Source organism: Jeotgalibacillus salarius (genome assembly GCF_004405125.1).
GTDB classification, from domain to species: domain Bacteria; phylum Bacillota; class Bacilli; order Bacillales; family Jeotgalibacillaceae; genus Jeotgalibacillus; species Jeotgalibacillus salarius.
This window is the reverse complement of the sequence record NZ_SORX01000005.1, coordinates 1-57,671: the sequence shown is the minus strand read 5'-3', so window position 1 is coordinate 57,671 and position 57,671 is coordinate 1. Positions and strand designations below refer to the sequence as shown.

The window sequence follows — 57,671 nt, the reverse complement described above, 5'->3', positions numbered from 1 at the left end:
GACTGCGGGGTCTCAGCTGACAGGCTAGTCGTCCCGGAGTCCCCGCCCTCCACTGCAATGAACCTAAGCTTTCAAGAAGTCTCAATGTAATGAAAAAGAAGACAATGCTCAAGAAAAAGAGCATTGTCTTCTTTTCTTTGACTTAAAATACTCGACATTTTTCAGTGTCCTCCAGAAAAATGGGGATTTTTTTAATGTTCACTAATTTAATTAATCAGCAAGTCCCTAACATTCGCATACTCAAGATTGTGAGCTTCTGCTACTGCATTATAAGTAACAAAGCCATCGAGCGTGTTAATACCGCTCATCAGTGCATCATTATCGATGCAAGCCTGTCGATATCCTTTGTTGGCAATCTGAATGCCGTATGGAACTGTTACATTTGTCAGCGCAATTGTAGAAGTACGCGGTACTGCGCCTGGCATATTCGCAACTGCATAATGAACAACTCCGTGTTTTGTATACGTTGGGTTATCATGCGTCGTAATTTTATCAGTCGTTTCAAAAATACCGCCCTGATCAATCGCGATATCTACAATAACTGCTCCAGGTTTCATCGCTTTAATCATCTCTTCACTAACCAGTTTAGGTGCTCTTGCACCAGGGATCAGAACCGCTCCAATGACAAGGTCAGATTCTGCAACGCTATGAGCAATATTGAGTGGATTAGACATGAGTGTTGTCACGTCTTTTCCGAATAAGTCATCCAGCTGGCGAAGTCTTTCAGGATTCAAGTCGAGAATGGTCACTTCCGCTCCTAATCCTACAGCCATTTTTGCAGCGTTTGTTCCAGCGACTCCTCCGCCAATTACTGTTACTTTACCACGTGAAACACCTGGTACTCCGGCTAAAAGAATGCCCATACCACCATGGATTTTCTCAAGGAACTGCGCGCCGATCTGTGTAGCCATTCTGCCTGCTACTTCACTCATAGGTGTTAGCAATGGAAGCGAACCATTAGGAAGCTGAACTGTTTCATATGCAATAGATACAACTTTATTGTCAATCAATGCTTTAGTCAGTTCCGGTTCAGGTGCTAAATGTAAATACGTAAACAGAATCAGGCCTTCATGAAAATAACCGTATTCACTTGCAATCGGCTCTTTTACTTTCATGACCATTTCACACGACCAGGCCTCTTCTGCAGTTGCTGCAATTTTCGCTCCCGCAGCAGTGTAATCTTCATTTGTGAATCCTGAGCCTTCACCTGCTGCATCTTCAACTAATACCTCATGCCCCTGGTTCACAAAATGATATACACCGGATGGAGTGATTGCTACACGATTTTCATTATTTTTAACTTCTCTTGGAATACCGACACGCATGTAAATTCCTCCTCAAATACTGATAAAGTTTTTAACCTTCCATTACGCAGTTCCATTTTAACAAATAGCCTAACCCTTGTCCGCACTTATTTTACACTTCTAAATTGATTGACTATTCACACTTTTTGAAACCGTTTTCGTAACTACTCTAATGTGTTAAAATATCCATATTCTAATGACAGGGGTTTAATGATGACGAGTGTAACAAGTAAAAGAAAAATTCAAATTGAAACAATCGGTCTTTCTGAAGTGCCTGAATCCGAGAAAAAAACACGCTGGTATGATTATGCATTTATCCAGATGGCTTTCTCTGTCAATACAGGCAATGTCCTTGTCCCTGCCTTAGCAGTCACTGCAGGTGGCCTATCTGCCGGCTGGGCTATTGCGTCAACTTTGACTGGTGCCATCATGGCATTTATTTTAGTTTCTCTATTATCACTTCCAGGAGCAAGATACGGCCTTCCTGCTCAATATGTCATCAGAACGATGATCGGGTCCAGGCTTTCCATGCACTTTGCCTCACCTGTACGCTCTCTCACTTCATTATATTGGTTTGCAGTGCAGACAATTGGTGGCTCTATTGTTGTCCAATTTCTGCTTTTGGAATTTGCAGGGGTTTATCTTTCTCTTTATTTACTCGCTCCGCTATTTTCAATCATTATGGGCGTACTTGCTTTAATCGGTTTTGAGGCTGTAAAGAAAACAATCAAATGGTTCATTCCAATTTTATTTATCAGCCAATTGCTCATGTTGTACCTGATCATTGAATTGATCTCTCAAGACACCAGTTTAATTGCTAAAGGTGAATTTTCTCTTGGTACATGTTTCTTTTACGGAAGTCTTGCTTTTATGCAATATGTTTCCGGCGTCAGCGCTTCATCGGACATTACACGCTATGCAAAATCACCTCGTGAAGGGTTTCTTGGCGTACTTGCAGGTAATGTTGCTGGCTTTACTGTTGTGGCATTACTTGGTGCATTATTTGCTTCAGCGCTCCAATCAGTTAACCCATTTGTATCGGCCAGTCAGTTAACAGATTCTTCACCTGCTATCCTATTGATCGCTGCTGGTGCGATTATTTCAATGATTTCTATTAATCTCAGCAATGCTTATACAGGTGGTTACAGCTTGTTAAATGCTGTTCCCAGGCTTGGACGTGTTAAGAGTGCACTTATTTTCGGAGTCGCAGCAACAGCGCTAAGTCTGTTTCCTTCAATCGTTGATGAAGCAGAAAAATATATTTCACTGCTTGGTGCAGCCGTTATTCCTTTATCAGCAGTCATCATTGCGGATTATCTCTTTATTAAAAAACTGTCTATTAAAAAGGAACACCTCACCCGTTTGGGAATGGGAGGTCATTATACAAACTTCTCAGCACTGTTAACAGTAACCCTTTTTGTTCCTATATATTTACTGATACCTGACAATCTATCACCTGGTTTGATTGTATTTACTTCAGCCTGTATCTTTTATACCCTTTTACAAAATTTAGTCACAAATCAGTCAGAAATTTCTCATAATTAGCAGGAATATTGACATGATTCGGTGTAATATATAAGTAAAGGAGGCGATCAAAATGACATTAAGCTATGACCACATTCTAGTTGCCGTAGACGGCTCTAAGGAAGCGGAGTGGGCTTTTAAAAAGTCAATTGATATCGCGAAAAGAAATGATGCAACACTGAACCTGCTTCATGTAATTGATACACGCTCTTTTGCGGTTGTTGAAGCGTACGACAGAAGTGTTGCGAAGAGAGCAGAAACTTTTGCTGAAGAAATGCTGAACGATTACAAGAAAGAAGCGGAAAGCAAAGGTGTTGGAAAGGTTAATGTATTTGTAGAATACGGTTCTCCGAAAGTGCTTGTTCCTAAGGAATTTGCACATAAAGTTGAAGCAGACCTCATCATTTGTGGCGCGACTGGTCTTAATGCGATGGAACGTTTCCTGATCGGAAGTATTTCAGAGCACATAGTGCGGGCTGCCAAGTGCGATGTACTCGTTGTCCGTACCGACCAGCCTCCGGAAAAAGAAGCGAAGGATTTGGATATTTAAATAGCAAAAGAGAGAACTCGTCAAAAAGTTCTCTCTTTTTTATACTGTTTTAAGCCTTTACACTATCTTTAATAATTCCTTCAGCTTTCTTCAGCTGAATTTTAACCTGTTCAAAGCCTGTACCGCCTTCTGATTCACGTCGCTTCACTGCCTGTGCAGGTTCCAGCACATGATAGATATCATTCTGGATTAATGAAGAAGCGGCTGTCATTTCGCTTAATGGTAGGTCTTTCAGATAGATCCCCTGATTAATGCATGTCAGCACAAGCTTGCCAACAACTTCATGCGCTTCACGGAACGGCATTCCTTTAGATGCAAGGTAATCCGCAAGTTCTGTGGCATTCGAAAAATCTTCATTGACTGCTTTTGCTAATTGATCGGTCTTTATCTTCATTGTATTAATCATACCTGCGAAGATTTTTAATGATCCCATTAACGTATGAACTGTATCGAACATACCTTCTTTGTCTTCCTGCATATCTTTGTTATACGCTAGAGGAAGACCTTTCAGCACAGTCAGCATTGAGACTAAATGTCCAAACACTCTCCCGGTTTTCCCTCTCACAAGCTCAGCCATATCAGGATTTTTTTTCTGCGGCATAATACTGCTGCCGGTTGAAAAAGCATCTGCCAGCTCAATAAATTGAAATTCCTGGCTTGACCAGATAATCATTTCTTCAGAAAATCTTGAGAGATGCATGATTGTCATTGATGCGTTTGACAGAAATTCCACGATAAAGTCACGGTCGCTCACAGCGTCCATACTATTTTCATAAACTCCAGCGAAACCAAGCAATTCTGCAGAACGCTTTCTATTGATCGGAAAAGTCGTTCCGGCAAGTGCTCCAGCACCAAGCGGTGAGACATCAATTCTTTTCAACGAATCATTTAACCGCTCATAATCTCTTTCAAGCATCCAGAAGTAAGCCATCAGATGATGCGCAAATGATACTGGCTGGGCACGCTGAAGATGAGTATATCCCGGTGCAATTGTTTCCACATGCTGTTCCGCCTGTTTGACGATTGCCTGTTGTACAGAACGGATCAGCTCCTGAATTTCAATGACTCTGTTTTTTAAATATAAGTGCATATCCGTTGCGACCTGGTCATTTCTGCTTCTGCCTGTGTGAAGCTTTCCACCGACCTGACCGATTTCCTGAATCAGAAAATGCTCAAGGTTCAAATGAATATCTTCATTTTGAACGGAATATGGAAGTTCACCTTTCTGCGCTTTTTCTTTCAGCACAGAAAGGCCTTTTAGTATGTCGTTCACTTCTGATTGTTCTAATATGCCACATTCACCAAGCATAGTGACATGAGCTTCAGACCCTTCCAGGTCTTCCATTACTAAATTTTGATCGAACCCGATTGAGGCATTGAATTCATCAACCCACTCTTCGGGTGACTGCGAAAAGCGTCCTCCCCAAAGTTTACTCATGAAGTCGTCACACCTTTTGATTCCTTCTGAACCATTGAATGAACTTTCGTTGGAAGTCCCCAAAGCTTGATAAAACCAACAGCTGCAGCATGATCAAACTCGTCATCAGAAGTATAAGTTGCAAGCTTTTCATTATATAGAGAATTTGGAGAAGTTCTTCCTTCAACAATTGCGTGTCCTTTAAACAGTTTAACTCTCGCAACGCCATTTACATACTGCTGTGTTTCCTGCAAAAATGCTTTCAAAGCATCAGTGAGCGGAGAGAACCATAGTCCTTCATAAATCATTTCAGTCAGTTTCTTTTCAATAACCGGCTTAAAGTGAGCCATTTCTTTTACAAGTGTCAAATCTTCAAGCTCCTTGTGCGCCTTCATTAGCGTAATTGCACCAGGGCACTCATACACTTCTCTCGACTTGATTCCTACAAGACGATTTTCAACATGGTCGATTCTTCCAACACCGTGTTTACCTGCAATATCGTTCAGCTTCAGAATCATTGCTGATAATTCCATGCCTTGTCCATTCAGAGCAATCGGCACACCATTTTCAAATGTAATTTCAATCATTTCAGGTGAGTTTGGTGCAGTCTCAATTGAAGATGTAAGGTCATAAGCACCTTCTGGAGGAGCTGCCCACGGATCTTCAAGAACGCCGCACTCATTACTTCTGCCCCAAAGATTCTGGTCAATTGAGTACGGGCTGTCCAGGTTAATCGGAATCGGAATATTATGCTCTTTTGCATAATTAATTTCTTCTTCTCTCGACCATCCCCACTCACGTACAGGTGCCAATACTTCAAGTTCAGGGTTCAAGCCGTTGATCGCTACTTCAAAACGTACCTGATCGTTGCCTTTTCCAGTACAGCCGTGTGCAACAGCAGATGCACCGGTCTTTTCAGCAACTTCAACTAACTTTTTAGCAATCAATGGTCTTGACAGTGCTGATACAAGTGGATACTTCCCTTCATACATTGTATGAGCCTGCAGTGCGATCAAAGCAAAGTCCTGAGCGAACTCTTCTTTTGCATCAATGACATAACTGTCAACAGCACCAACCGTCAACGCTTTTTCTTTCACAAAATCAAGATCTTTTCCTTCACCTACGTCAAGGCAGCATGCAACTACCGAGTATCCCTGATCTTTTAACCACTGAATTGCAACTGATGTATCAAGTCCGCCTGAATATGCTAAAACTACTTTTTTATTTTTTGTCATTAAAATCAACCTCTTTCGTATTTTTATAAATTAATTTGTATATTTATTCTTTATATGATGAATGTATCATAACAGGCTATTTATAAAGATGCAACACATCTGAATAAAAAAATAAAAGATTAAATATTCTGATTTTATATGATTTATGATTTGTAAATATAAGTGACGGCGTATTCCAAATACTCACTGTGGAAAACCATCGACCAAGATTCCGGAAGGCTCTGCTTTTCTACATTGGTCTGATCGTTCGTCCGCGAAAAGTGAAGGAATTCCCCTGCACAGTTTATAAAAGTAAACAAAATAAAAAAGAACAGCGTTAACTGTTCTTTTCCACCAGATAGCGGTATTGATAAAATCGCTCTGCATATTCAGTTACATTTCTTGTGAGCTGATAGTTGGCAGCTGCACCGATCGCCATAGATATGACAGGGTATCCTCCTGCACGTTTATTTTTAAACATTCTGATCGCAAGCGTTTTAAAAAGCTGCAGACCCGGTCCTTCAAGCCATCGTTCATTCGTTAATTCGTCACTGCCGGTAAAGAAATAATCGCTCTGTACATTGTTTAATGTGTCTAATAGTTCATCCCAGGCTTCTCCCTGAAACTTCCTTGGTAAAGTTGATGCATGGAAAAGCTTTAATGCGATCGTCATTTCATATGGGGTGTGTACATCACGGCCATATGCAGCTGCTGTATATTGAATCGCACGTATATTAATAATCAGCAGCGCAATCAGATCACTTATAAAAGCTGCCGTTCCCCCTGACCCTGCTATACCGCCTTGAAGAAGTGAATACAGCCTGTGTCTCCCGCGCTGTTGAAGTGAGAGATAGTTAAGCTGATCAATTTTCAGTTTCCGTATATCTTCTATCTGAAAAATTGAGTCATCAAAAGCTTTTGCTGTTCTTAAAATGCTTTCTCTTTCATCCTGCTGCAGCTGGAACCCCTGCATTGTACTATGTATATGAAATAACGATGTGTCGATGTGTGAGAAAATTTCTTTTTTTAAGTCATCCGGCATTAGTGAAAATGAGCGCTCTATCCATTTTGAATAGACGTTTGTCAGGTCGTTTCCTGCAACTTTCCCAAGGGTCTGTCTCCATTGTTCTATTTCGTTTAACACTTCCTGATCGCGAGCTGTCCAACTCATCCAACCACCTCACCTTTCTTTTCCTTTATTATACTATTGAATGTTATTTAAAAAACATAAACTCTTTTAAAAACCGCTGCCCCCTTTCCGTCCGGGACTCCGCTTTCCGTGGACGAACGTCTAAGCCTCCTCAGGCAGAAAACCACTGTCCTGCGGGGTCTTAGCCATCCGTTTTTCCACAGGAGTCTACGCCCCGTACTCCAAGTGGCAGCTCAATTGCATAATTACAATGAAACGTAATAATAAACAAAAACTGCACATCTACGTTTAGTAAACAAACATAGATGTGCAGTTAGGATTCCTTATTAAGTTAAACGCGTTACATCGCGTGCGATCATGACTTCTTCATCCGTTGGAATCACTAAAACTTTTACAGGAGAATGAGGATAGTTGATGAATGCTTCTTCTCCGCGCGTTTTGTTCAGTGCCGGATCCCAGTAAACACCCATGAACTCAAGACCTTTGAGTACCTCTGCACGGATTACGTCACTGTTTTCTCCGATACCTGCAGTGAAGATAATGGCATCAACACCATTCATACGTGCAGCATATGATCCAATATATTTGTGAATACGGTTTGAGAATACATCAAGTGCTAATTTAGCACGTTCGTTACCTTCTGCTGATTGAACTTCGATATCACGCAGATCACTTGAGAAACCTGATACACCTAGCATACCTGATTGTTTATTCAGTACGTTCAGCACACCTTCTGCTGACTGATCTGTTTTTTCCATGATAAATGGAATCAGTGCAGGGTCAATATTACCGCTTCTCGTACCCATCGTAACACCTGCAAGAGGCGTAAAGCCCATAGATGTATCGATTGAACGGCCGCCTTCAATTGCAGCAATACTCGCACCATTACCAAGGTGACATGAAATTAGACGGAGCTGTTCAAGCGGACGTCCAAGCATCTCTGAAGCTCGCTGTGACACATATTTATGTGACGTGCCATGGAAACCATACTTACGGATACCGAAATCTTTATAATAGTCGTATGGAAGACTGTATAAGAAAGAGCTATCTGGCATTGTCTGATGGAAGGCTGTATCAAATACTGCAACTGCAGGTACATTTGGCAACACATTCTGGAATGCCTTAATACCTGTAATGTTTGCAGGATTATGAAGCGGTGCAAGCTCTGACAATTCTTCAAATTTCTCAATGTCTTTATCTGTAATCAAAACCGAATCACTGTATACTTCACCACCGTGAACAACGCGGTGTCCTACACCATTGATTTCATCAAGTGATTGAATAATACCTGCTGAAGTCAGCTTATCAAGCAGAAGCTTCACTGCTACTTCATGATCAGGAATATCCGTTACTTCTTTTTGCTTTTCTCCATTTACTGAGATTGTGAATACACTATCATTTAATCCGATTCGTTCGATTAAACCTTTTGTGATTACTTCTTCCTGTGGCATTTCGAAAAGCTGAAATTTCAGTGAAGAGCTTCCTGCGTTAATTGCAATGACTTTAGTCATAAAATTTAATCGCTCCTTTTATGTGAAAAACATAGGTATTAACTTTATACCCTGTTAAACAATTTACTATCCATGTTCATTTAATCACTCTAACTGAATGGCTTCAAGGGAAAGCTTGCAGTGGCAACGTTTACATGTAAAAGTGTTTATTTTCAGAAAAGTGTAAGGCGCTTGTTCAGCTTCGACAGGCATAAGACGCGGAGCTGGAGAAGGGTGCTCTTTTCTTTTTTCGCTACGTGGCTTATGACCCGAGAAGCTAGCGTCTGGAACTGGACAAAGAAAAGTAGAGGGCGCTTGCTTAGCTCTGACAGGTATAAGGCGCGGAGCGGGAAAAAAGTGCTCTTCCCCTTCTTCGCTCCGTAGCTTATGACCCGAAGGACTGGGCGCCGGAATTGGATCCATCGAAAAGTTGAAGCAGGAATATAGGGGGTGTATGTGCTGAACTGAAGCAATTAAAATAAAATCCGCATCTTCATGTTCGAATGAATAATGCGGATTTTTAACTTATTTATTCTCTTTCATCCACTGCTGTATCTTAGTCATCATCTGCTGTACGGCAGGACCATTCGAGAGTTTAGGCATTTCAGCAAGCAAGACCTGTTTTGGCGGTTTTGTATGTTCACCCTGTTTTTGCAGGATCAGAACACTTTTTGCAGACTGCTCATTTTTAAATAGGGATTGCGGCAGTTTAATCAGCCCCTGAATATGCGCTTCCTCTTTTAAGAATTCATGCAATTGTCCTGAAAGCGGAGATTCAAATAATCCGTTAGGCACAAGGAAAAATAAATATCCTCCGTCTTTAACATGTTTAAGTGACTGCTCGATAAATAAATGATGTGCGTAAGAATGGCCTTCTTTCGCCTTCAGCTTATAATCTGCTGCTCTATCATCATTCGGGTAATACCCAACAGGCAGATCGCTAACCACTGAGTCCGCCGGATCGATAAATAATGGTTCAAGTGAATCCTGTGTATATAAATGAATCGGCTGCTGCGAAAGGTTTGCGCCGGTATAGGCTAATCTGATAAGGACCTCATCAATCTCCACACCGTGTGCCACTTCAATTTTACCATTTAACTGATTCATCATTGAAAGTACCAGATTACCTGTTCCAAGTGCAGGATCAAGCAGCGTAATTTTCTCCTGACCTTCTGTGAACTTCTCAAGCAAATAGCCGATAACCATTGCAATGGAATCCGGTGTCATTTGATGATTCGGCTGGGTGTGTTCTTTCATCCCTTTAAGAACAGCGAGCTGAAAAGCTTTTCGTCTGTCATCCTGTGAGAAGGATTCAAGTGAATATTTTGCATACTGTTCTTCAAGCTTCTTCTTCAGTTTGGGGTCTGTTTCCTCCACATTGTTTGTAAACCAGTGTTCTCCTGATTCTGCGAGTGCTTCAAGGTATGAAATTGAATGAACTTCCTGCATTTGCTGAGCAGTTTCATTCAATAATGTAAAAATAGATTCTACAGGTGATATGCTCATAGGTTCGTGCCTCCTGTTTAATTTCTGACGATTCATTTTAACATGTATCAAAAAAAAAGAAAGCCATGACGGCTTTCTTACATTACGCTGCTTTTTTTGCAGCTTCAATCGCTTCATCGTAATTTGGATGATTAGTTGCTTCTTGCACATACTCAACGTGCGTAATCTTGTCATTTGTGTCGATAACGAATACCGCACGCGCAAGCAATCTCATCTCTTCAATGGCTACACCGTAAGCCTGTCCGAATGATAAATCCCGGTGGTCTGAAAGTGTAATGACGTGTTCGAGTCCATTATCACCGCACCAGCGTCTTTGAGCAAATGGAAGGTCAACAGAGATAGTCAGAACCTCAGTGTTGTTAAGCTTTGCTGCTTCTTCATTGAATTTTCGTGTCTGAGCATCGCAAACTCCTGTATCAAGTGAAGGAACAACACTGATAATTTTTACTTTTTCTGCAGAATCTTTCAGATGAAAAGGTGACAAATCATTTGCAAGAACTGTAAACTCAGGTGCCTTGTCACCTACTTTTACCTCATTGCCAAGTAATGTTACCGGATTGTTTTTAAAAGTAATAGAAGCCATGTAAATCCTCCTTCAGTATATGTATTCTTCTTCATCATACTGAAAGGGAGAAGAGGCAATCAACTAATATGTTTCATCCCGGCGAAACACATCCGATATTCTGCTGACAGCATCCGGTGCCATATCCATTAATTTTTCAAGTAAATGTGCACCCTCATTCATGTGGTGAAGATGAATACCGTCTTTGCCAACTATCAGAAATGCGACCGGGGTAATTGACACACCGCCTCCGCTGCCACCACCAAAAGGAAGCTCTGCTGCTTCTTCATAAGTAGTCTGATAATCACTTCCACCAGCTGCAAAACCGAAGCGGACGCGTGATACGGTCATAATTGTACTTCCGTCTGCCGTTTCCACCGGATCTCCTATAATCGTATTTACATCAACCATTTCCTTAAGCTGTTCCATTGCTGTCGTCATAACACCTTCGATTGGATGTTCCAACTAAGCCACCTGCTTCCTCGCTTTTTTCTGCTTCACTGTGATTCTTCTGAATAATAGAATCACGCCTGCTTTAATAAGGTGTGCAAAAGAAACCGAAATTATGCAGGTGCATGCTGCGGTAAATGGTGATGAGTAATAGATGGGATGAATTGAAATATAAGGTCGCGTATCCAGCTTTATAAATCTGGAAATCTGTTGAACAATGATTGACTGTAAAATACCAATACCTCCATTTAGCCAGGCACACCAGTCAGGTCTGTCCACTCCTACACCTGCTGATAAATGTAACGAGTCAACTTTAAATCCTTTCAAACTGTCTTTTATCCAGTGTTTCAAATCAAAAACTTTCTCTTTAATCTTTTGAAGGTTTTCTTTAACACTGTGGAGGTCATTTTTAGTAAATTTCTTATTATTGCTGTTGAGCTTATAATCAGGTTCCAAAGATAACTCAATTGGTATATGCCAGCGTTTAATTTTAATTCCTGCTACTTTGATCACGATGAACATATTAATATACTTTCCTTTCCAATCGGCATTAATATGACATTTACACCTGCACATTAAAAATAATGGGAGTAATAATAAAAAGAGCAGCTTTATCATAGATCGCACCTCTATGATAAACTGCCCTTTTATGTTTTATTTATACGTTAGCCGTTTCAGGTCTGACAACTGTTCTCTCATGAACAACCGCAGTATCCGCAAAAATATCGTGGATACCCTGCTTTTTTGGCGTAAATGCTGCAACCGCGTAAAGAATCGCCAGGAAAGGAAGTCCAAAAAAAGTAATCGAAGTGTAAATGTAGCGGCCTGCAAGCTCTCTGATGATCACAGTTATCCAGCCGGGACGTTTTCCTTCTTTTGAAACAACTCTCAAACCGAAAATCATTTTTCCAAGAGTCTGACCAAAGAATTTTGTCATTAATACAAAATAAGCAAAAAACACTATGGCTGTGACTATGTTAACGCCACTGAACATACCGCTTCCCATTTCCAGACCGCTTAATCTGAACACAGGATAAACCAATAACCCGTTAAGTGCGCCAATGACAAGCAGATCGAATAGATATGCGCATACCCGGATCCAGAATCCGCCGTAATGAGGTAGGAAAGCTGGTGTTGCCAGGTGATTTGTTTCATTCGTTTCCATTCAGCTTCCTCCTTTTAATCAGCGTACAAGTACATTGGGCGTGGTCCGCCAGTATGACTCATCACTTCTGAAAGAATTTGACCCTCAAGTCCGCCGAGCGTCTTTTGCACCTGCAGTGAAAGCAGTGAGCTCAGGTCATTTGGCATTCCATAATGGATGACAGATGCATTTTCAATGTCAAGATCTGTTTTTATTGCGCTGATCACATCTTCTTCATACCCAAATTCGTCAATCAGATCAAGCTCAAGTGCCTGAACGCCATTGTAAATACGGCCATCAGCAATCTCTCTTACTCTGTCCTCAGACATTTCACGTCCGTTTGCAATCACATCAACAAAACCATCGTAAGAATCATTTAAAATACTGCGTACGATTTCGAGGTCCTCTTCCCGCACTTCTTCTGCCGGATTCAGCATGTCTTTAAATTCGCCTGAAGTAACTGTAACGAACTCTACACCGTAATTCTCAGCAAGCTCTCCATAATTAATGCTTTGCAGAATAACGCCAAGTGAGCCTGTCATCGTTTCCCTGCTGGCAAAAATTTTATCAGCAGGCGCAGCTACATAATAACCGCCTGATGTAGCCTGTGCACCCATCGATACATACACAGTCTTACCGGCTTCTTCCTGAATTTCTAAAATCTTATCGTGAATTTGTGCACTTTCAACGACACCGCCACCTGGTGTATTGACACTTAATACGACCCCTTTAATGGAAACATCTTCTTTCACCTGGTTAAGCTGTTCCATGAAGTGAGCGTGATTATAACCGGCAGCACCAAGTAATCCACCAGTTTCACCTGTATCCTGAATCGTTCCATTTAAATCAATCACAGCAATCCGGTTAGTGGCACTGCCAGTTTCAATAACCTCTTCAGAAAGACCATCCGTTGTTTCAAACGAAGAAAACATTTCGTTAAAATCAGTCGAAAGCGCAGCTGTCGCAAAGTTAATACCAGCGGACACAATAAATAATACTCCTGCAATTCCGAGCGCAATCCATCTTTTTGTATTCATTTCTAAAACCTCCTGTATTCTCTCTCTTGTCTATACGTTCTGCTTTCAGATATGTTTCATTTCATGATACACTTTAATCATTCTTTTTGTATGCTTAATTTAACACCATTCATTAAAGTTTGATTTGGAGGGATTCACATGACTGAAAGAAGAAATATTTATTTTTACGCACGTAAAACTGAAACTGCAAAAGAGCACCTTCGTATGCTTCAGGAACTTGCTGAACGTTACAACTTCACCGTTGTTCAGGACTATAAAAAAGCTAATATTATTGTAAGTCTTGGTGGTGATGGTGCATTTCTTCAGGCTGTCAGAAAAACCGGATTCAGACAGGACTGCCTCTATGCAGGCGTGTCAGACTCAGGTAAAAAGAGCCTCTACTGCGACTTTCATGTAGATGACATTTCATCTATGATTGAAGCGATGACACAGGATCAGATTGAAATTAGAAAGTACCCTACAATTCAGGTTACAGTTGATGATGAAACAAGCTTCCTTTGTCTGAATGAATTCAGTATCCGCTCTGGTATCATTAAAACATTCGTGATGGATGTACATATTGATGACCTGCACTTTGAAACGTTCCGTGGTGACGGCATGATTATTTCGACACCTACAGGAAGCTCTGCATATAATAAATCAGTTGGTGGCGCTGTCGTGGATCCAATGCTTCCATGTATGCAGGTAAGCGAACTCGCTTCTGTGAACAGCAACAGGTTCCGTACACTTGGTTCGTCATTTATCCTGAGCGGTCAGCGAAAGCTTCGACTTTCAGTCACACAGGATGGCAATGACTACCCTGTTATGGGCCTCGACAACGAAGCGCTCGGGATCAGCCATGTTAATCACGTTGATCTGTCATTAAGCGACAATCTCGTTAAAACTGTAAAGCTGAAAGATAATTCTTTCTGGGAAAAAGTGAAGAGAACATTTTTATAACAGTAAAGCTGCGGGATTCCCCCGCAGCTTTTATTGTTTTCTGCGCAATCTCGTCTGTCTTGACAGCCTCATTCTTGAAACTGTAAAGACAGTCAGACTGAGCCAAATAAATATAAATGATATTAAATCAATTGCTGTAAAAGGTTCTCCATATAAAAACACCCCGAGAATCAATGTAAGTGTCGGTGCAATATACTGAAGGAAACCGACCATAAACAGCGGAATCCGCTGAGCGCCATTCGCGAATAATAGCAGTGGTATAGCAGTTACTGCTCCGGCACCAATTAACAATAAATCCGTGCTTAATGACACGTGCAATATTGATAAAACTTCTGTTTGTTGCAAATAGCCAAGATAAAGAAGTGCAATCGGCATAATCGTCATCGTTTCGAGTGTTAAACCAATTGCTGCATTCACGCGCAGCATTTTCTTCACAAGCCCGTAGAGACCGAATGAAAATGCCAGTGCAAAAGCGATCCAGGGGAAACTGCCATATGAAATGGTTAATATCAATACACCTATAAGCGCTAAAATAAAAGATAAAACCTGTGCTTTCGATAGAACTTCCTTCAATACAAAAACACCTAACAAAACAGAAACCAGTGGGTTAATATAATACCCCAAACTTGCTTCTACCATTTGTTCTGAATTCACTGCCCATATGTATACAAACCAGTTAATGCTGATCAAAACAGATGCCGTTACTAAAGCAGCAAGCAGTTTGGGTCTTTTGAAAAGAGAAAGTGCCTCTGTTTTAAAGTGGTTGAACTGCTTTGTTGCAATCAGCAATACGAGCATAAACCAAAATGACCAGAAAATGCGATTTGCCAGAATTTCATCTGCCGATACATGCTGAACAAACTTCCAGTAAAGCGGCAGTAATCCCCATAATGTATAAGCAAGGGCAGTATAAATTATGCCTCTTCTTTCTTCATTCTCCATCATACCGCCCCGTTCTACCATTCAATTCACACCATTAGATAAGTTAATGGCTAATCTCGAATTTTTACAAGGATTAATTAAACATATAACCCCTTTTAAAAAGTTGTTTTACCTTCTCAAAGACATTCAGCTGGCCCTCGTAGTGGAGGACGGAGACTCCTGCACCAGTAAGGACAGACGAGACCCCGCAGGCGCGAAGCGGTGAGGAGGCTCGTCCGGACGGGTGCGGAAAGCGCAGTCCTCCATGGAGAGGGGCAGCGGTTCAAATAATCATCATTTTTTTGAGTAAACCGTCTTTCCATCCACGATTGTGCGTTCGACATCCATTGTAAGCAGACGATCCGGATTTTCTTTGAACGGATCCGCTTCTAGTACAGTAAAGTCTGCAGCAAAACCTGGCTTGATAATGCCTCTGTCATGTTCGTGATGACAGGCGAACGCACTCCCTTTAGTGAATAGTGAAATGGCTTCATACATTGATAATTTTTCACTTTCACCATACACTGTTTTATTTTCATCCTCCGGCTTTGTACGCGTAACCGCTGCATGAATGCCTAGTAGTGGTGCCACCGGTTCGATTGGTGCATCTGAGCCTCCGGCAAGTGCAATTCCTCTGTCCATGAGTGTTTTCCATGCATAGTTCCATTTCATCCGGTCTTTTCCTATTCGGACTTCTACCCATGGAAAATCTGAGGGCACAAATCTTGGCTGAATATCCAGCACAATCGGCAGCTTCTCTGCTCGCTTGATTAATTCTTCATCAAGGATCTGTGCGTGGATCAATCGATCTCTTTCTCCATTGGAAGGAAACGCTTCAATTGCATCAATGATATATTCAAATGCCTGATCACCAATTGTATGAACAGCAACCGGCATATCGTACTGCCTCGCTTTCCAAACGAGCTGTTTTAGTTTTTCAGGTGAATGGATTGCGACGCCTTTTTCACCCGGGTCATCTGCATAACCATTTTTCAGGAGTGCGGTCCGCCCTCCAAGTGCTCCGTCGGCAAAGATTTTCATTGCACCAAATTCAACGTAGCGTGAACCTGATCTGAACGAGTGCCCCTGCCTGTGCCAGTCTTCGATTACATGGTGATGTACCAGCAGATGTGCACGGAAAGGACGTCCATCTTCTTCAATGACTTTCTGGAATGCACGGTACGTTCGTGTAAAATCACCATAATAGCTTAAATCTTCAGTATGACCTCCTGTTAACCCGAGAGACCACGCGTGTTCAAGTGCTGTTTTTAATGCAGTTTGAATATACTCTTCTTCAATAGGTGGCAGTGCAGGAATCATTAAATCCTGTGCCTGATCCTTTAATTGTCCGGTAAGCTTCTCTTCACGCCGTTCAATCACTCCACCTTCAGGGTCAGGAGTCCCGGCATCAATTCTTGCAAGAAATAACGCAAAAGAATTAACCACAACTGCATGCCGGCAAATTCTTTTTAAAATTACAGGATGATCCGGCGCTGCCTCATCCAGTTCTTCCGCAGTTGGTACTGATGAATCCTCCCATTGGTTTTCATTCCAGCCGTCACCCTGAATCCATTCACCTTTTGATAATTCGCGGGCTTTTTTTCTTACGGCTTCAAGCACTTCGTTCTTTGAAGTCATGTCGGACAAATCAAGTCTGAGTAGCGTTTCCCCTACACCAACCAGATGTAAATGGCTGTCCACAAAACCGGGGAACATGGTTTTTCCGTCTAAATCCACTGTCGTTATTTCTTCACTTCCTGCAGCAGACCTGACTTCTTTTTCAGATCCAACCGCTTTTATTTTACCGTTACTTGTTAATAAGGCATCGACCGTTGTATGTTCATTTTCCATTGTATAAATTGTTCCATTTTTAAAAAGCTGCAGCATATGTAATCCCTCTACTTTCGACACATTTATACTCAGTGTACAAAAAATATTTCGAAAGATGAAGTGTTTTCACTTTAAATCTGTATTGAGGAATGGCAAATCGTAAAAACAGCAGGCGCCATAATGGACACCTGCTGTTTTTTATTCATTATTTCTGGTATCCGCTAAGCTGTTGTTCAGCCATCTGAACTAGACGCTTAGTGATTTCCCCACCTACTGAACCGTTTGCGCGTGCTGTAGAGTCAGCTCCAAGCTGTACGCCAAACTCAGTAGCAATTTCGTATTTCATTTGATCAAGAGCTTGTTCTACACCTGGAACAACAAGCTGATTTGAGCTTCTGTTTGCCATGTGCTATCACCTCCTTGTGACTATAGAATGTGCAATAACACACGGCTTATTAATGGTAAATGTTCACAAGAGTTTAAAAAAGGTCAATTTCTTCATCTTCATCTGACTGATAACCGGGTTTTAAGGTGATTACTTCAGTATTTTCGACAGCTTCCCGGATCATTTCATCAAAATCAATAAAGCTTTCGTAGAATGCAACTTTTTCAGTTTTGGGCCTTGTTTTCGGGGCTGCAGGCGTAAAAATTGTACAGCAGTCTTCGTAAGGCAGAATAGACGTTTCATACGTGCCGATCTTTTTTGCGATCTCTATAATATCCGTTTTATCCGAAGCAATCAGCGGGCGCAAAACGGGTGCATGTGTAACGGCATTGATCGCCTCCATACTTTCAAGTGTCTGACTTGCTACCTGACCGAGACTTTCACCTGTTACAATCGCTCTTGCCCCTGTTTTATTCTTAATCTCATCTGATATACGGAGCATCATTCTTCGCGTTGACGTCATTGTGTAATTTTCAGGAACCTGCTGGTGAATAGTCTGCTGAATTTTTGTAAAAGGTACAATATGAAGTTTAACTGAACCAGAAAATCCTGCAAGCTCAGATGCCAATTGTTTTACTTTTTCTTTAGATTTTTCACTGGTAAATGGCGGACTGAAGAAGTGAACGGCCTCCAGTTCGACACCTCTTTTCATCATCTGATATCCTGCAACAGGACTGTCGAGGCCTCCTGATAGCATCAGTACTGCTTTATTTCCTGAACCGATTGGCATTCCGCCTGCACCCTGGATCGTTTGCGCCGACAAATACACCGCTTCACTTCTTACTTCAACAGTCAGTTCAACTTCGGGTTTTTTCATTTCAACTTTTAAGCCAGGGACCTCTCTTAGTACGTGAGAACCGATTTCGTAATTCAACTCGTTTGTATCCAGCGGATAATTTTTATCAGCTCTTCTCGCTTTTACTTTGAATAAAGTACCTTCTGTTGCAACTGACTTCACAAGCTGTGAAGCATGATTTTTCACTTCATCCAGATCTCTTCCTGATTTCACTACCGGACTGAATGATTGAATACCGAAAATAATTTTAAGCCTGTCCATGATCTGATCTGCTTCATCAGCATTGTTCAGCTCTAAATGCATTCTGTCTCTCCCTGATTCAATATGAAACCGGGTGAGATCTGAACATGCATCTGCTATATTTTGCTGGAGTCGTTTGATAAATTTATTACGGTTCCTTCCTTTAGTAGAAATTTCCCCGTAACGGATTAATATCCGGTCTATTTGCATGATTACTTTACTCCTTTCAGTAATGGCGGAATGACTTCCTGCCAGGTCCTGATAAATTCTTTTATGTCCTTTTCTGACTGCATGGCACCCAGACTGATCCTTACAGCACCGCGTATATCTTGATCATTAAGTCCACATGCAGAAAGCACGTGGCTTTTTTTGTTTAATTTAGATGAACATGCGCTTGAAGTGGTGATATACACTTCTCTTTGATCAAGTGCATGTACGATCACTTCGCCTGTTAATCCCGGTACTGCAATTGATAAAATATGAGGAGCAGCATTGTGTGAAGAAATGACTGTCACCTCATTTTGACCTTCAAAAAAGCGTCTCAGCAATTGATTATAAACAGACAGCCTATTGAAAGCGTCTTCCCGACTTTCTGAAGCAAGACGCATGGCCTTAGCGAGTGCCACCACTCCAGCTGTATTCAGAGTTCCGCTCCTGAACCCTTCCTGCTGTCCTCCGCCAATCATTTCCGGCGTGATGCTCAGACCCTTTTTAAAAGCAAGCAGGCCGGAACCCTTTAGCCCATGAAATTTATGCGCTGACAAAGTAATCAGGTCCAGACAATCAAAGTCCGTCGGAAGTTTCCCAAAACCCTGTACAGCATCTGAATGAAAGCGTGCGCCAGACTGGGCTTTAATGATCTCACCAGCTTCTTTTATTGGCTGAACACTGCCAATTTCATTATTCACATACATGATCGAAACAAATATCGTATCTTTTCTTAACGCCTGTTTAAGGCCATCTAAAGAAATCACGCCTGCTTCATTTACAGGTAAATAGGTCACGTCAAAACCTTTTTTCTCAAGCTCCTTAAACACTTCGAGTACAGATGGATGTTCGATGACAGTTGTGATTAAATGCTTTCCTTTTGCTGCCAATGCATGAACAGAACCTTTAATCGCAAGGTTATTTGATTCAGTCCCTCCCGATGTAAAAATGACATTACAGTCAGCGATTCCTGAAAGGTCGCTGCACTGCTTTTTTGCCTTCACAAAAAGCGAAGAAGCTTTTTCACCAAACCGGTGAATGGATGAAGGATTACCATAAAACTGTTCATTTACCTTTATATATGAAGAAACAACTTCCGGATGAGGCTGAGTCGTTGCGCTATTATCCAGATAAATCATGATTATCACTCTTTCTTTAAGCATTACTTCTCTAATAAACCGCTGATGATTTCCGTGGAAGACTTCGCTTTCCTGCCCCCGGGCGGTTAGCCTCCTCGAGCTTTGCTCTGAGGGGTCTCACCTGTCCCTTCCTGGGGCGGGAGTCTACGTCTTCCACTCCAATCAACAGCTTTGTTTCGTAGTTGAAATTATCAATTAAAATATAGAACACAACTAATCAAATTTGACCTTGAAACGGGCTGATATATATATCTGAATTTTAAATTTCCTAAACCTTATTAATCCTAACATATCTCTGTACACAATGTTATTTGGAGAATGATGCGGGATGAGTATACACAATTTTCTCTTTTTTTAGACTTTTGTTATATTCGACAAATTCCAACATTTCTATGATATGATGTTGCGGTAAAAACAAAGAACTTTGGTGGAGGGTATTATGAATAGCAATAAAATAACTTTTGGCAGCGTTTTCACGATTGGCCTTATGCTTTTTGCGCTCTTTCTTGGTGCAGGTAATATGATTTTTCCTCCTTTACTGGGTCAGCAGGCCGGAGACAGCAGCTGGATCGCAATTGCAGGTTTTCTACTGACAGGAGTAGGACTTCCGTTATTAGGTGTCATCGCCATTGCAAAGTCAGGGGGCAGCCCACTGGATCTGGCAAGTCGTGTACACCCAATTTTCGGAATAATCTTTACAATCATTCTGTACCTGGCAATTGGACCGTTCTTTGGGATTCCGAGGACAGCAACTGTTTCATATGAGATTGGCGTACTACCATTCCTTGCACAGGAATCGGCTGGCGGCTGGTCACTGCTGTTATTTTCAATATTGTTTTTCACCGTTACAGCATGGTTATCACTTAATCCCGCAAAACTTGTCGATAGAATTGGTAAACTACTTACGCCTGTTCTTGTCGTTATCCTCGCAGTACTGGTCGGAGGAGCGTTTATTAATCCGATGGGTGAGCCGGGACAAGCTAGTGGGGGATATGTCGATTCACCTTTTATAACAGGCTTTTTAGAGGGATACTTAACGCTTGATGCAATTGCAGCTTTGGTATTTGCCATTGTCATCATATCAGCGATACAGTCCAAAGGGGTTTCTGATCGCAAGCAGATTGTCAAAGCAGTAACGATGGCAGGGATGATCGCCGCAACCGGATTGGCCGCTGTATATATCTCACTCAGCTACCTTGGTGCAACAAGTCTTCATGCAATCGGGACACAGAATAATGGCGGCGCTTTGCTTTCTTCATCTGCAAATTACCTTTATGGACCTTCTGGCGCTATTATTCTGGGAATCGCGATTGGTGCAGCTTGTCTGACGACTTCAATTGGTCTTGTTTCTGCTGCATCATCTTATTTTTCAAAAACCTTTCAAAAAGTATCATACAAAAAATTCGTTTTATTTTTCTCCATTTTCAGTATGTTAGTTGCAAACATTGGACTTGCACAGCTGATCGCAGTCTCAGTCCCTGTTCTGGTCATGATTTATCCGATGACAATTGTGTTGATTTGTATGGCCTTTCTTGATGGATTAGTTAAAGGAAAAAGATCGGTCTACATTGGCGCGATCATACCAACATTCATTTTAGGTGTCAGTGACGGTCTAGCTGCAGCAGGGTTTACAGCAGTTGCTTCCGCTTTTTCATTTTTGCCATTAATGGACCAAAGCTTAGGCTGGATTATACCTGCTCTTGTCGGTGGGATCATCGGCATGCTGATTCCATCGTCGTCTCGTTCAGCCGCTTCAGCCAATTATTCGAATTAAGATTTACAAGCAATGTAAAAGAGCAGTACTCCCTCCGTTTGGGATGTACTGCTCTTTTTGGTTTAGCCTGTTTACAATGAGTCGATCTTTCTGAGTGCACCCGGTTCAATTTTTTCAATCGATTCAGCTGCCTGCTCTAGCGCATTTTGGTAATCACCATTTCTAAATAGAAGTTCCGCTTCGTTCAAGCCAATGAACACTGTTTCATGACGACTTCTATACCTGTTGCCATATTGAATGACTTTTTCAGCCTGTGCTGCCGCCTGAATCATTTCTTCAGTATTTTCCGAGAAAGTTTCAATCATTTTTTCCGTTGTCAGCGTATGCTGATTGATTGCTTTCATATTCATAGGACGTTCAGCAAGGTGTGAATCAAGCGCTTCGATCTGTCTGATGATATCTTTTCGTTCTAAAAACCAGAATTCCGGGATTTTCGGAAGGTTCGCACTATCAACTATTTTCTCCTGATCTCTAACTGTTTTAATTTGATATTCCTGCTGTTCTCTTGCTGACAGTTCATCACTTCTGAGCTGCTCTAACTCTGAAGCATATTTTTGATGTTCTTCATTAATGATCAACAGCTGGCTTTCCATCTTTTCAATTTCTTTCAGTACTGCTGAATACGGATCAAGCTGTTTTTCCAGCTGTTTGTTTTGCTGTTCAAACTCTTTTGAAAGTTTCTCCAGCTGATTTTCTTTATCTTTAGGAAGGTCAAGGTCATGTTGATCGAGCTGATACCCCTGCCGCACATAATCCATTTCACGTATAAGCTCTTTATTTTTACTATTTGAAGCTTCAAGCAGTTTACTGACATGATCCTGTTTTCCAGGTAAAGCAGTTCTGGCATTGACTTCTTCTTCAAGCGCAGTGAAAGCAGCGTCAATTTTTTTCTGAACTTCCACTCTCAGTTCTTCTGCTTCAATAAACTCCAGTCTGACTAAATGCTTTTCTGCCTCTTTCAGTTTATTCTCCAGTTCCAGACAGTTTTCTTCAAGCGCGAGATGATGAATTGGATATGCCTGCTCACCCATTTCCCTGCACGCATCTTTTAATTCAGAGAGCTCATGAGGAAGTTCATCAATTAAATCATCAGCCAGCTCCGGAGCAGCTTCCATCATTAATTTGATGTCATTCATTTCAGAAGTTAAATATAGAACAGTTTCTCTGGCCTGAAGGTAATTACCTTCGACCGTTAGTTGATGATATTCATCGAGCTTGGGCTCAAGTGCCTGAATTTTACGTTCAATCGGTTCAGCAGTTTTCCCAAATTGTGTGCGGCGGTTTCTTAATAAAGACGCTGCTTCTTTATGGTCAGCCTCTACGATCTGAATTTCTTCACGATTCTTTTCATCACTACCCATTAATTCTTCGAGCTCGGTTAAGATTTCATTCATATGTTCTTCTGCCTTGTTCAGTTCTTCCGCAATTTTTTCACGGACTTTACGTGATTGTCCAAAATTGAATTTGTCGATATATTCTTCAGCATCAAATAGCATACTGTCCACTTCTGCTAATTGCTTATCAACAATATTTGTCCAGGATTCTCTCCATTTTTCGAAGAGCGCCTCAGTTTGTCCATTCATATTTAACTGTTTCACTTTTGTCATTTCTTCAAGCACTGGTCTGTGTTGTATGTCCAGTTTTTGTTCTTCAAGTTTATCGACTTCTTTATACTGCTTTTTTCTTAAAATAAAAGCAGTGATGATCAATATGATTACTAAAATGACGGATCCAATTATGTACTCCATCTAATGCCTCCTGTTCAAGCAGCCGGGTCTATGTCAATATGAAAAATGTATTGACTTTATGATACCATGTAACAAGTGAGATTTCTTGTTTTTTCTTGATTTTTTGACATGACTTTTTTAGTCAGGGAAAGGACTGATCATAATGATCAAAAGAGACGGACATATACATACGCCATATTGCCCACACGGTTCGAAGGATTCTTTTTCTTTGTATGCTGAAAAGGCAATTGAGTCAGGGCTGGAAGAAATTACTTTTACTGAACATGCTCCTTTACCCGAAGGATTTAATGATCCTGTTCCTGAACAGGATAGTGGAATGAAACCTGCTGATCTTGAAAAATACATACAGGACCTTGAAAGTGTAAAAAAACAATATCAAAAAGACCTGCGCATTCACACAGGTCTTGAAATAGACTATATAGAAGGCTTTGAAAGCCAGACGATTGATTTTCTGAATCAGTATGGATTCCACCTCGACGATGCCATTCTCTCAGTGCATTTTCTGAAAGCACGCGGTCAGTATGTTTGTATGGACTACAGCCCTGAGTCATTTGAACAATTAATAACCCTGACCGGCTCAACTGACTTGGTACATTCACTTTATTATCAAACCGTGCTTAAATCAGTTCAGGCTGACCTCGGTCCATATAAACCAAAAAGAATTGGGCATATGACACTGGCAAAGAAATTTCAGCGCCTGTATCCTCCTCTTGAATCACATGAAGATGAAATAAAACAGCTGTTAAACGCCGTTAAATTACATCAGCTGGAACTTGATTACAATGGTGCAGGTACGGTTAAACCGCACTGTCAGGAGACATATCCGACACCTGCGATCGCATCAGCTGCTTACAAAATGGGAATCGATCTTGTTTATGGATCTGATGCACATACGGCTGACGGACTCATGCAGGGTACCGATCAACTGATTGCGCTTAACCCGTAACAGGATGTGACGCTGTTAAACCATACTTCCACGGCTTCAATATATTGACGGGTAAAATATGGGTCTGAGGTGTTAATATGCCAAAGTTCACGTACAGTCTGACTTTGTAAAAAAGGCGTTGTAATCATTGAATTTAATTGAATAAGAAAAAATGAAGGGGACAGTTTGAAGCTGTACCCTTTTTCAATATCCTCAGCCATTAACATTTTCCAAAGATATTGCTCTTTTCTTAAATAACAGGCAGTCATTTCTCTGATCAATTGATGATCCAGGGTAATTTCGCGCCATGCAAAACGTGCAAACCTGTGGTGCTGCTGCTGAAACCTGATCACTTCACATGCAGCAGACATTACAGCGCTCCTATTTTGACGTTTTACTTCATTTAATGATCTTTCAAGTACATTCAGATACGGTTCAAAAAAAGCAATCAGACATTCTTCCAACAATCCTTTTTTTCCTGAAAAGTAGTAAGAGACTGTGCCAACATTTACTCCGGCTAATGCCGAGATATCTCTGATGCTTGTACCATGAAACCCTTTAGTAAAAAACAGATCCACTGCTGTTGTCATTACTTCGGACTTTGTCTCACGCTGCACGTTCATCATTCCTCACCCTTTCAAATAATTGCTTCACGTTGATTGCTGTGTTATACATGTATTATTCTATTGATTGAATTCGAGATATCTTCAGGTAACACCTTTAATAACTGTTCTTCAAATTACGCACAGGATGGTCAATTTAAATCTATAAAGCGGGTGATATGATGTTTAATGTCGAAACTTATAAAGGCACTAAAGGAAAAAAATATGAAATGCTTCACAAACAACTGAGTGCTCTTCTTGAGGGCGAAACAAATCAAATCGCCAATCTCAGTAATGCATCAGCACTATTAAATCAATTTCTGGATCAAACAAATTGGGTGGGTTTTTATTTAATGGAGGATGGGGAACTTGTTCTCGGGCCTTTCCAGGGACTTCCTGCCTGTGTAAGGATCCCGCTTGGCAAAGGTGTCTGCGGGACTGCAGCCGGTGAAAATCGCACATTGCGTGTTGAAGACGTACATGCATTCCCTGGACACATAGCATGTGATGCGGCTTCTCAGTCAGAGATTGTCGTGCCACTTGAGAAAAATGGGATTGTGATTGGTGTCCTCGACATTGACAGCCCAATCAAAAAACGTTTTGATGAAGAAGACCAAAAAGGTCTTGAGAGATTTGCTACGATCTTATCTGAATACATCTAAAGAAAAACAGCACGCGTTTTGCGCGCTGTTTTTTTATTTGCTTTCGATTATTAAGGGTGCGCTCTCTTCAATTTTACTGAATGCCTGTTCAAGATCATCCTTAATGTCTTCCCACGATTCGAGTCCTACTGAAAGTCGTAACAGCGTGTCAGTAATCCCCATCCCTTTTCTCGTTTCTTCGGGTACAACAGAATGGGTCATGGTTGCAGGGTGCTGAATTAAAGTTTCTGCGTCTCCGAGGCTGACTGCAATTTTGACCAGCTTCAGTTCATCCATAAATGCCTGGGCCATCTCTTTTGTACCGTTTATATTGAAAGAGATCAGTCCGCCCGGTCTGTTCATTTGCTTTCTGGAAATCTCATATGAAGGATGATCTTTATCGCCCGGGAAGTAGATGTTTCTTACTAGTGAATGTTGTTTTAAATAGTCTGCAATTTTTTCTGCATTATCACAGTGACGGTCAAGTCTTACTGCCAGTGTTTTTAAGCCTCTTAACAAAAGCCATGCATCAAATGGCGACATAATCCCGCCGATATCTTTCTGCGTTGTCATTCTGATTTCCCCAATCACTTCAGCAGATTTTGCAACTAATAAACCGCCGATCACATCGCCATGACCTCCAATATATTTTGTCGCACTGTGAAGCACAAAGTCCGCCCCCATTTTTAACGGATTTTGCAGATAAGGTGAACAGAATGTATTATCAACGACAACCGGAATGTCCATTTCACTTGCCACACTGCACACCATTTCAAGATCAATTAATTCCATCGTCGGGTTAATTGGTGTTTCTACATAAATGCAGGCTGTATTCGGTAGAATGGATTTTTTCATTGATTCTTTTGAAGATAAATCTGCAAATTCATGTGTAATCGCAAACTTTTCTTCCATCATCTCAAGCAAACCGAATGTGCAGCCGTAAACTCCTTTAGAACATACGACATGATCGCCTGACTTCAGCAGATAAAAAAGCACTGCAGAAACGGCCGCCATACCTGAACCAAATGCGAGTGCTCCTCCGCCTTGTTCTATTGCAGTCATTCGGTCTTCAAGTATTTTGACAGTCGGATTTCCCAGCCGGGAGTAAATATAGCCCTCTTCATCACCAGCAAAGCGTCTCTCTCCCTGAGCGGCTTGGTCAAATGTATAGGTTGATGTCTGGAAAAGTGGTGGTGCTAATGAGCCTTCATATTTTTTTGAATCATAACCACTATGGATGACCTCAGTCTCAAATCTTTTTTTGTCGTTAAGCATTGTAAGCTCCCCTTGTTTTGTAATCGCTTTCATTACCTATTTTACTTGTTTTTATCATAATTTCAATGCTTACATTCATTAAAAAAGACCGCCATTGGCAGCCTTTTAAACATTACTGTAATATTTTTTCTGCATCTCCCTTTAAATAAGCCACCTGATTCTTTCCGGAATTTTTAGCTTGATAAAGGGCAACATCTGCCCGTCGAACAAGGTTTATCATTAAATCAGGTTTATTTCTATCCCAGTTAGATACGCCACAGGAAATTGTAACAGCGGGATCTGTTGCTTGCTCAACCGTTTCTCTCAATTTTTCAGTCAATGCTACACCATCAAACAGTGACATATTGCTGAAATAAAGCGCGAGCTCTTCTCCACCCCATCTGGCACTAACACTGTTTTCTGTCCCAAAGGAAGTAAGGTGCTTTGCAAGCTGAATAATGACCTGGTCCCCTTTTTGATGACCAAAAGTATCATTTACACGTTTGAAATCATCAATATCAATCAATATAAATACGCCTTTGTTATCTTTTTCCATCGACTTTTCAACTGTCTGATCAAGGTAATGACGTGCAAATAATCCAGTCATATGATCACGATTGATCATTTCCTGCATTTCTACACGAAGCATTGCATTTACAAGTGCCAATGCCGAATGGTGCACAATCGATTTGAAGAGTTTATACATCTCAAATGAAAATGCATATGAGTCTTTATGAAGCACAAGACAAAATCCTTTTAGCTGTTCATGATGAATCATCGGTACAGCAATTAGCGAGCAATACCCAGCCCCAAGCTCGCAGTCAGACAAATAAACTGCGTCATTTCCTTCCAGAAGCTGCTGCTTTACATCTTCTATACAAATGCAGCCTTCTTCAGTTCTGAAAAAATTTGAGCTGCCTTCTACCGTTTTCCATTCTTCACCTTCAACCCAAATAAATCCTGTCTCATCAGGATTCAATGCTTTTTTAATCTGACCTGCCAGATAATTCATCATTTCTTTCATATCCAGGTTGGCATTTAATTCGTGTGAAAGATCATTAATCAATTTCAAATCTTCAATTGATTGCCTCGACTGTTCATAGAGTTTCGCATTTTCAAGCGCATTACCTGCAGTTGTGGACAGAATCTTAATAAATTCGATTTCATGTTTTTTTAATGCTTTATTTGTTGTTCCTTCAGTTTTCAGCAGACCATACACACCCTGCTTTCCATTTAAAGGAGAATACATTGCTGAGTGGTCTCCCCGGTCATCAATCGTAATTTCAGAGGAAACAAATGCATGAAGCAGGGCTTCGTTATCTGTCTGGTAATCCAGATACTCAATCGGCAGCCCCTTTTCCACTCCCTGTTCATCAGAAAGAATTAATGTGAAAGTATAATAAGGGAAAGTATTTTTTAATGAGTGTATGATTTTTGCAAGCACCTGGGTCACGTTCATATGAGAATTAAAAGCTTCAGTCACCTCAAAGAGTTCGTGATATCTCTTACGTTCCGTTGCAGTAACAAGCATTCGTCTGACATTTTGATAGAGAACAGACGTATCACACGCCAGTACAGATACCATAACAGGGTCCTTTGCCCACATTGCAGTTGGCAGTGTTCTGATGACAATGAATCCCATTAGTGTCGATTTGTCATAGCAAGGAATTAATATATCTCCCCGTTCCAGCATGGCTTCACTGTGTTCAAGTATAAAATAGGGTTCATGTCCAATAGAGGTGATCATATCCTTACCGAATTTCTTCCGATCTTTCCTGGTGTCCGTGTATTCAACTAACCATTCACCTTCTTTATATAAATAGAAGGTTTCCTCAACTTCAAATTGTTCCTTAAGAAGTGTTGCTAACTGACGATACCAATGACTGATCGAAACCTCACCTGACATTGAATGAGCAAGAATATCAAACACACCGGCTTTGAATCGGTCCATAAACGGTTTCAGAGAATCCATTTCTTCACCTTCGTCTCTTTTGGTATAATATCAATGTTTGTTTATGTATTTTTCAGATATTTACAAATATTAATTATAGCATAATTCAGTCGTATTACTATACATTCCAGCCGGTTTTTATAACAGAAGTTTCAGCAAAAAATGCCTACACTTTAAAACATTTGTCTTCTGTAAACCGCTGTTGCTTTCCGTGGAAGACTCCGCTTTCCTGCCCCCGGGCGGTAAGCCTCCTCAGCTTCGCTTCCGGGGTCTCACCTGTCTCTTTCCGGGGCGGGAGTCTCCGCCTTCCACTACAATCAACAGCTAGAAAAAATTTGATTAAGTGTTGCATGCTACTATATAGGTATTTAATAAAGAGGTTGACAAATACCTTTATAAATTGTATGATGTTCTTTGTGTAAAATAATGCAGCCTTTTGTGAACACATGAATGGCTCATTTTGTTCCTATCTTTGTGTAGGTGCATCGTGTAACCCCTGCTGCAGGGCGATGGTGCAAGATAACAAAATGACGATTGATGGTTTAATCACATGGTTTTTATTTTACAACTAAATAAAAACACAAGGAGGAGTCAAATTATGGCTCGTTATACAGGTCCAGCATGGAAACTGTCTCGTCGTCTTGGTGTATCACTAAGCGGCACAGGAAAAGAATTAGAAAAGCGTCCTTACGCTCCAGGTCCACACGGTCCTACTCAGCGTAAAAAACTATCAGAATATGGTCTTCAGCTTCAGGAGAAGCAGAAACTTCGTCACTCTTACGGCGTAACTGAGCGTCAGTTCCGTAACTTGTTCGACAAAGCTGCTAAACTTCCTGGACGTCACGGTGACAACTTCATGATTCTCCTTGAAGCTCGTCTTGACAACCTTGTATACCGTCTTGGTCTTGCACGCACACGTCGTCAGGCGCGTCAGCTTGTTAACCACGGTCACATTCTTGTTGATGGTTCACGCGTGGACATCCCGTCTTACAGCGTAAAGCCAGGACAATCAATCAGCCTTCGTGAGAAATCACAGAAGTTGAGCATTGTTCAGGAAGCAATTGAGCTTAACAGCTTCACTCCTGAATATGTATCATTTGACGCTGACAAACTTGAAGGTTCATTCACTCGTTTCCCTGAGCGTACTGAACTTTCTGCTGATATCAACGAAGCACTTATCGTTGAATTCTACTCTCGTTAATCTTTTAACAATTAAGATTAACAACATGAAGCCCTTGAAATGTTTAACCAACATTTCAAGGGCTTTTCTTATGCTTTTTTATCATGAATCAATTGTATGTGTTAAGATAAGTGGTGCTTTACAGAAATATCCCATCATTAGGAGTGAGCATATGGATAAGAAAGATGTAGCCGGTATCCGCAAACAATTTAAACCTGACAATGACCTTCTCAGAGTGTCTGACATTTTTAATGTATATATTATGAAAGAGACAACAGATATCTATCATTATCAAAGACAGCCTTTTGAAATGCTTGACAGTGATCAGCAGGAGCTGTTCATGAATAACTTTAAAAAAGCACTGACTGGTCAAATGAATGAAAAGCTGTTTGAACTCAAGTTTAAGAGAGATGCTGAAAATAGCAGTCAGCTGATTTTACATAAAGGGTTACTGAGTGACGGTGAAGAATGGCAGAATCAAATGCTTTTAATGACTGAAAAAATAATTGCCAACCCTTTCGAAAAAGATATTGTCATCACATTCATTCGCGGGGAATATATGAAGCCTTCAAGAAAACGCAGTGATGAATCAGATGACAGCAGCCGCGATACCGTCTACTCTCATCCGTTCACATTATGTACGATCAACAGAACTGAAGAACCTAAAAAGGAGATCCAGTTTGATTACATCGAAAAAGAATTTAAATACAAAGTAGAAGTTGATCCTGTTATAGACCTTAAAAATCCAATGACCAGTTTTCTGTTCCCGGCAATTACAAATCATGCTTCAGATGTGAATCACGTCCTTTATGCAGCACCTAAAGCGAATGAACCTGATTTCCACTTTATTGAAGAAGTACTAAATGGCGATGAGATTATGACAGCTCAGGAAGATAAAGCAGTATTTGAAGAGGTCATCAAAAGTGTCGTGGGTGACCGCCTCTCTCCTTCTACTCTAGCAAAAGTGTATAATGAAATACATACTACAATTGAAGAGAATGAAGAAGATGAACCACCCAAGCTGGATTACAAAGATGTAGAACGCGTTTTAACAAATAGCGGTGAAAAAGTAAAGGGCGATAAAATTAAAGAAGCCTTCCAGTTGATCACTGATAATGAAGCTTATGAATTCAAAGCCGGAAGTATTGTACCTAAGTATAAAACGAAATCAATTAAAATCCAGACCATGATCGCGAACATTTCGATCAGCCCGCAGGACCTGCAGTACGTCCGTCAGGTAGATTATAAAGGAAAACGGTGTATCATGATCGAAATTGAAGAAGATGCAGAAATTGACGGATTTAAGATGCTTCCTGAAGCGTTTGGTGATGAGTAGAAAAAAGCTCCAGTTTTCCTGGAGCTTTAAGCTGGAAATCCCGCAAAAGAGTGGGATTTTTATTTTTTCTTTAAGGGCTCTACTGCCGGCCCCTCAAGAACTGCACCATCAAAAGAAAATCTGGAGCCGTGACATGGACAGTCCCATGATCTGTCGTCCTGATTCCATGCACATTCACATCCCATATGCGTACACGTAATATCGACTTTATGAAGCCTTCCTTCTTCATCACGATAAGCCCCCGTCTTACCGCTATCACTCTGAATAAGTCCGCCTTCTCCTTTTAAAATATCGTCTGCAGTTTTATATGGACGATTTAACTTTCCTTTTACAAGCTCCGCCCCCACATTCGCATTTTCACTGACAAACGTTCCAATTGATGATGAAACATCATGGTCTGTTGGATCAAAAAGTTCCTGAAAGCGATTGTGTTTGTGTGTGATTAAATCCTTTAAAATATGTGCGGCAGCCGTACCGCCTGTCATGCCCCATTTTCTAAATCCGGTCGCAATATAAATGTGATTGTGGTGCCCAGTCACTCGTCCTGCATAAGGTATGCCACTGACTGTAAACAGATCCTGTGAAGACCAGCGATATTTAAAGTCTGTAACCCCGAATTCCGCTTTAGCAAATGATTCAAGACGCTGGTACCTGCTCCCTTCAATATTATCCTGCCCGGTCTTATGACTTTCTCCTCCAATAATCAAAAGCTTTTTACCATCTTTATATGGAGTCGTTCTGATCGAACGCGTTGGACTTTCCGCACTGATATACATGCCTTCAGCAAAAGTATCTTCCACTACTGCAGCAGAAGTGTATGAGCGCTCAGGTTTTAGTCGGGAAAAATAAAGGCCTTTAAAATCAACAAAGGGAAAGTGGGTCGCTGCAATCAGTTTTTTCGCTTTAATTACATAACCATCTTCGGTTGTTGCTTCTACTCCATCACGATGTTCATCAGCCTCAACCAAGCGGGTTTTCTCATAAATCTTTCCACCGAGTTTTACATATTCATTAAGCAGCGATTTTAAGTATTTGACCGGGTGAAACTGAAATTGATTCGGCATCTTCAATACTGCAGCAGCACCTAAATCGTATGGCATTTCATCTGTAAATTCCCCATGAATGCCTAGGGTTTGATATGCCTGCCATTCTTTTTCAAGCTGCTCTGGCTGATCAATAGTAAAGACACCGGCCTCCTGAATACTAAAGTCACAGTCAATCTCTAATTCACTGATTTTTTGTTTCATCCAGTTCATCGCTTCATTATTAGCTTCATAGTACAGCTTTGCTTTTTCTTTCCCATGCTGCGTCAAAAATTGATCATATATCATCCCGTGTTGAGCTGTTACTTTCGCGGTTGTATATCCGGTTGTTCCCTGAAAAACGCGATTGGCATCAGCAATAGTGACTTTAAAACCTTCTTTGACAAGAAGCAGTCCGGCAGTAATACCTGCAATACCCGCTCCTGCGATCAGAATATCAGTCTCATGATGATCTGATAATTTCTCAGCGTCCGGCACTCCGTCTTCAAGCCAATAGGACTGGTTGATTATATACTGGTCAATAAATGATTCTCCCATTCCAAAAACCTCCTTTTCTCAATAGTACTAACATTTCCTTCCACTGATTTTTTTAAACAAAGCTCTGTTAAAGTTGGCTGTTGATTTCCGCTTCAGGGGGACGCTTTCCGTAGCTGTGCTTCGCCGTGATTGTCTCACCTGTCCCTTCCTGCTACAGGAGTCACCCCCTTTCGCTCCAGTCACCAGCTGTGCAGAAACAAAAACGGACTTTGACAAAGTCTTAAACAAATAGAATGTAAAAACGCTGCCCCATGGAGGACTGCGCTTTCCTGCCCCTGGGCGGTAGTCTCCGTCCTCCGCGGGGGCAGCTGAGTGTGTATTATGTAATTAATTATAAAAAGCACCCGATTAAAATCGGATGCTAATAGAGAATTTTGTTATTATGCGTATTGAACCATAAAGTATTTCTTCTTCCCACGTCGGATGATGGTGAATTCGTTGTCGAGTCTGACTGTAGCGTCAAGTTCGAAACCGAGGTCCTGTACTCTTTCACCATTAATATATACCGCGCCGTTGGTTACGTCTTCCCGTGCCTGACGCTTTGAAGATGAAATTTTTGCATCAACAAGAACGTCTATAAGGTTAATTGACTGTTCTTCTTCGACTTTATGAGTTGGAACATCTTTAAAACCTTCACGTATTTCTGTACTGCTCAATGATTGTAAGTCCCCGCTGAACAGTGCTGCAGAAATTCTCTTTGCCTGATCAAGCGCTTCTTCACCGTGAATCATTTTTGTCATTTCTTCTGCAAGCGCTTTTTGGGCTGCACGCAGATGCGGTTCTTCTTTAACTGCTTTTTCAAGGCCTTCTATTGTGTCTTTATTTAGGAAAGTAAAGAATTTAAGGTATTTTACGACATCAGCATCAGTAGTATTGATCCAGAACTGGTAAAACTCATAAGGTGAGGTTTTGTCTGCATCAAGCCATACTGCACCCCCCTCGGTTTTACCGAATTTCGTGCCGTCTGCTTTTGTTACGAGCGGTATAGTCATCCCAAATGCTTTTGCATCTTCATCATTCATTTTACGGATTAATTCAAGGCCTGTTGTGATATTTCCCCACTGATCGCTGCCACCAATTTGCAGCTTACAGTTAAATTCTTTATATAAATGATTAAAGTCCATTGCCTGAAGTAACGTATACGTAAACTCAGTGTAGGAGATACCCGTTTCCAGCCGGGAAGAAATCGTATCCTTTGCAAGCATGTAATTAACACCGATATACTTTCCGTAGTCTCTCAGGAAAGTAATCATCTCAATCTGTCCAATCCAATCCAGGTTGTTTACCATAATTGCTTTATTGTCACCTTCAGCTGTATATAACTTTTCCAGCTGTTTTTTAATTGCTTCCACATTGTACTCAACCTGTTCACGTGTCTGGAGCTGACGTTCTTCTTTCTTACCGCTCGGATCACCAATTTGACCTGTGGCACCGCCTACAAGTACGACCGGACGATGTCCATGCTTCTGAAATCTTTTCATCGTAAGAAATGGTAAAAGGTGTCCAATGTGAAGACTGTCAGCAGTTGGATCTGCACCACAGTATAGTGACACAGATTCTTTATTTAACAACTCTTCCATACCAGCTTCATCTGTCTGCTGATAAATAATTCCACGCCATTTTAAATCCTGTAATAAATCCATTGCTCTTCCTCCTTCAATTGATCCGTTCTATATAAAAAATCGCATAAAAAAATCCCTTGCACATCATGCAGGGACGCTTTTATGCGCGGTACCACCCAGCTTAAGAAGAGTTTAACTCTCCCTCACTTCGTTGACTTAACGGATCTCTCCGGTTCTTCCAGCTAAGGAAAAACTGCTCCAAGAATGTAATTCAATCACCTTCCGTAGCGGTTTGCAGCAACCACCGCTTCTCTGAGTGTACGTTCAGGTTCTCTACTTCGTTCTTTTCAAAGCATTTAATATACGTTTTAATAAAGATAGTTTTAGCACAAATAAAAATCATCTGTCAAGCTTTAATCCCACTATTAAACTCGTTAAATTTACATTTCAAATGTATAAAATATGTTATAATCTTAAGGATGCTGCAAGGAGGATGATCGATATTGTCAGACCAAAATAAATCATTTCGCGAGCGTATCGCCGGATGGAGTGAAGCTTCAACCCGGATCGGTTTGCCACGAAAACTGCATACATCTTACCAGGTTTTCTGGAACTTATTATTATTACTTATGATTTTTGTTGTAATAGGTGCTGCTTTTGCCGGTGGTGTAGGTGCAGGATATTTTGCTTCTCTCGTTAAAGACGAAGAAGTATTGTCACAGGAGTCATTGCAACAAAATATTTATAATTACACTGAAACATCAGATTTATATTTTGCCAATGATGTATACCTCGGTAAGATCCGAACAGATCTTGAGAGAGATGAGGTATCACTGGAAGATGTATCTCCAATGCTGATTGATGCAGTCATTGCTACTGAAGATGAATATTTTATGGAGCACGATGGCGTAGTACCAAAAGCGATTATGCGTGCGATTTTTCAGGAAGTAACAAATGCGGCTAATCAGACTGGCGGAAGTACATTGACTCAACAGCTGATTAAAAATCAGGTCTTAACCAACGAAGTTTCTTTTGATCGTAAAGCAAAAGAAATTCTATTGGCATTAAGAGTTGAAAGATTCTTTGAAAAAGATGAAATTTTGGAAGCTTACCTTAATGTAGCAGATATGGGCAGAAACGCTTCCGGCAGAAATATCGCCGGGGTAGAAACAGCAGCCCAGGGATTATTTGGTGTGAGTGCAAGTGAGCTTTCACTTCCACAGGCTGCGTTTATTGCCGGCCTTCCACAGGCACCTTTTGGTTATACCCCATTTACAAATGGCGGTGAATTAAAATCAGTAGAAGCACTGCAGCCGGGTAAAGAACGTAAAAATGAAGTACTTTCGAGAATGCTCAGAGACGGAGCCATTACTCAGGAAGAACACGATGAAGCGGTTGCGTATGATTTAACACAGGACTTTAAAGAGCCCGCATCCGGTGCACTTGAAAGATACCCTTATGTAACTGAAGAATTAGAGCGTCGTGCAGAAGAGATTCTGACATATGTTTTGGCTGAAAACGATGGTTATTCCCGCGATCAGGTTGATGCTAGTGCAACTTTGATTGAAAAATATTCGCTTATGGCTGCAAGAGATATGCGTCAGAGCGGTTATCAGATTCACTCTACTATTGATAAAGAAGTCTATGATGCAATGGAAGAAGTGAAAAATAGTTACGACCGTTTTGATGAAGAGAGAGAAGGCGAAAAGTGGGACGCTGAAGAAGGTCAATTTGTTCCTGTCATGGAGCAGGAACAGACTGGGGCAATACTTATGGATAACGACACCGGCAGAATTATCAGTTTCACAGGTGGACGTAATCATGAGCGGATGAGCCTGAACCATGCGACTCAATCCTACAGATCAAGCGGTTCAACAATTAAACCTTTAGCAGTTTATGCACCAGCGATTGAGTACGGATTAATTGGTGCCGGCACCCCATTAGCAGATGTGAAATTTAACTATAATGGATGGGAGCCATTGAACTTTGTATCTTCCAGAGAATATGGTCTTATCCCGGCAAGAACTGCTCTTGCTGCATCACATAACCTTTCAGCTGCAAGGCTGTATGGTAGAATGCTGCAAAGCGGTTACAACCCTGGAGAATTTATTGAGGTGATTGACCCACAGGGAATTGAAGATGTTGAATACAGTTATCCGGCCTTTTCACTTGGCGGGATGAATCAAGGGATTACAGTAGAAGAAAATGTTTCGGCTTATGCTGCAATTGCTAACTATGGACAGTATAACGAGCCATTTATGATTGAAAAGATTGTTGACAGAGATGGAAATCTGATCTTTGAACATGAAACTGCACCTAAAGAAATGTTTTCACCTGCAACAGCCTATGTCACGATTGATATGATGAGAGATACACTGACTTCAATCGGATCCGGCAGATCTGCACCAGGATATTTGAACTTTTCTACTGACTGGGCAGGAAAATCAGGTACTTCACAGGATACGAAAGATAACTGGTTTATCGCTTCTAATCCGGAAGTCACTTTCGGAGTATGGCTTGGTTATGACACACCGAAAACCTTAAGATATCAGAGTTCCGTCAGAGCTATCAACCTATGGGCCAACATGATGAACCGTGTAAATGAACTCAGAACAGATCTCATTGACCCAGAATATACTTTCCAGCAGCCTGAAGGCGTTGTAAACAGATCATTCTGTACGTTTACAGGTCTCCCTGCTGGTGAGGCCTGCTCAGCAGCAGGACTTGTCACATCTGACTTGTTCACAACTGCGTGGAGCCCTTCAGGTGAAGAAGCAGGTCTTGAGACCTCAAAATATGTTGTTAAAAACGGACAGCGTTATATTGCTCTTGCTTCAACACCAGCTGAGTTTTCATCAACAGGAGCAATTCTGAGTCCCGACTTTGCTGAAGAAATGTTATTCCCTTATGGAGGAGATGCTTCAAAACTTTTCCCAGAGAACAACAGTTTCTTTGATAACATGCTTGTAGCAAATAACAGATTATCTGATGACGGCAGTAACCCTGCGGGAGTTTCAGCCAGCTCTTCAGGCAATACGTTAAGCTGGACTGGTTCCGGAAGCGGTGATGTTGTTGGATACAGAGTCTATTCAGGTAACAGTGTAGCTGCAATCAGACAGTTCGACGACTCAAGATCAGCTAATCTGCCTGCAGGAATTTATCAGGTCGTTGCAGTTGACGTAGCAGGTAAAGAATCAGCACGTTCTAATGAAGTGCGAATTGGAGCTGAGCCAGCCCCTGATCCTGAGCCAAGTGAACCTGAAGAACCCGTAACCGGTGATAACAATGGCGGTAACGGAAATGGCAATAGTAGTGGCGGCGGCAATAACGGCGGTAACGGTGGGACTACCTCACCTCCTGCTGAAGAAGAACCCCCTGCCGAAGAAGAGCCTCCTGCTGAAGAAGAACCTCCAGCCGAGGAAGAACCCCCAGCTGAGGAAGAGCCTCCTGCTGAAGAAGAACCTCCAGCTGAGGAAGACCCTCCAGGAGACGGTGAAGATGAAGAGTAATACTTTTAGCCAGGATTGCAAATGCAGTCCTGGTTTTTTTTATCCCACAAAAAAATCCGCCCTGCATAACAGGACGGATTTTAATATATCAATCTTCCATTGTAGATAAATCACCAGTAGGCAGATCAAGCTCCCATGCTTTCAGCACGCGTCGCATAATCTTACCACTTCTAGTTTTCGGAAGTTTATCTTTAAATTCTATTTCTCTAGGTGCAGCATGTGCTGACAGCCCCTTCTTCACGTGCTGTCTGATTTCTTCCTTCAATTCATCGCTTGCTTCATATCCTTCACGCAGCGCAACAAATGCTTTTATGATTTCTCCGCGAACCGGATCCGGCTTACCGATGACACCGGCTTCTGCGATTGCCGGGTGTTCAACAAGTTTGCTTTCTACTTCAAATGGACCAACTCGCTCACCAGACGTCATAATGACATCATCAATCCGACCCTGGAACCAGAAGTAGCCATCTTCATCCTGATATGCGGAATCTCCTGACACGTACCAGTCACCCGGCATAAAGTAAGAATCGTATTTTTCTTTATTATTCCAGATTGTATACATCATGGAAGGCCATCCTTTTTTCAATGCGAGATTACCCATGCGATTAGCAGGCAACTCATTCCCCTGATCATCTACAATGGCTGCTTCGACACCAGGCACAGGTCTGCCCATTGATCCTGGACGAATTTCCATAGCAGGAAAATTACAGATCATCTGGCCACCTGTTTCAGTCATCCACCACGTATCATGAATACGGTGGTTAAACACCTTCATTCCCCATCTGATTACTTCCGGGTTGAGCGGTTCTCCTACGCTGAGTACGTGACGAAGGTTCGAAAGATTGTATTTTTTGACGAGTTCATCTCCTGCTCCCATCAGCATTCTGAAAGCAGTCGGCGCACTGTACCATACAGTGACTTCAAAGTCCTCAAGTGTCTGGTACCATGCTTCAGGACTGAAACGTCCTCCAACAATGACAGATGTCGTTCCCGTCAGCCATGGTCCGAAAATTCCATAAGAAGTTCCTGTCACCCAGCCGGGATCTGCAGTACACCAGTAAATATCATTTTCTTTCAGATCCAGCACCCACTTGGCAGTCTGATAATGCTGCATCATCGCCCGCTGCACATGCAGTACGCCCTTTGGTTTACCCGTTGAACCTGATGTATAATGCAAAATTAATCCATCATCCTGATCAAGCCATTCAATATCAAATGAACGGTCAGCTTCGTTAAAGTGTTTCATGAAATCGATATACTGTTTTTCTTCCTTAACACCGTCTCCAATTACTAAAACATGCTTAAGATTTGGCAATTCATCAACCGGTATTCTTTCCAGCAATTCAGGCGTCGTAATGATTGCCTTTGCATCACTGTCTTCAAGACGGTCTTTAACTGCGCCTTCCATAAATGCTTCGAATAACGGACCTACAATTGCACCTATTTTCAGTGCGCCAAGTAAAGCGAAGTATAGTTCAGGTGAGCGCGGCATAAAAATAAATACACGGTCTCCTTTTTCAATGTCCGCCTGGCTCTTTAAAACGTTTGCAGCTTTATTCGTCATTTCTTTCATTTCTCTGAAAGTATATTTTTCATTGCGGTTTGCATCACGGTAATATAGTGCGATTTTATTCTTTCTATCTCCTTCGGCATGACGGTCGATTGCTTCATACGCCATGTTGATCTTGCCAGTATGATGCCATGAAAATTCTTTCTCTACCTCGCTCCAGTCAAATGATTCAACTGCAGATTCATAGTTTTGAAGATTATAGTCCCCTTTAACTGCTGGTAGCGCTTCCAATTTCATATTATCTTCCCCCTATGTACAAGTTCTTTTACAGTATAGTACAATTCCATTGTTATCTCAATTTTTTTAATATTCTATCACGAGGCGTATATGAAAACTCCTTCTTTTTGTTGAAAGCGCTTTTATAATTAGGGTATGCTATATAGTAGGATTACTATGAAATGTAGGTGACAGTGAATGGATCATCCGAAACTATACAACGCAAAAGAACTGAAAACGGCTAAGGGCACGATCATGATTGAAGGTCCTGTATCTAAAGATCAGCTTTCATCAATGGAGTTTCACGAAGACCTTGTTGCATTCAGAGTACCTGCACAGCAGCATAAGGCACTGATAGAAATTGCCGGTCTCCCTGAAGGCAGAATTTTAATTGCCAGGGAACATAATACAATTGTCGGCTATGTTACTTATCTATATCCCGATCCGCTTGAAAGATGGTCGCAGGGTAAAATGGATAACCTGATTGAACTTGGTGCGATTGAAGTAATCCCCAAATACCGTGGTGCATCTGTGGGCAAAAATCTGCTGCGCGTATCAATGATGGATGATGCGATGGAAGATTATATTGTGATTACAACTGAATACTACTGGCACTGGGATTTAAAAGGAACCGGATTAAATGTCTGGGATTACCGAAAAATAATGGAAAAAATGATGAACGCCGGCGGTCTGGAGTATTTTGCAACTGATGATCCTGAAATCAGTTCACATCCTGCAAACTGTCTGATGGCGAGAATCGGTAAAAGGATAGATCCTGAAGCTATTCAGAAATTCGATCAGCTCAGATTTATGAATCGATTTATGTACTAGGAGGAATGACCAGTGATCATTAAAGATATGATGGTACGTGATGTACATACACTTTCGCCGGACTCCACACTGGCAGAAGCACTCGAACTGATGAACATTGAAAAAGTCCGGCATCTTCCTGTAATAGATATAACCGGAAAAGTTGTAGGAATTATATCTGACAGAGATTTAAAAGAATTTTCACCTTCTCCCTTTCAGCCGGCCGAAAGTAAAAAGCTGTATGATACTAAAGTGCTCGATATCATGACCACACCCGCGATAACCGGGCACCCTCTGGACTTTGTTGAAGAGGTCGCTGTGTTGTTTATGGAAGAAAAAATTGGGTGCTTACCCATAGTCAGTGAAGATAAATTGGTCGGCATGATTACTGAAACAGATGTTCTGCACACTCTGGTCCAATTAACCGGTGCTACACAGCCCGGATCGCAAATTGAAGTCAAAGTTCCTAATAAGCAGGGCATGCTGTATGAAGTCGCAGGCATCATCCGTAAAAATCATTCAAATATTCATTCAGTTCTGGTCTACCCTGATCAGCATGATGAACAATACAAAGTTTTAGTATTCCGCGTACAAACAATGAACCCAATGTCTGTCATTGAAGATTTGCGCGCAGAAGGGCATGAAGTATTATGGCCAAACCTTCCAAGCTCACCACTGTAGAAAAAGATGCAGTCTTTATTTATTCTGATGAACTATTAAACTATCGTTTCTCGGAAGACCATCCTTTTAATCAAAAAAGACTGCAGCTGACACTGGACCTATTAACTTTTTCTGGCGCAATAAACGAATCAGACATTGTACCACCCAGAATGGCAACAGATGATGAACTGAATCTGATTCATGACTCAGCATATATTGCAGCAGTCAGGATGGCTGGAAATGGTGAATTATCAAAAGAAAAAGCAGAGAATTTCGGACTTGGTACAGAAGATACACCTATTTTTAAAGACATGCATGAGGCAAGCGCGAGACTCGTTGGAGGTACTCTGACAGCTGTTGACTATGTGATGGAGGGGAAAGCTCTTCACGCGGTAAACCTGGGTGGGGGTCTGCATCACGGCTTCAGAGGAAAAGCTTCCGGATTCTGTATTTACAATGACAGCTCTGTTGCCATTCGTTATATGCAGGAAAAATATCATGCACGTGTACTCTATATTGATACAGATGCTCATCACGGAGATGGTGTACAATGGTCGTTTTATGATGACCCCTCTTCCTGTACGCTTTCAATACATGAAACAGGCAGGTATCTTTTCCCGGGCACTGGAGCAATAAATGAACGCGGACATGGTAAAGGCTATGGATGTTCCTTTAATATACCGCTTGATGCTTTTACTGAGGATGAATCTTTCCTCGAAGCTTATGAGCGTTCATTCAGGGAAGTAATAGAATTTTTCAAACCTGATGTTATTCTCACACAGAATGGTGCTGACGCCCATTGTCTTGACCCGCTTACCCACCTCTCTTCTACAATGAAAATATATGAAGAGATTCCAAAACTCGCTCACCAGCTTGCCCATGAATACTGTGGCGGCAAATGGATTGCTGTAGGTGGCGGCGGATATGACATATGGCGGGTAGTACCGAGAGCCTGGTCGCGTATATGGATGGAAATGACAGGAAGATTTCCTGAATCTGACGAGCTCCCTGCTGAGTGGCTGAATAAATGGCAGCCTGCATCCCCTGTTCCACTGATAAAAACGTGGCATGATCCTGAAGGGGTCTACCAGGCGATTCCGAGAAAGAAAGAAATTACCGAAAAAAATGCTCAAACGATCGAAAAAGCATTATACCCTTTATTAAAATCAAAGAACCAGGGGTAACCTGGTTCTTTTCATTGAGATTCTCCTTCATCTATATACTGATTAAGAATCACAACTTCTACTCTTCTGTTCATAGCCCATCCTTCCGGGCCATTATTTTCAACAACCGGCTGTGTATCTCCATAACCTACAGCAGCAAAGCGTTCAGGATTGATATTATATCTCTCCTGTAAATAACGAACAACACTACTTGCCCTTGCACCGGAAAGCTCCCAATTCGATGGATAGATCTCCGTTTGAATTGGTCTATTATCTGTATGACCTTCTATCCGGACAAAGTTAGGAATATCTTCTAACAGTTCTCCTATCAAGCTCAATACAGGTTGTGCCTCTGTCAGCAGTTCTGCCTGACCAGAATCAAACAGTACCTGCTCCTGCAGTGTAATCACTACTCCCCGGTCTGTTTCAGATGCCGTGACCTGATCAGTCAGATTGTTTTCTTCAAGGAATGAATCTATCTCACCATACAACTCCTGCAGCTCCTGGTCCTCTCTGATTTCCTCTTCCAGCCACTCCTCATCAAATGGAATGACCGTGTCAGATTGATCAAAGATTCCCTGGTTTTTAAAAGACTGAGAGATTGAATCAAACTTAGCGCTATCCACTTGAGAAATTGAAAATAATAATATAAAGAATACGAGTATCAGCATCATAAAATCTGCAAAAGTGATCATCCATTTCGGCGTTGTATTTTCAGTTTCACTTGTAGAAACGAACCTTTTACGCCTTGGCATCTGTATTCGCCTCTTTCACTTGAGGAATGATTCTGTCATTTTGTGATAAGTAAACAGACAGCTGTTCTTCAAGCACTCTCGGGTTCTGTCCGTGATGCACACCAATCACGCCGTCTATGATGGCCTGCTTAACGAAAATCTCATTCTCTGTTTTCTGTGCGAGCTTGCTTGCGATTGGGTTAAAGACAAGGTTAGCAAGTAAGACGCCATAAAAAGTAGTTAATAGTGCGATTGCCATATTCGGACCAATCGCTGCAGGATCATTTAATTCCTGGAGCATTAATACGAGACCGATCAGTGTTCCGAGCATTCCCCATGCCGGAGCATAATCACCGGCTTTTTCAAGCATTCTTCTGTTGCGCTTATGTCTTTCTTCCAATGACTGTATTTCAGCTTGCAGAATATCTACAATCGTATCACTTTCCACACCATCAATCGCAAGGTATACCCCCTTTTTCATAAAAGGGTCTCTAATTTGTTCAAGTTCTCTTTCTAAAGAAAGCAACCCTTCTCTTCTGGCGATTTCAGACAGCTTAATAAACAGACTGACGATCTCTTTCATATCAGCAGGCTGGTGCTTAAATGCCTGAAGCATTACAGTCACAATTCTCTTTAATTCAGTGACCGGAAAAGTTACTGTTAAAGCTGCCATTACACCCCCAAGTACAATCAAGAGAGATGGTACATGAAAGAAAAATGCAAACCCATCAGTACCGCTGTTCCATGCAATTGCCGCGGCGATTAAAAATATACCTGCTATCACGCCAACAGGTGTTAAAACATCAAAACGTTTCATTGTCTAAACTCCCCGTCATTTTAATAAAAGCCGGCCAGGAAACCCCGACCGGCTTTAATAATAAAGCTTCATTAAACCGCTGCCTCTCTCCGTGGAGGACTGCGCTTTCCGCACCCGTCCGGACGAGCCTCCTCGCCGCTTCGCGTCTGCGGGGTCTCGTCTGTCCTTACTGGTGCAGGAGTCTCCGTCCTCCACTACGAGAGTCAGCTGATCTTGTTTAATAACCACTAATTTATATTAGCCAGTAACTATGCTCTATCATTATTATCGGCTGAAAACTAATGTCTTTAATATATTGGTTATGAAGATTATTTCGTTGACTGTCTTTCTTCGATTCTGTGTGGCAGCACGACTGTCTGGTCGTCAATTGATTCTTTATTCATCAGCTTCGTTAGCAGACGCATGGCAACTGCTCCGATATCATATAGCGGCTGAACGACTGATGTCAGCTGAGGACGAACCATCAGTGCCAATTTCGTATTATCAAAGCTGATCACTTCTACGTCATTTGGAATAGATAAGCCTTCATCCTGTGCGCCATGAACAACACCAAGCGCCATCTCATCATTTCCTACAAAAATTGCACTTGGTTTCCGTTCCAGCTGGCGCAGCTTTGCCCATGCATCAAGGCCGCTGTCATAAGTATAATCACCTTCAAATACGAAATCTTCATTGTATGACAAATCATTATTCTCAAGTGCAGCTTTATAACCTTCAAGCTTCATTGCGCGATTGATCGTATCATGGAAAGGTCCGCTGACAAATGCAACATCCTTGTGTCCTTTTTCAATTAAAGACGTTACTGCGTCTACTGAAGCCTGATAATAATCAATATTTACTGATGGTGTCTGATTTGACTCCTCGACTGAACCAGCAATCACGACAGGGACTGGAGAACGTTGAAATTCAGCTACATGATCCTGCGTTATATTTCCACCCATAAATACAATGCCATCTACTTGCTTTCCAAGCATCGTATTCAGTAAATGAAGTTCTTTTTCTTCATTTTGATCCGAATTACTTAAAATGATATTGTACTTGTACATCGTAGCAATATCTTCTATTCCTCTTGCAAGCTCCGCAAAAAAGATATTTGAAATATCCGGGATGATCACACCGACCGTTGTTGTTTTTTTGCTGGCCAGACCTCTTGCTACTGCGTTCGGACGATAGCCAAGTCTTTCAATTACTTCAAGTACCTTTTTTCTTGTTGCAGGTTTTACATTCGGATTTCCATTTACTACACGTGAAACAGTTGCCATAGAGACATTTGCTTCCCGTGCCACATCATAAATTGTGATGTTCATTGACAGCACTCCTTTGATCCATTTTCATTTATTTTCATTTTACACGATAAATCACTTCAAACGAAGAATAAACCCTATATTGCTCGATTAAACAATCATACTTGACTATAAAGGCGCTTTCAACAAAATCAAAAAAAATCTGAAGCTTTGTGACAAAGCTTCAGATTTTGTTCAATTATTTAGCATGTACACCCAGGTATTGCTGAATTGCATCCCAGAAATGATCGAACTGTTCGAAGTTCATCTGCTGGGCAGAATCGGATAGTGCAACTGCCGGATCAGGATGTACTTCTGCCATTACACCGTCTGCGCCAACTGCAAGTGCAGCTTTAGCTGTAGGAAGTAACAGATCACGGCGGCCCGTTGAATGAGTTACATCAACGAATACCGGAAGATGAGTTTCCTGCTTAAGAATTGGCACAGCAGAAATATCAAGTGTGTTTCTAGTAGCCTTTTCGTAAGTACGGATTCCTCTTTCACACAGGATAATCTGATCATTGCCCTGAGCCATAATATATTCGGCTGCATTGATAAATTCATCAATTGTGGCGGATAGGCCACGCTTCAGAAGAACCGGTTTTTTTGAGGCCCCTGCAGCTTTTAACAATTCAAAGTTCTGCATGTTGCGGGCACCGATCTGAATCACATCAATATACTCTGCTGCTTCTTCAATGTGCGCTGGGTTAACGATTTCACTAATGACTGCAAGATCATGCTTATCTGCTGCCTGCTTCAGTATTTGAAGTCCTTCAAGGCCAAGACCCTGGAAGTCGTATGGTGAAGTTCTCGGCTTGTAAGCACCGCCACGCAGCAGCTTAAGCCCTTTGGCTTTCACTTGCTCAGCAACAGCGTCTACCTGTTCGAATGATTCTACAGCACAAGGTCCGAAAATAAATTGTGGCGTACCATTTCCAATACTCTCACCTTTTAGCGTTACGACTGTATCATCGGCTTTTTTCTTACGTGATACAAGCAGTGCTTTACGGTGATCGTCTTTTTGCAACTCAAGTCCCGCTTTAAAGATTTCTTTAAAAATATGCTCAATGGTAGAATTCAAAAATGGTCCTTTGTTATGTTCCTTCAGAAGGTCAAGCATTGCTCTTTCACGAACAGGTTCAAAACGGTTCATGCCCTGTTTTTCTTTCACGCGTCCAATTTCCTGGACAGTTTCTGCACGCTGATTAATCAGTTCTAGCAGCTGTAGGTTAGTCTCATCTACTTTTTTTCTTAGCTGGTCTAATTCAACATTCGTCATAACAAAACATTCCTTTCTCCTGAAGATACCATTGATTGCCTAGCTGTCTTTTCCATCTTTCTGAATTGTGTTACATTTTGATAGAGAAAAACTTTAGCTGATCAATTGTACCTCATTATAAATGATGTTTTTTAAAAAGTCACGAAAAACATTTTATTAATTAAACGCTTTTAAGTGGTAAAGCGTAAAAGGATAGGTGTGCGCACGTGGAAAAACTATTTGCTTTGGATATTGGAACCCGTTCGATCGTAGGATTAATTATGAATGTTGAACAATCAAAATATGAACTAGTTGATTATATTCAGAAGGAACATAAAGAACGCGCGATGCTGGATGGTCAGATTCATCATGTCCCCGCTGTTGCCTCTCTCATATCAGAAATAAAAAGTGAACTTGAAGTTAAGCACGGCCCTTTAAAAGACGTATCTGTAGCAGCTGCCGGCAGAGCATTAAAGACACAAAGGGCTTCTTTCTCAAAAAACATCACCTCTGATCGGTCATTGACTAAACAGGATATTTTACATATGGAACTTAGTGCAGTTCAATCTGCTCAGGAATCAGCGGCTGCAAAAGAAGACAGTCAGCACTATCATTGTGTCGGGTACTCTGTCGTTCGTTATTTACTTGATCATCAGGAAATAGGCAGTCTTGAAGATCAGCTTGGTGATGATGCGAGCGTAGAGATTATTGCAACCTTTTTGCCGCGCGTTGTAGTTGAATCACTATTGGCATCCCTTAAAAGGGCGGACCTCAGAATGAATGCGCTGACACTGGAACCAATTGCTGCGATTAATGTGCTGATTCCCCCATCAATGCGAAGGCTGAACGTAGCATTAGTCGATATTGGTGCAGGTACCTCTGATATTGCAATTACGAATGGGGGTACTGTCACAGCATACGGTATGGTTCCGGTAGCAGGTGACGAAATATCTGAAGCACTCAGCGACCATTTTCTGCTGGATTTTAATGAAGCGGAAAAATTAAAAAGAGAACTGAATGAACCAGAGGAGCAGGTGACATTTACCGATATTCTGGGTTTTGAACAGAGCATTGATAAGCTTACAGTGATTGAATCTCTTATTCCTGCAATAGAAAAATTAGCAGCATCTATTTCCAGGGAAATTATTTTGCTTAATCACCAGCAGTCTCCAAAAGCAGTTATGCTTGTTGGCGGAGGCAGTCTCACTCCGCGTCTTACCGAAAAGCTTGCTGAACAATTGAATCTGCCTGAAAACAGAGTTGCAGTTAGAGGCATTGAAGCGATTCAGGGGTTACAGCTGAATAATGAAACGACACTTGGACCGGAACTTGTGACACCTGCAGGCATCGCAATCGCAGCAAATCAAATGCCAATTAATTATATTCCTGTCAAAGTGAATGGACATGATGTCCGGCTTTTTGAAATCAGAGATTTAACAGCAGGTGATGCCGTGCTTGCTGCAGGATTAAGTGTACCAAAGCTGTATGGAAAGCCTGGACTTGCTAAAATCGTGAAAATAAATGGCAGTACAGTTACCCTTCCCGGCACACACGGCTTGCCTCCAACCATACTTATCAATGGAAACGAAAGTGATTTAGATTCTGCAATTGCAGCGAATGATGAACTGCTGATTAAATCCGGACAGGATGGATCAGAATCACACCTGCAGATAAAGGACTTACTGGAAGAATCACTTTCAATTAATATTGAAATCAATGGAGAGAATAGAAACCTCAGGAGGAAGGTATTTGTTAACAATGTAGAAAAAGATATTGAGACATATATCCATGACAGAGATGATATTACCATTGAGAAAAAGATGACAGCATCCGAAGCTTTTTCTAAATCTGGCATTGTTTTGCCTAAACATGAAAATACATTTTTTCTGACGATTGACGGCAAAGGTACCTACTTCCCACAGTGGAACCAGGTTTTTATTCATAATCAACACGCTTATCCTTTGAACAAGCTCGATCGTCCTGTTCATGATCGTGACAAATTATCCCTTCCTCCTGCTCCTAGCCGGACAGCAGCTGATTTAAAAAAATCGCTGGACCTGATCAGCAATTCGGGGAGCATCTTTTTTAACAATCAGGAGATACGGGTAGAATTTAACTCGACTTCAGTGATGAGAAATGGGGAGATATTAAATGACCATGATCATATACACAACGGAGATACACTTGAAATTAAAAAAAGTGAATCTAAGGGAATGATTTTTCAGGATATATTTAACTATGTTGATTGGAACCCTCCAGTTTCAGCAAGTAAAATCGAAATCAAAAGGAATGGGGAAGAATGTGCTTTGTCCTCTCCTGTCATGCCGGGAGACTCTCTTGAAATCGTTATTCACCCATAAAAAAATGCTGGCCAGGTGGCCAGCATTTTTAACGTGTACTTGCTTCTTTAAGTGCTTTTTCAGTAATGCGGGAATGAGATGTATTCCATACCGGCTGCCCGTCTTTTACGTGAAACACTTGTGGTGATTCATGACGGGTATTAAATGCCTCTGCAATATGTGTGGAAGTTTCTCTTGCTTCCTGAATAGGTACATATACCAGTTTTACTTCTTCATTTTCAGAAAAAGACTGACATGCTTTATAAGCAGAAGAAGAAATCGGACAAGTCAAACTGTGCTTTAAAATGAAAAAATCTTTTTCATTTTGCAGAACTTCATTGAATTGATCTACACTTGAGATCTTTTCCATGCAGTTCACTCCCTTCTGTCAAAACTATCTGCTTGTTGTTCTAAGCGGCTCTTCAGAAGTTGCCGGTGTTAATGGATCTACAGGGTGTACTGTCGGCAGTGAAGGGTCCTTAGCTGTAACCAGCTGCGGAGCCTGTTCATTCGATTTTTCTTTAGAACGGAATGATTTCACTTTTTCTACAACACCTGTAGATTGATCCTGAACATTTTTAGAAATAACGGCTGACTTTTCCTTAGCAAGTGCAGCCATTTCTGAACTTTTCGTAACAGCCTGGTCTTTCCATTCATAAGAACGGTCTTTCAGTCTGCCGGCCTGTGAATTTAAATCCTGACGAAATTCTCCCCCGGATTTAGGTGCCATAATTAATGCCGTTACGGCTCCTGCAATACTGCCAATGACCGCACCGAGTATAAAGTCTCTTGAGTTATGATTATTATTTTCCATACTGATCCTCCTGCATTGTTTTATTTTTGACTTTCATCAACTGGGGGCAATGCGCGCTGAGGTTCAGGGTACTTCTCATTTGTTGTCGTATATTCTTTCTTACGCGTTTTCCATTTATTACGGACTTCCATTGCCACATTGCTCCATTGTACAACCTGTGCAATTTTTTCTTCATTTTGTTCAGCAGATTGCGTAACCGAGTGTGTAATTTTCCCAATCGAGTTGTTTAATTGCTGGACGTTTGTACCGACACCTTTAACTGCATCTACAACAGAATTTAATTTAGCTGATTTACCTTGAATGTCTTCAGCCAATCCATTCGTCTTATGTAATAGTTCAGTCGTCTCCGTTGTAATGCCATCAAGCTGCTTTTGAAGTGCTGCAACTGTGTCAGCAAGGCTGTTCAAAGTTTTCTTAACAGCAGTTAATGTAACTGCAAGACTGATACACAAAATTAAAAAGCCCCCTGCTGCAAGCAGTGCACTAATATAAAGTAAGATTTCCATAATCACTTTCAGCTCCTTTCTATTTATAATTTGATAATACCCTTGCCCCTGGATACCTAAACGCTTACTATCCCTATTCTCTAAAGATCAGTCAATATCCTTCACAGAAAAAATAAAATTCACAGCAAAAAGGAAGCCCGGAATATTCCAGGCTTCCATCATAACATTATTGTTCTTTAATCCACTCTTCAAAGGATTCCTGAAACTTTTGAACGTCTCCTGCACCCATGAATATAAATACGCCGTCTTCATGTTTTCCAAGTGGAGATGGATCATCAACGGAAAGAATTTCAGCTCCGTCAATTTTGTTTTGTAAATCTGAAATAGACAATTTGCCGTGGTTTTCTCGTGCTGAACCGAAAATTTCACACAAATACACATGGTCCGCATCTTTTAAACAGGTTGCAAACTCTTCGAGGAAGGTTTGAGTTCTAGTAAAAGTGTGCGGCTGAAAAATCGCAATGACTTCTCTGTCAGGATATTTCTTAGAAGCAGAATCAAGTGTTGCTTTAATTTCTGTCGGATGATGTGCATAATCATCAATAAGCGTTCTGCTGCCAACATGCTTCTCAGTAAAGCGTCGCTTAACACCTTCGAAAGTTTTCAGCTGTTCTTGTACAACATCTGTCTTAATTCCTTCATAATGGCAAATTGCGATGACTGACAGTGCATTTAAAATGGTATGGTCACCGTACATCGGAATTTCAAACGATGAAAAATATTCATTTCTCACAAAAACATCGAATGCAGTACCAGATGGTGAAGTCTCTACATTTCGTGCTTGAAAATCATTTTCTTCGTTGAAACCGTAAAACAATACAGGTACATTTGCAACAAGGCTTTGAAGGTGATCATCATCACCACATGCAATGATCCCTTTGTTGACCTGTTTCGCCATTTCCTGAAAAGCAGAGAATACATCATTTATATCAGCGAAGTAATCAGGGTGATCAAAATCAATGTTTGTCATAATCATGTAATCAGGAGAATAAGACAGAAAATGCCTGCGATATTCACATGCTTCAAATGCAAAATACTTGCTGTTCTCATAGCCTTGACCGGAACCGTCCCCAATCAGGTAAGACGTTTGATCAGCTCCCTGCATCACATGTGCGAGCAGCCCGGTTGTTGACGTTTTCCCGTGCGCACCTGAAACACCGACAGATATATAATTTTTCATAAAATCACCCAGGAATTTATGATATCTGATCAGTTCTAACCCCAGTTCTCTGGCAGCCTGAATTTCTTCGTGATCATCCGGAAAAGCGTTTCCTGCGATCACAGTCATACCAGGTTTAATATTTTCTTTATTAAAAGGCAAGATGTCAATGCCTCTGTCTTCAAGAGGTTTTTGTGTAAAAAAGTGTTTCTCAATATCTGATCCTTGTACCTCATGATTCATATCGTGAAGAATTTGAGCAAGGGGACTCATTCCCGATCCTTTAATTCCTACAAAGTGAAAACTAGTCATGGTTGAACCTCCAACAGTCAAGTGCCTGAACGGCATATGACGGTATATAATTATCTTTAAGTCTGGCACATATTTTGTTATTATAACATGTTTCTAAATGTGCACAAATAAACAGTTTATTTTACAGCTCTTGCTGCTTCCTGAAGCTCGTGAAGGTCTTCTTGTGCCATTAAAACATCACGAGGTTTACTGCCTTTGGATTCTGAAATCCAGCCGTGTTTTTCCATCATATCGATCAGCCTTGCAGCACGGTTGTAACCGATTCTGAACTGCCGCTGCAATAGAGAAGTTGATGCTCCGCCCTGTGCGATAACGAATTCACACGCTTCAGTTAAAAGCTCATCTTCTTCATCCTGAAACTCAACTTTTGCAAGCAGCTCTTCCTGTTCAAATAGGTATGAAGCCTTCCGTTCATTTTTTACGTGGGCAACTACTTCATCAATTTCATCGTCAGACACAAAGGTACCCTGCAGTCTCACAGGTTTTGAAGCACCGTTTTCAAGGAATAGCATATCTCCTCTTCCCAACAGCCTTTCAGCTCCCGAGCTGTCGATAATTGTCCGTGAATCCACGTGTGAGCTGACAGAGAATGCAATTCTTGTTGGCACATTCGCCTTGATTAAGCCTGTAATGACATCCACAGACGGACGCTGGGTTGCGATCAGCAAATGTATCCCACAAGCTCTTGCTTTTTGGGCAATTCGGCAGATTGCTTCTTCTACATCAGCCGGAGCCATCATCATCAAGTCGGCTAACTCGTCAATGACAACCACAAGATATGGCAGTTTTTGTGAATAGTTACCTTCATTTTTCACTTTCTGATTATAACGTTTAATATCTCTTACTCCTGAATGTGCAAAAAGCTGATAGCGTCTTTCCATTTCTTCAACTGCCCATTTCAGTGCGGCAGTGGCAGCCTTCACATCTGTAATCACTGGGCTGACCAGATGAGGAATATGGTTATACGGTGCTAATTCGACCACTTTAGGGTCAATCAGCAGCATTTTCACGTCATCCGGAGAAGCATGATACATCAGACTGATTAATATAGAGTTGATACACACACTCTTCCCGGAACCTGTCGCACCAGCAATTAAACCATGGGGCATTTTACTGATATCAGTGACTACAGGATTGCCTTCAATATCCAGTCCAAGTGCCACCGGAAGTGTCAATTCTGAGTTTTGAAATGCCTCATGCGCAAGGATTTCTTTGATCGCAACCGGTCTGCTGTGCGGATTAGGGATTTCTATTCCTACTGCCATTTTACCTGGGATCGGTGCTTCCATTCTGATATCTCTTGCTGCAAGTCCAAGCTTAATATCATCCGTTAAGCTTGTAATTTTACTTACTTTAACCCCTTTATCAGGAAATAATTCAAACCTTGTTACAGAAGGACCCTGCGTTACATTTTTAACAGTCGCATTCACATTAAAGTGGAAGAGCGTTTCATTCAATAACTCAGCCTGGTAGTCCAGCCATTCCTGATCAGGCTCTCCATGAACAGGAGGCGCAAGTAAATCTAAAGAAGGCTTCATAAAATGAGGTAGATCTTCCTCAACTTCGTGTAAAATCTCAACAGGCTTTTTTTCATCAGCAGTCACTTCAGGTTGATGTACATTTTGATTATTATATGGTTCAGGCGCCCGTTTGCGCTTATCCTGTTTCAACATCATGACGTTGAACGGGACTCTTCCGCTGTGCGTTCTTTCTTTCTCTGATGACGGCTGTACATCATTTGTTACAAGATTTCCTTGAGGGTCAACCTCTTCTTTTTCAACAGGTTGTGTAATTGCATCAGCTTCAACCGGTTCTGCAAATTCGGCTGATAAAGTTGATTCATCCGAGGCGGCGGGCGGTGAAGGGTCTGATTCTACATCTGGAGATTGTGCAACAGATTTACCTGTATTGTCGGCTTCATTTTCTATATCAGCCTCTTTATCTTCGTGATCATTCAGCTCGTTCTCAGTCGGTTTTTCCTGAAGTATTGGATGTTCTTTTAATTGGAACTCCTCTTCATGATTTTCTTTCTGAACTTTAGTTTCGTTTTTAAGTTCATCTAAAGAGTAAATACCATTCGTTTTCTTTGTTTCTGACGGACGTTTCTCATTTGCAGCAGCTCTTTTCAGCTCGCTGAATGACGAAATTTCATATTCAACCTGTTCATCATTATGTACCGGTTTAAGCTTTTGTGGTCTTTCTCTTGGCGATGGCACATGAGTTGGCTTAAAAGGACCTGCATGAGGGCTTTTTTCTATCATTCTCGATTTTTCAGTCTGTTTTTCTTTTTTTACTTCACGTTCTTTTTTTTGAGATGATTCATCTGGAATTAATGGAAATCTGAATTCACCTTTAGGATATTGATACGAAACCTTTGTCTGCAGATCTTTACTGCTCTCCTGACGCCGGGGCGCATCTTTTTCTATATGTTCTTCCTCCTGCCTTTGAACGAAAGACAAGAGTTTCTGGATTAAGTTCATCTACATCACTCTTTCTATTGTGTTCTCATCCATTCTAGCAGGTTTTATCCTCTTTCCGCTCGGTTTAAACAAAAATTGGTCATTTTGGCGCAAAAATCCGTTCTGTTTCTAAAAACAGAACGGATTCTTATTTATAGGGTGAACGATTCTCCTGTATTTCCTTCTTCAAGTACTAAAATACCTTTCTTCTCTGGTGCATTCTGGAGGCCGAGTTCTTTAGCTGAGCAGATCATACCACTTGAAGGTACGCCTCTGAGTTCAGCATCTTTGATCACCATTCCGCTTGGCATCACTGCACCTACTTTAGCAACGACTACTTTTTGACCGGCATCTACATTTGGTGCACCACATACGATTTGCAAACGTTCTTCTCCCACATTCACCTGACAAACATTCAATTTATCTGCATTTGGATGCTTTTCCATTTCTTCAACATATCCAACGACAAATTTGGGTGAAAAATCTGCTTCTATCTTTTGGTCAAAACCGCTTTCCTGAATCATCTGGTTCAGCTGATTTAATTTTTCTTCATTCATTTCTACCGGTCCTTCTGATCTAAAGTTGTCAGAAGGTTTGCCGAAAATGTTATAGCCGGTTACTTCGTTATTTTCGATATTTCTAATTTGAACAACTTGTCCCTTTTGTTCAAAAGTTTTTGAATGAAGGGGTGTCTCACCTAATTTGATAATCAGAACTTCCCCAATTCCACTTTCATTATAAAAAACGTTCATTATTGTGAATCTCCTTTATTTTTACTTTTATTTTTCCCTAAAATAAAGACCGGCTCAAGTTCGCCTTCTTCGTATAGGAATGACAAAGCTGTAATTGGCACATGACCTGCTGCAAAGAATGACATCGCCATCTGAGCGAGTACATCGTAGCCTGTTTCGTTTCTCATGTCACCAATAATTAAAACATCCTGGTGAGGAACAGCGATCGTCATTTCACCTTCCATTTTTGAAGCCATCTCTTTTAAAAAGGATTCGTTTAAAATTCTGCTGGCATCATACCCGTCATTAGAGTTGAGAAAGTAAAATACATTTCCTGCTACTTCATCTCTTTTCATCTCCGTTTTAAGCGAGCGGACGTTAAACATTGCAATCTCTCTTATCTGCTCTTTTGTCCAGGATTGCTTTTCAAGAAACTGCTGATCAATCATACGGTACGTTTTTCCAAGATCAACTGCAAAATACACGCGGGTTTCAGCAGTGTGTTCATCAAACACAAAAGGAATGCCTTCCGAAGATTCACTAGGAAATGAAGTCGAACGGATAACAGGGAAAATCTGCTTCTCAGCTTCTTCTACCACTGTTTCCTTACCCATTACGGCTAAGGCTTCGTTAATATAATACACAGTTTCTGCAATTGCTTCATCTTTCTTTTCATTCCACTTTCCAACAACACTTGGGAGAGAAACCTCAATGCCTTTTTTTGTATCTGCGTTTTCCACACGAAGCTGATCTTTTTCTCGATTGTAGCGAATGTTGCGATCCGGCTTATCAAGCTTTTCAGTTAAAATCTTTTTCATCTTTATAGAGTCCATTTTTTCAGCCATGGTACCCCTCCTTATATATCAGTAAATTCATTTATTCAGATGCAATATTAATATTTTTTCTCCGCATTCTATTGTACACGAAAACAACCCGGCCCTAAAGCAATTCACTTTAGGAACCGGGTTGAATGATGAAGTGATGAAAATTTCCATACTTCGTTATTTAAGCTAGCACTTGTAGTGGAGGACGGAAGCTTACCACCCAGAGGCAGAAAAGCGCAGTTTTCTATTGTAATGGCAGGCATATATCAAAATCAAATTATGATGCTTTTAACCCTTCAATAAACTGTTCAATTTCTTCCTGCGTTTTGCGATCCTTGCTGACAAATCTGCCTGTCTCTGTACCATCTTCAAATGCAACAAAACTCGGAATGCCAAATATGCTGAGATCCGCGCAAATATCAATAAACTCATCGCGATCAACATAAATGAAATTAAAGTCAGGATACTTTTTTTCAACATCCGGTAAAATAGGTTCAATTACGCGGCAGTCCGGGCACCAGTCAGCAGAAAACATAAAAACATGCTTCCCGGAATTTTTCAATTCATTAAATTGTTCAATCGACTCAAGCTTTTTCATTTCTTATTCCCCCAGTAGAGATTCTCATTTGGCCAGGCTTGATCATCCCTGCCTTCACCATGTAATGAGATAGTAACAGGCTAATCACTGCCGGTCCAATAAAATGCAATAACCCTACCTTTAAAAGTACATCCATCGAAAAGCCCATTGTGTTAAACGTCATAATCTGACCGACAAATCCACTCGTCCCCATACCTGCTCCCGAAGCGTTGTTTTCCATCTGGAAGAAAATTGTACCAATTGGCGCAAGCAGAACACCGGCAACTGTAGGTGGAATCAGAATCAGTGGATTCCTGACAATGTTCGGCACCTGCAGCATTGATGTACCAATTGCCTGTGCAATTGAGCCGCCCCATTTATTATCACGGTAACTTGCAACTGCGAAACCGATCATTTGAGCACTGCAACCGATTGCTGCTGCTCCAGCTGCCAGACCGTCCAGTTCCAGCATAAGTGCAATCGCTGCACTTGATATAGGAGCAGTAAGTGCAAGACCCATTAATCCTGCTACCAGCATCCCCATTACGAGTGGACGCTGCTCAGTTGCCCAGCCAATTGTTTGTCCTGTTGCTTGCATAAATGACTGAATTTCAGGCCCTACTAAGGCTGAAATTCCGTACCCGGCTGCAATCGTCACGAAAGGCGTTACGATGATATCAATTTTAGTCGATTGACTCACCAGCTTCCCGGCTTCAGTTGATACAACAGCTGCCACATAGGCTCCAGCAGGTCCACCAAGTGCATAACCTGCCGCTCCAGTAATTACACCCGCAAACAAAACCAGCGGAGGTGCTTTCAAACCATATGCAACCGCAGCTCCGATGGCCGGTCCTGCAAGCCCCATAGCCAGCACGCCCATCTCAGTCAGAAACGTAATTCCTAATTCATTACCGGCAGTCTGCATAATCAGACCAATAATCAACGAGCTGAATAAGCCAAGCGCCATAAAGCTTAAACCATCAATTAAATAAGTTTTAAAAGATATATGTATGCCTTTTTTCTTTAAAATCCCCATTACCTTCACTCCTTCCCTCCAATAGTGTAATGACATGTGTAAAGATTGTAAAGGTGAATTTTAATAAGATGGCTCTACTAAAGTGGCTGTTGATATCCGCATTAGGCGGATGCTTTCCTCGGCCGGGCGCTTGAGTCACCGCCTTACGCTCCAATCACCAGCTGTGCAGAAAAATAATAAATTTTAAGAAGGCTAATATGATGAGAATTTAATAACACATTTTTAACAGCCCATCTCAGCTGTTCCTTGTAGTGGAGGACGGAGACTCCTGCACCAGTAAGGACAGACGAGCCTCCTCACCGCTTCGCGTCTGCGGGGTCTCGGCCGGACGGGTGCGGAAAGCGCAGTCCTCCACGGAAAGGAGCAGCGGTTTCCAAAAAAATTCTAAAAAAAATCCGGAAGATTATTCTTCCGGATTTTCCAGACTGTTGAAATTCTAAAATATGTATATAACCAATAAAATAAACCATTCATTT

The 57,671-nt window shown here is 41.3% G+C and carries 49 protein-coding genes and 1 other annotated feature; of the genes, 13 read left to right on the top strand and 36 right to left on the bottom strand.

The features are described from left to right. Positions 1–206: 206 nt before the first annotated feature. A complete protein-coding gene (gene ald, locus E2626_RS09655; RefSeq protein ID WP_134381552.1) occupies positions 207–1,325 on the bottom strand; it encodes an alanine dehydrogenase in 1,119 nt (372 codons plus the stop codon). A 192-nt stretch (positions 1,326–1,517) separates the two neighbouring features. Between ald and E2626_RS09650 the strand changes: the two genes are divergently transcribed. Together E2626_RS09650 and E2626_RS09645 are read left to right on the top strand one after the other, a co-directional pair. Then, the gene (locus E2626_RS09650; RefSeq protein ID WP_244094291.1) at positions 1,518–2,849 is read left to right on the top strand and encodes a purine-cytosine permease family protein; all 1,332 of its coding nucleotides are present in this window, start codon (positions 1,518–1,520) and stop codon (positions 2,847–2,849) included. A 52-nt stretch (positions 2,850–2,901) separates the two neighbouring features. Beyond that, positions 2,902–3,378: a universal stress protein gene (locus E2626_RS09645; protein WP_134381551.1), complete on the top strand. Its 477-nt coding sequence runs from the start codon at positions 2,902–2,904 to the stop codon at positions 3,376–3,378. Between the two features lie 49 nt (positions 3,379–3,427). On the opposite strand, the gene argH is transcribed toward E2626_RS09645, so the two are convergent. The 10 genes from argH to sppA form a co-directional block, all read right to left on the bottom strand. Then, complete coding sequence (gene argH, locus E2626_RS09640) at positions 3,428–4,816, bottom strand: argininosuccinate lyase (protein ID WP_134381550.1); 1,389 nt, start codon at positions 4,814–4,816, stop codon at positions 3,428–3,430. After that, a complete protein-coding gene (locus tag E2626_RS09635) occupies positions 4,813–6,030 on the bottom strand; it encodes an argininosuccinate synthase (RefSeq protein WP_134381549.1) in 1,218 nt (405 codons plus the stop codon). The genes argH and E2626_RS09635 overlap by 4 nt, the downstream gene beginning before the upstream one ends. 316 nt (positions 6,031–6,346) lie before the next feature. Beyond that, on the bottom strand, positions 6,347–7,180 hold the full coding sequence (locus E2626_RS09630) for an EcsC family protein (protein WP_134381548.1): 834 nt from the start codon (positions 7,178–7,180) through the stop codon (positions 6,347–6,349). Between the two features lie 305 nt (positions 7,181–7,485). Further along, on the bottom strand, positions 7,486–8,670 hold the full coding sequence (locus E2626_RS09625) for an acetate kinase (RefSeq protein ID WP_134381547.1): 1,185 nt from the start codon (positions 8,668–8,670) through the stop codon (positions 7,486–7,488). Positions 8,671–9,174: 504 nt separating this feature from the next. Then, the gene (locus E2626_RS09620; RefSeq protein ID WP_134381546.1) at positions 9,175–10,155 is read right to left on the bottom strand and encodes a class I SAM-dependent methyltransferase; all 981 of its coding nucleotides are present in this window, start codon (positions 10,153–10,155) and stop codon (positions 9,175–9,177) included. Between the two features lie 82 nt (positions 10,156–10,237). Next, the gene (gene tpx / locus E2626_RS09615; RefSeq protein WP_134381545.1) at positions 10,238–10,738 is read right to left on the bottom strand and encodes a thiol peroxidase; all 501 of its coding nucleotides are present in this window, start codon (positions 10,736–10,738) and stop codon (positions 10,238–10,240) included. A gap of 63 nt (positions 10,739–10,801) precedes the next feature. Beyond that, entirely contained in the window at positions 10,802–11,182 is a 381-nt protein-coding gene (gene ytfJ / locus E2626_RS09610; protein WP_134381544.1) for a GerW family sporulation protein, read from the bottom strand. Next, complete coding sequence (locus E2626_RS09605; RefSeq protein WP_134381543.1) at positions 11,183–11,689, bottom strand: hypothetical protein; 507 nt, start codon at positions 11,687–11,689, stop codon at positions 11,183–11,185. A 136-nt stretch (positions 11,690–11,825) separates the two neighbouring features. Continuing rightward, positions 11,826–12,332 carry an RDD family protein gene (locus tag E2626_RS09600; RefSeq protein ID WP_134381542.1) on the bottom strand — a complete coding sequence of 169 codons (507 nt, stop codon included), beginning with the start codon at positions 12,330–12,332 and terminating at the stop codon, positions 11,826–11,828. Between the two features lie 14 nt (positions 12,333–12,346). Continuing rightward, the gene (gene sppA, locus E2626_RS09595; protein ID WP_134381541.1) at positions 12,347–13,348 is read right to left on the bottom strand and encodes a signal peptide peptidase SppA; all 1,002 of its coding nucleotides are present in this window, start codon (positions 13,346–13,348) and stop codon (positions 12,347–12,349) included. A gap of 138 nt (positions 13,349–13,486) precedes the next feature. Here sppA and E2626_RS09590 point away from each other — a divergent pair, with 138 nt between their 5' ends. Further along, positions 13,487–14,287: an NAD kinase gene (locus E2626_RS09590; RefSeq protein WP_134381540.1), complete on the top strand. Its 801-nt coding sequence runs from the start codon at positions 13,487–13,489 to the stop codon at positions 14,285–14,287. 30 nt (positions 14,288–14,317) lie between these two features. On the opposite strand, the gene rarD is transcribed toward E2626_RS09590, so the two are convergent. The 5 genes from rarD to E2626_RS09565 form a co-directional block, all read right to left on the bottom strand. Beyond that, entirely contained in the window at positions 14,318–15,250 is a 933-nt protein-coding gene (gene rarD / locus E2626_RS09585; protein ID WP_244094290.1) for an EamA family transporter RarD, read from the bottom strand. A gap of 252 nt (positions 15,251–15,502) precedes the next feature. Next, positions 15,503–17,095, bottom strand: a complete 1,593-nt coding sequence (locus tag E2626_RS09580) for an amidohydrolase (protein ID WP_134381773.1) — start codon at positions 17,093–17,095, stop codon at positions 15,503–15,505. 148 nt (positions 17,096–17,243) lie between these two features. Further along, a complete protein-coding gene (locus E2626_RS09575; RefSeq protein WP_039810396.1) occupies positions 17,244–17,444 on the bottom strand; it encodes an alpha/beta-type small acid-soluble spore protein in 201 nt (66 codons plus the stop codon). 73 nt (positions 17,445–17,517) lie between these two features. Further along, positions 17,518–18,729: a tRNA uracil 4-sulfurtransferase ThiI gene (thiI, locus tag E2626_RS09570; protein ID WP_208528136.1), complete on the bottom strand. Its 1,212-nt coding sequence runs from the start codon at positions 18,727–18,729 to the stop codon at positions 17,518–17,520. A gap of 2 nt (positions 18,730–18,731) precedes the next feature. Further along, positions 18,732–19,865 (bottom strand): cysteine desulfurase family protein, encoded by a 1,134-nt coding sequence (locus tag E2626_RS09565; RefSeq protein ID WP_134381538.1) that lies wholly within the window; start codon positions 19,863–19,865, stop codon positions 18,732–18,734. A 439-nt stretch (positions 19,866–20,304) separates the two neighbouring features. Here E2626_RS09565 and brnQ point away from each other — a divergent pair, with 439 nt between their 5' ends. Further along, positions 20,305–21,639, top strand: coding sequence for a branched-chain amino acid transport system II carrier protein (gene brnQ / locus E2626_RS09560; RefSeq protein WP_134381537.1), 1,335 nt, complete (start codon positions 20,305–20,307; stop codon positions 21,637–21,639). A gap of 71 nt (positions 21,640–21,710) precedes the next feature. On the opposite strand, the gene E2626_RS09555 is transcribed toward brnQ, so the two are convergent. After that, the gene (locus E2626_RS09555; protein WP_134381536.1) at positions 21,711–23,387 is read right to left on the bottom strand and encodes a septation ring formation regulator EzrA; all 1,677 of its coding nucleotides are present in this window, start codon (positions 23,385–23,387) and stop codon (positions 21,711–21,713) included. Positions 23,388–23,529: 142 nt separating this feature from the next. On the opposite strand from E2626_RS09555, the gene hisJ reads away from it, so the two are divergent. Then, complete coding sequence (hisJ, locus tag E2626_RS09550; protein WP_134381535.1) at positions 23,530–24,333, top strand: histidinol-phosphatase HisJ; 804 nt, start codon at positions 23,530–23,532, stop codon at positions 24,331–24,333. Here hisJ and refZ read toward each other — a convergent pair. Beyond that, positions 24,309–24,935, bottom strand: coding sequence for a forespore capture DNA-binding protein RefZ (refZ, locus tag E2626_RS09545; RefSeq protein WP_166786787.1), 627 nt, complete (start codon positions 24,933–24,935; stop codon positions 24,309–24,311). The two genes, hisJ and refZ, sit on opposite strands and share 25 nt — an antisense overlap. A gap of 161 nt (positions 24,936–25,096) precedes the next feature. On the opposite strand from refZ, the gene E2626_RS09540 reads away from it, so the two are divergent. Continuing rightward, positions 25,097–25,576: a GAF domain-containing protein gene (locus tag E2626_RS09540; protein WP_134381533.1), complete on the top strand. Its 480-nt coding sequence runs from the start codon at positions 25,097–25,099 to the stop codon at positions 25,574–25,576. Positions 25,577–25,609: 33 nt separating this feature from the next. Here E2626_RS09540 and megL read toward each other — a convergent pair whose 3' ends face one another. Further along, positions 25,610–26,830, bottom strand: a complete 1,221-nt coding sequence (megL, locus tag E2626_RS09535) for a methionine gamma-lyase (RefSeq protein WP_134381532.1) — start codon at positions 26,828–26,830, stop codon at positions 25,610–25,612. 112 nt (positions 26,831–26,942) lie between these two features. Continuing rightward, positions 26,943–28,781 carry a sensor domain-containing diguanylate cyclase gene (locus tag E2626_RS09530; RefSeq protein ID WP_134381531.1) on the bottom strand — a complete coding sequence of 613 codons (1,839 nt, stop codon included), beginning with the start codon at positions 28,779–28,781 and terminating at the stop codon, positions 26,943–26,945. A 577-nt stretch (positions 28,782–29,358) separates the two neighbouring features. On the opposite strand from E2626_RS09530, the gene rpsD reads away from it, so the two are divergent. After that, a complete protein-coding gene (gene rpsD / locus E2626_RS09525; protein WP_134381530.1) occupies positions 29,359–29,961 on the top strand; it encodes a 30S ribosomal protein S4 in 603 nt (200 codons plus the stop codon). A gap of 151 nt (positions 29,962–30,112) precedes the next feature. Further along, positions 30,113–31,276 carry a DUF4317 family protein gene (locus E2626_RS09520; protein ID WP_134381529.1) on the top strand — a complete coding sequence of 388 codons (1,164 nt, stop codon included), beginning with the start codon at positions 30,113–30,115 and terminating at the stop codon, positions 31,274–31,276. A 59-nt stretch (positions 31,277–31,335) separates the two neighbouring features. On the opposite strand, the gene E2626_RS09515 is transcribed toward E2626_RS09520, so the two are convergent. Beyond that, positions 31,336–32,856, bottom strand: a complete 1,521-nt coding sequence (locus E2626_RS09515) for an FAD-dependent oxidoreductase (protein ID WP_134381528.1) — start codon at positions 32,854–32,856, stop codon at positions 31,336–31,338. A 380-nt stretch (positions 32,857–33,236) separates the two neighbouring features. Continuing rightward, the gene (gene tyrS / locus E2626_RS09510) at positions 33,237–34,499 is read right to left on the bottom strand and encodes a tyrosine--tRNA ligase (protein WP_134381527.1); all 1,263 of its coding nucleotides are present in this window, start codon (positions 34,497–34,499) and stop codon (positions 33,237–33,239) included. Between the two features lie 66 nt (positions 34,500–34,565). Beyond that, positions 34,566–34,778 (bottom strand) — a binding site (T-box leader). A 143-nt stretch (positions 34,779–34,921) separates the two neighbouring features. On the opposite strand from tyrS, the gene E2626_RS09505 reads away from it, so the two are divergent. Beyond that, positions 34,922–37,927, top strand: a complete 3,006-nt coding sequence (locus E2626_RS09505) for a transglycosylase domain-containing protein (RefSeq protein ID WP_208528135.1) — start codon at positions 34,922–34,924, stop codon at positions 37,925–37,927. Positions 37,928–38,015: 88 nt separating this feature from the next. Here the strand turns inward: E2626_RS09505 and acsA are convergent, their stop codons facing one another. Then, complete coding sequence (acsA, locus tag E2626_RS09500) at positions 38,016–39,734, bottom strand: acetate--CoA ligase (RefSeq protein ID WP_134381526.1); 1,719 nt, start codon at positions 39,732–39,734, stop codon at positions 38,016–38,018. A 177-nt stretch (positions 39,735–39,911) separates the two neighbouring features. Here acsA and E2626_RS09495 point away from each other — a divergent pair, with 177 nt between their 5' ends. Genes E2626_RS09495 through E2626_RS09485 form a run of 3 tightly spaced genes read left to right on the top strand, consistent with a single transcriptional unit; the run spans position 39,912 to position 42,367 of the window. Beyond that, positions 39,912–40,544 carry a GNAT family N-acetyltransferase gene (locus tag E2626_RS09495; RefSeq protein ID WP_134381525.1) on the top strand — a complete coding sequence of 211 codons (633 nt, stop codon included), beginning with the start codon at positions 39,912–39,914 and terminating at the stop codon, positions 40,542–40,544. Between the two features lie 12 nt (positions 40,545–40,556). Beyond that, positions 40,557–41,204 (top strand): acetoin utilization AcuB family protein, encoded by a 648-nt coding sequence (locus E2626_RS09490; protein WP_134381524.1) that lies wholly within the window; start codon positions 40,557–40,559, stop codon positions 41,202–41,204. After that, positions 41,174–42,367, top strand: coding sequence for an acetoin utilization protein AcuC (locus E2626_RS09485; RefSeq protein ID WP_134381523.1), 1,194 nt, complete (start codon positions 41,174–41,176; stop codon positions 42,365–42,367). Before E2626_RS09490 ends, E2626_RS09485 begins: the two co-directional genes overlap by 31 nt. 11 nt (positions 42,368–42,378) lie before the next feature. Here E2626_RS09485 and motS read toward each other — a convergent pair whose 3' ends face one another. The 4 genes from motS to E2626_RS09465 all read right to left on the bottom strand — a co-directional run bounded on the left by motS (position 42,379) and on the right by E2626_RS09465 (position 46,459). Next, positions 42,379–43,101: a flagellar motor protein MotS gene (gene motS / locus E2626_RS09480; protein ID WP_134381522.1), complete on the bottom strand. Its 723-nt coding sequence runs from the start codon at positions 43,099–43,101 to the stop codon at positions 42,379–42,381. Further along, positions 43,088–43,897, bottom strand: a complete 810-nt coding sequence (gene motP, locus E2626_RS09475; protein ID WP_134381521.1) for a flagellar motor protein MotP — start codon at positions 43,895–43,897, stop codon at positions 43,088–43,090. The genes motS and motP overlap by 14 nt, the downstream gene beginning before the upstream one ends. 308 nt (positions 43,898–44,205) lie before the next feature. Further along, positions 44,206–45,204 (bottom strand): catabolite control protein A, encoded by a 999-nt coding sequence (gene ccpA / locus E2626_RS09470; protein WP_134381520.1) that lies wholly within the window; start codon positions 45,202–45,204, stop codon positions 44,206–44,208. A gap of 175 nt (positions 45,205–45,379) precedes the next feature. Continuing rightward, positions 45,380–46,459 (bottom strand): bifunctional 3-deoxy-7-phosphoheptulonate synthase/chorismate mutase, encoded by a 1,080-nt coding sequence (locus E2626_RS09465; RefSeq protein ID WP_134381519.1) that lies wholly within the window; start codon positions 46,457–46,459, stop codon positions 45,380–45,382. Between the two features lie 206 nt (positions 46,460–46,665). On the opposite strand from E2626_RS09465, the gene E2626_RS09460 reads away from it, so the two are divergent. After that, on the top strand, positions 46,666–48,798 hold the full coding sequence (locus E2626_RS09460) for a cell division FtsA domain-containing protein (RefSeq protein ID WP_244094289.1): 2,133 nt from the start codon (positions 46,666–46,668) through the stop codon (positions 48,796–48,798). Between the two features lie 28 nt (positions 48,799–48,826). Here E2626_RS09460 and ytxJ read toward each other — a convergent pair whose 3' ends face one another. The 9 genes from ytxJ to E2626_RS09415 form a co-directional block, all read right to left on the bottom strand. Continuing rightward, a complete protein-coding gene (gene ytxJ / locus E2626_RS09455) occupies positions 48,827–49,147 on the bottom strand; it encodes a bacillithiol system redox-active protein YtxJ (RefSeq protein WP_134381518.1) in 321 nt (106 codons plus the stop codon). A gap of 24 nt (positions 49,148–49,171) precedes the next feature. Continuing rightward, a complete protein-coding gene (locus E2626_RS09450) occupies positions 49,172–49,591 on the bottom strand; it encodes a YtxH domain-containing protein (RefSeq protein WP_134381517.1) in 420 nt (139 codons plus the stop codon). Between the two features lie 20 nt (positions 49,592–49,611). Then, positions 49,612–50,097, bottom strand: coding sequence for a DUF948 domain-containing protein (locus tag E2626_RS09445; protein ID WP_134381516.1), 486 nt, complete (start codon positions 50,095–50,097; stop codon positions 49,612–49,614). 166 nt (positions 50,098–50,263) lie between these two features. After that, positions 50,264–51,568 carry a UDP-N-acetylmuramate--L-alanine ligase gene (gene murC, locus E2626_RS09440; RefSeq protein ID WP_134381515.1) on the bottom strand — a complete coding sequence of 435 codons (1,305 nt, stop codon included), beginning with the start codon at positions 51,566–51,568 and terminating at the stop codon, positions 50,264–50,266. Between the two features lie 116 nt (positions 51,569–51,684). Next, complete coding sequence (locus E2626_RS09435; protein WP_134381514.1) at positions 51,685–54,048, bottom strand: DNA translocase FtsK; 2,364 nt, start codon at positions 54,046–54,048, stop codon at positions 51,685–51,687. Between the two features lie 131 nt (positions 54,049–54,179). After that, the gene (gene ytpR / locus E2626_RS09430) at positions 54,180–54,779 is read right to left on the bottom strand and encodes a YtpR family tRNA-binding protein (protein WP_134381513.1); all 600 of its coding nucleotides are present in this window, start codon (positions 54,777–54,779) and stop codon (positions 54,180–54,182) included. Continuing rightward, on the bottom strand, positions 54,779–55,591 hold the full coding sequence (locus tag E2626_RS09425; protein ID WP_134381770.1) for a DUF1444 domain-containing protein: 813 nt from the start codon (positions 55,589–55,591) through the stop codon (positions 54,779–54,781). The genes ytpR and E2626_RS09425 overlap by 1 nt, the downstream gene beginning before the upstream one ends. 268 nt (positions 55,592–55,859) lie before the next feature. Further along, positions 55,860–56,180: a thioredoxin family protein gene (locus tag E2626_RS09420; RefSeq protein ID WP_134381512.1), complete on the bottom strand. Its 321-nt coding sequence runs from the start codon at positions 56,178–56,180 to the stop codon at positions 55,860–55,862. Continuing rightward, complete coding sequence (locus E2626_RS09415) at positions 56,167–57,195, bottom strand: PTS sugar transporter subunit IIC (RefSeq protein ID WP_244094298.1); 1,029 nt, start codon at positions 57,193–57,195, stop codon at positions 56,167–56,169. The genes E2626_RS09420 and E2626_RS09415 overlap by 14 nt, the downstream gene beginning before the upstream one ends. Positions 57,196–57,671 lie beyond the last annotated feature (476 nt).

Bases quoted from the DNA above. Each gene is read 5' to 3' on its own strand.
- E2626_RS09530 (WP_134381531.1), bottom strand. From the start codon at position 28,781: ATGGATTCTCTGAAACCGTTTATGGACCGATTCAAAGCCGGTGTGTTT.
- hisJ (WP_134381535.1), top strand. From the start codon at position 23,530: ATGATCAAAAGAGACGGACATATACATACGCCATATTGCCCACACGGT.
- thiI (WP_208528136.1), bottom strand. From the start codon at position 18,729: ATGCAAATAGACCGGATATTAATCCGTTACGGGGAAATTTCTACTAAA.
- motS (WP_134381522.1), bottom strand. From the start codon at position 43,101: ATGCCAAGGCGTAAAAGGTTCGTTTCTACAAGTGAAACTGAAAATACA.
- E2626_RS09420 (WP_134381512.1), bottom strand. From the start codon at position 56,180: ATGAAAAAGCTTGAGTCGATTGAACAATTTAATGAATTGAAAAATTCC.
- acsA (WP_134381526.1), bottom strand. From the start codon at position 39,734: ATGAAATTGGAAGCGCTACCAGCAGTTAAAGGGGACTATAATCTTCAA.
- brnQ (WP_134381537.1), top strand. From the start codon at position 20,305: ATGAATAGCAATAAAATAACTTTTGGCAGCGTTTTCACGATTGGCCTT.
- argH (WP_134381550.1), bottom strand. From the start codon at position 4,816: ATGAGTAAACTTTGGGGAGGACGCTTTTCGCAGTCACCCGAAGAGTGG.
- murC (WP_134381515.1), bottom strand. From the start codon at position 51,568: ATGACTAGTTTTCACTTTGTAGGAATTAAAGGATCGGGAATGAGTCCC.
- E2626_RS09450 (WP_134381517.1), bottom strand. From the start codon at position 49,591: ATGGAAAATAATAATCATAACTCAAGAGACTTTATACTCGGTGCGGTC.
- E2626_RS09620 (WP_134381546.1), bottom strand. From the start codon at position 10,155: ATGAGCATATCACCTGTAGAATCTATTTTTACATTATTGAATGAAACT.
- E2626_RS09495 (WP_134381525.1), top strand. From the start codon at position 39,912: ATGGATCATCCGAAACTATACAACGCAAAAGAACTGAAAACGGCTAAG.
- E2626_RS09575 (WP_039810396.1), bottom strand. From the start codon at position 17,444: ATGGCAAACAGAAGCTCAAATCAGCTTGTTGTTCCAGGTGTAGAACAA.
- refZ (WP_166786787.1), bottom strand. From the start codon at position 24,935: ATGAACGTGCAGCGTGAGACAAAGTCCGAAGTAATGACAACAGCAGTG.
- E2626_RS09600 (WP_134381542.1), bottom strand. From the start codon at position 12,332: ATGGAAACGAATGAAACAAATCACCTGGCAACACCAGCTTTCCTACCT.
- E2626_RS09555 (WP_134381536.1), bottom strand. From the start codon at position 23,387: ATGGAGTACATAATTGGATCCGTCATTTTAGTAATCATATTGATCATC.
- motP (WP_134381521.1), bottom strand. From the start codon at position 43,897: ATGAAACGTTTTGATGTTTTAACACCTGTTGGCGTGATAGCAGGTATA.
- ytpR (WP_134381513.1), bottom strand. From the start codon at position 54,779: ATGAACGTTTTTTATAATGAAAGTGGAATTGGGGAAGTTCTGATTATC.
- megL (WP_134381532.1), bottom strand. From the start codon at position 26,830: ATGCTTAACGACAAAAAAAGATTTGAGACTGAGGTCATCCATAGTGGT.
- E2626_RS09520 (WP_134381529.1), top strand. From the start codon at position 30,113: ATGGATAAGAAAGATGTAGCCGGTATCCGCAAACAATTTAAACCTGAC.
- E2626_RS09465 (WP_134381519.1), bottom strand. From the start codon at position 46,459: ATGACGAATGTTGAATTAGACCAGCTAAGAAAAAAAGTAGATGAGACT.
- E2626_RS09435 (WP_134381514.1), bottom strand. From the start codon at position 54,048: ATGAACTTAATCCAGAAACTCTTGTCTTTCGTTCAAAGGCAGGAGGAA.
- E2626_RS09415 (WP_244094298.1), bottom strand. From the start codon at position 57,195: ATGGGGATTTTAAAGAAAAAAGGCATACATATATCTTTTAAAACTTAT.
- E2626_RS09515 (WP_134381528.1), bottom strand. From the start codon at position 32,856: ATGGGAGAATCATTTATTGACCAGTATATAATCAACCAGTCCTATTGG.
- E2626_RS09425 (WP_134381770.1), bottom strand. From the start codon at position 55,591: ATGGACTCTATAAAGATGAAAAAGATTTTAACTGAAAAGCTTGATAAG.
- E2626_RS09540 (WP_134381533.1), top strand. From the start codon at position 25,097: ATGTTTAATGTCGAAACTTATAAAGGCACTAAAGGAAAAAAATATGAA.
- ccpA (WP_134381520.1), bottom strand. From the start codon at position 45,204: ATGAACATCACAATTTATGATGTGGCACGGGAAGCAAATGTCTCTATG.
- E2626_RS09625 (WP_134381547.1), bottom strand. From the start codon at position 8,670: ATGACTAAAGTCATTGCAATTAACGCAGGAAGCTCTTCACTGAAATTT.
- tpx (WP_134381545.1), bottom strand. From the start codon at position 10,738: ATGGCTTCTATTACTTTTAAAAACAATCCGGTAACATTACTTGGCAAT.
- E2626_RS09590 (WP_134381540.1), top strand. From the start codon at position 13,487: ATGACTGAAAGAAGAAATATTTATTTTTACGCACGTAAAACTGAAACT.
- E2626_RS09645 (WP_134381551.1), top strand. From the start codon at position 2,902: ATGACATTAAGCTATGACCACATTCTAGTTGCCGTAGACGGCTCTAAG.
- ald (WP_134381552.1), bottom strand. From the start codon at position 1,325: ATGCGTGTCGGTATTCCAAGAGAAGTTAAAAATAATGAAAATCGTGTA.
- ytxJ (WP_134381518.1), bottom strand. From the start codon at position 49,147: ATGGAAAAGATCTCAAGTGTAGATCAATTCAATGAAGTTCTGCAAAAT.
- E2626_RS09565 (WP_134381538.1), bottom strand. From the start codon at position 19,865: ATGATTTATCTGGATAATAGCGCAACGACTCAGCCTCATCCGGAAGTT.
- E2626_RS09650 (WP_244094291.1), top strand. From the start codon at position 1,518: ATGACGAGTGTAACAAGTAAAAGAAAAATTCAAATTGAAACAATCGGT.
- E2626_RS09605 (WP_134381543.1), bottom strand. From the start codon at position 11,689: ATGTTCATCGTGATCAAAGTAGCAGGAATTAAAATTAAACGCTGGCAT.
- tyrS (WP_134381527.1), bottom strand. From the start codon at position 34,499: ATGGATTTATTACAGGATTTAAAATGGCGTGGAATTATTTATCAGCAG.
- E2626_RS09580 (WP_134381773.1), bottom strand. From the start codon at position 17,095: ATGCTGCAGCTTTTTAAAAATGGAACAATTTATACAATGGAAAATGAA.
- E2626_RS09630 (WP_134381548.1), bottom strand. From the start codon at position 7,180: ATGAGTTGGACAGCTCGCGATCAGGAAGTGTTAAACGAAATAGAACAA.
- rpsD (WP_134381530.1), top strand. From the start codon at position 29,359: ATGGCTCGTTATACAGGTCCAGCATGGAAACTGTCTCGTCGTCTTGGT.
- E2626_RS09485 (WP_134381523.1), top strand. From the start codon at position 41,174: ATGGCCAAACCTTCCAAGCTCACCACTGTAGAAAAAGATGCAGTCTTT.
- rarD (WP_244094290.1), bottom strand. From the start codon at position 15,250: ATGGTAGAACGGGGCGGTATGATGGAGAATGAAGAAAGAAGAGGCATA.
- E2626_RS09445 (WP_134381516.1), bottom strand. From the start codon at position 50,097: ATGGAAATCTTACTTTATATTAGTGCACTGCTTGCAGCAGGGGGCTTT.
- sppA (WP_134381541.1), bottom strand. From the start codon at position 13,348: ATGAATACAAAAAGATGGATTGCGCTCGGAATTGCAGGAGTATTATTT.
- E2626_RS09635 (WP_134381549.1), bottom strand. From the start codon at position 6,030: ATGACAAAAAATAAAAAAGTAGTTTTAGCATATTCAGGCGGACTTGAT.